Source organism: Massilia sp. (genome assembly GCF_046293535.1).
Classification (GTDB): domain Bacteria; phylum Pseudomonadota; class Gammaproteobacteria; order Burkholderiales; family Burkholderiaceae_D; genus Telluria.
Genome location: NZ_JBKBOV010000044.1, coordinates 1 through 45,293 on the forward strand (window position 1 = coordinate 1; position 45,293 = coordinate 45,293).

The 45,293-nt window shown below is 66.0% G+C and carries 45 protein-coding genes and 1 pseudogene; 30 read left to right on the plus strand and 16 right to left on the minus strand.

Going from position 1 to position 45,293, the window contains the following annotated elements:
* From ACK4S9_RS19085 to ACK4S9_RS19095, 3 genes and pseudogenes are all read right to left on the minus strand, one after another.
* Positions 1-829 (minus strand): annotated as a pseudogene (locus tag ACK4S9_RS19085) (hypothetical protein); the annotation flags it as partial.
* A gap of 345 nt (positions 830-1,174) precedes the next feature.
* Complete coding sequence (locus ACK4S9_RS19090) at positions 1,175-2,509, minus strand: sigma 54-interacting transcriptional regulator (RefSeq protein ID WP_409728903.1); 1,335 nt, start codon at positions 2,507-2,509, stop codon at positions 1,175-1,177.
* Between the two features lie 224 nt (positions 2,510-2,733).
* Positions 2,734-4,962 carry a response regulator gene (locus ACK4S9_RS19095; protein WP_409728905.1) on the minus strand — a complete coding sequence of 743 codons (2,229 nt, stop codon included), beginning with the start codon at positions 4,960-4,962 and terminating at the stop codon, positions 2,734-2,736.
* 150 nt (positions 4,963-5,112) lie between these two features.
* Here ACK4S9_RS19095 and ubiE point away from each other — a divergent pair, with 150 nt between their 5' ends.
* The 13 genes from ubiE to ACK4S9_RS19160 all read left to right on the plus strand — a co-directional run bounded on the left by ubiE (position 5,113) and on the right by ACK4S9_RS19160 (position 16,631).
* Positions 5,113-5,847: a bifunctional demethylmenaquinone methyltransferase/2-methoxy-6-polyprenyl-1,4-benzoquinol methylase UbiE gene (gene ubiE / locus ACK4S9_RS19100; RefSeq protein WP_409728907.1), complete on the plus strand. Its 735-nt coding sequence runs from the start codon at positions 5,113-5,115 to the stop codon at positions 5,845-5,847.
* Positions 5,848-5,857: 10 nt separating this feature from the next.
* Complete coding sequence (locus ACK4S9_RS19105) at positions 5,858-6,850, plus strand: Tim44 domain-containing protein (protein WP_409728908.1); 993 nt, start codon at positions 5,858-5,860, stop codon at positions 6,848-6,850.
* A gap of 122 nt (positions 6,851-6,972) precedes the next feature.
* Entirely contained in the window at positions 6,973-7,608 is a 636-nt protein-coding gene (locus tag ACK4S9_RS19110) for an SCP2 domain-containing protein (protein WP_409728910.1), read from the plus strand.
* A complete protein-coding gene (gene ubiB, locus ACK4S9_RS19115) occupies positions 7,605-9,185 on the plus strand; it encodes a ubiquinone biosynthesis regulatory protein kinase UbiB (RefSeq protein ID WP_409728912.1) in 1,581 nt (526 codons plus the stop codon). Before ACK4S9_RS19110 ends, ubiB begins: the two co-directional genes overlap by 4 nt.
* Positions 9,175-9,783, plus strand: a complete 609-nt coding sequence (locus ACK4S9_RS19120) for a methyltransferase (protein WP_409728914.1) — start codon at positions 9,175-9,177, stop codon at positions 9,781-9,783. The genes ubiB and ACK4S9_RS19120 overlap by 11 nt, the downstream gene beginning before the upstream one ends.
* Before the next feature lie 415 nt (positions 9,784-10,198).
* The gene (locus ACK4S9_RS19125; protein ID WP_409728916.1) at positions 10,199-10,498 is read left to right on the plus strand and encodes an FmdB family zinc ribbon protein; all 300 of its coding nucleotides are present in this window, start codon (positions 10,199-10,201) and stop codon (positions 10,496-10,498) included.
* A 58-nt stretch (positions 10,499-10,556) separates the two neighbouring features.
* A complete protein-coding gene (locus ACK4S9_RS19130; protein ID WP_409728917.1) occupies positions 10,557-11,144 on the plus strand; it encodes a DUF502 domain-containing protein in 588 nt (195 codons plus the stop codon).
* Positions 11,145-11,214: 70 nt separating this feature from the next.
* Complete coding sequence (gene aspS, locus ACK4S9_RS19135; protein WP_409728919.1) at positions 11,215-13,017, plus strand: aspartate--tRNA ligase; 1,803 nt, start codon at positions 11,215-11,217, stop codon at positions 13,015-13,017.
* Positions 13,018-13,116: 99 nt separating this feature from the next.
* Positions 13,117-13,575 carry a dihydroneopterin triphosphate diphosphatase gene (gene nudB / locus ACK4S9_RS19140; RefSeq protein WP_409728921.1) on the plus strand — a complete coding sequence of 153 codons (459 nt, stop codon included), beginning with the start codon at positions 13,117-13,119 and terminating at the stop codon, positions 13,573-13,575.
* A 365-nt stretch (positions 13,576-13,940) separates the two neighbouring features.
* Entirely contained in the window at positions 13,941-14,141 is a 201-nt protein-coding gene (locus tag ACK4S9_RS19145) for a hypothetical protein (RefSeq protein WP_409728923.1), read from the plus strand.
* Between the two features lie 94 nt (positions 14,142-14,235).
* The gene (locus ACK4S9_RS19150; RefSeq protein ID WP_409728924.1) at positions 14,236-15,063 is read left to right on the plus strand and encodes an endonuclease/exonuclease/phosphatase family protein; all 828 of its coding nucleotides are present in this window, start codon (positions 14,236-14,238) and stop codon (positions 15,061-15,063) included.
* A gap of 3 nt (positions 15,064-15,066) precedes the next feature.
* The gene (gene clsB / locus ACK4S9_RS19155; protein WP_409728926.1) at positions 15,067-16,227 is read left to right on the plus strand and encodes a cardiolipin synthase ClsB; all 1,161 of its coding nucleotides are present in this window, start codon (positions 15,067-15,069) and stop codon (positions 16,225-16,227) included.
* Positions 16,228-16,247: 20 nt separating this feature from the next.
* Complete coding sequence (locus ACK4S9_RS19160; protein WP_281912544.1) at positions 16,248-16,631, plus strand: RNA-binding S4 domain-containing protein; 384 nt, start codon at positions 16,248-16,250, stop codon at positions 16,629-16,631.
* Between the two features lie 52 nt (positions 16,632-16,683).
* On the opposite strand, the gene ACK4S9_RS19165 is transcribed toward ACK4S9_RS19160, so the two are convergent.
* Positions 16,684-17,535 (minus strand): transposase, encoded by an 852-nt coding sequence (locus tag ACK4S9_RS19165; RefSeq protein WP_409728928.1) that lies wholly within the window; start codon positions 17,533-17,535, stop codon positions 16,684-16,686.
* A gap of 243 nt (positions 17,536-17,778) precedes the next feature.
* Between ACK4S9_RS19165 and ACK4S9_RS19170 the strand changes: the two genes are divergently transcribed.
* Positions 17,779-19,023, plus strand: coding sequence for a DUF819 domain-containing protein (locus ACK4S9_RS19170; protein ID WP_409728930.1), 1,245 nt, complete (start codon positions 17,779-17,781; stop codon positions 19,021-19,023).
* On the opposite strand, the gene ACK4S9_RS19175 is transcribed toward ACK4S9_RS19170, so the two are convergent.
* The 4 genes from ACK4S9_RS19175 to ACK4S9_RS19190 form a co-directional block, all read right to left on the minus strand.
* Positions 18,989-19,774, minus strand: a complete 786-nt coding sequence (locus ACK4S9_RS19175; protein WP_409728931.1) for a flavin monoamine oxidase family protein — start codon at positions 19,772-19,774, stop codon at positions 18,989-18,991. The genes ACK4S9_RS19170 and ACK4S9_RS19175 overlap by 35 nt on opposite strands.
* A complete protein-coding gene (locus tag ACK4S9_RS19180) occupies positions 19,771-20,442 on the minus strand; it encodes a cupin domain-containing protein (protein ID WP_409728933.1) in 672 nt (223 codons plus the stop codon). The genes ACK4S9_RS19175 and ACK4S9_RS19180 overlap by 4 nt, the downstream gene beginning before the upstream one ends.
* Positions 20,443-20,560: 118 nt before the next feature.
* A complete protein-coding gene (locus tag ACK4S9_RS19185) occupies positions 20,561-22,768 on the minus strand; it encodes a VIT domain-containing protein (RefSeq protein WP_409728935.1) in 2,208 nt (735 codons plus the stop codon).
* A complete protein-coding gene (locus tag ACK4S9_RS19190) occupies positions 22,765-23,187 on the minus strand; it encodes a MerR family transcriptional regulator (RefSeq protein WP_409728937.1) in 423 nt (140 codons plus the stop codon). Before ACK4S9_RS19190 ends, ACK4S9_RS19185 begins: the two co-directional genes overlap by 4 nt.
* 353 nt (positions 23,188-23,540) lie before the next feature.
* Between ACK4S9_RS19190 and ACK4S9_RS19195 the strand changes: the two genes are divergently transcribed.
* The 5 genes from ACK4S9_RS19195 (at position 23,541) to ACK4S9_RS19215 (ending at position 30,680) form a co-directional block, all read left to right on the plus strand.
* Positions 23,541-24,158, plus strand: a complete 618-nt coding sequence (locus ACK4S9_RS19195) for a TetR/AcrR family transcriptional regulator (RefSeq protein ID WP_409728938.1) — start codon at positions 23,541-23,543, stop codon at positions 24,156-24,158.
* Between the two features lie 48 nt (positions 24,159-24,206).
* On the plus strand, positions 24,207-25,997 hold the full coding sequence (locus tag ACK4S9_RS19200; RefSeq protein WP_409728940.1) for an acyl-CoA dehydrogenase C-terminal domain-containing protein: 1,791 nt from the start codon (positions 24,207-24,209) through the stop codon (positions 25,995-25,997).
* Positions 25,998-26,122: 125 nt separating this feature from the next.
* Positions 26,123-28,519, plus strand: a complete 2,397-nt coding sequence (locus ACK4S9_RS19205; protein WP_409728942.1) for a 3-hydroxyacyl-CoA dehydrogenase/enoyl-CoA hydratase family protein — start codon at positions 26,123-26,125, stop codon at positions 28,517-28,519.
* 29 nt (positions 28,520-28,548) lie between these two features.
* A complete protein-coding gene (locus ACK4S9_RS19210; RefSeq protein ID WP_409728944.1) occupies positions 28,549-29,745 on the plus strand; it encodes an acetyl-CoA C-acyltransferase in 1,197 nt (398 codons plus the stop codon).
* Between the two features lie 161 nt (positions 29,746-29,906).
* Entirely contained in the window at positions 29,907-30,680 is a 774-nt protein-coding gene (locus ACK4S9_RS19215) for an enoyl-CoA hydratase (protein ID WP_409728946.1), read from the plus strand.
* Position 30,681: 1 nt separating this feature from the next.
* Here ACK4S9_RS19215 and ACK4S9_RS19220 read toward each other — a convergent pair whose 3' ends face one another.
* Together ACK4S9_RS19220 and ACK4S9_RS19225 are read right to left on the minus strand one after the other, a co-directional pair.
* A complete protein-coding gene (locus ACK4S9_RS19220; RefSeq protein ID WP_409728948.1) occupies positions 30,682-31,740 on the minus strand; it encodes a porin in 1,059 nt (352 codons plus the stop codon).
* A 6-nt stretch (positions 31,741-31,746) separates the two neighbouring features.
* Positions 31,747-32,448 carry a MarC family protein gene (locus tag ACK4S9_RS19225; RefSeq protein WP_409728949.1) on the minus strand — a complete coding sequence of 234 codons (702 nt, stop codon included), beginning with the start codon at positions 32,446-32,448 and terminating at the stop codon, positions 31,747-31,749.
* A 168-nt stretch (positions 32,449-32,616) separates the two neighbouring features.
* Here ACK4S9_RS19225 and ACK4S9_RS19230 point away from each other — a divergent pair, with 168 nt between their 5' ends.
* Complete coding sequence (locus tag ACK4S9_RS19230) at positions 32,617-33,828, plus strand: MFS transporter (RefSeq protein ID WP_409728951.1); 1,212 nt, start codon at positions 32,617-32,619, stop codon at positions 33,826-33,828.
* Positions 33,829-33,864: 36 nt separating this feature from the next.
* Positions 33,865-34,269, plus strand: coding sequence for an OsmC family protein (locus ACK4S9_RS19235; protein WP_409728953.1), 405 nt, complete (start codon positions 33,865-33,867; stop codon positions 34,267-34,269).
* Between the two features lie 16 nt (positions 34,270-34,285).
* Here ACK4S9_RS19235 and ACK4S9_RS19240 read toward each other — a convergent pair whose 3' ends face one another.
* The 3 genes from ACK4S9_RS19240 to ACK4S9_RS19250 form a co-directional block, all read right to left on the minus strand.
* Positions 34,286-34,603: an ArsR/SmtB family transcription factor gene (locus tag ACK4S9_RS19240; RefSeq protein WP_409728955.1), complete on the minus strand. Its 318-nt coding sequence runs from the start codon at positions 34,601-34,603 to the stop codon at positions 34,286-34,288.
* Between the two features lie 65 nt (positions 34,604-34,668).
* A complete protein-coding gene (locus ACK4S9_RS19245) occupies positions 34,669-35,871 on the minus strand; it encodes an MFS transporter (RefSeq protein ID WP_409728956.1) in 1,203 nt (400 codons plus the stop codon).
* Positions 35,872-35,901: 30 nt separating this feature from the next.
* Complete coding sequence (locus tag ACK4S9_RS19250; protein WP_409728958.1) at positions 35,902-37,215, minus strand: NAD(P)-binding protein; 1,314 nt, start codon at positions 37,213-37,215, stop codon at positions 35,902-35,904.
* Positions 37,216-37,369: 154 nt separating this feature from the next.
* Here ACK4S9_RS19250 and ACK4S9_RS19255 point away from each other — a divergent pair, with 154 nt between their 5' ends.
* Genes ACK4S9_RS19255 through ACK4S9_RS19275 form a run of 5 tightly spaced genes read left to right on the plus strand, consistent with a single transcriptional unit; the run spans position 37,370 to position 40,549 of the window.
* The gene (locus ACK4S9_RS19255; RefSeq protein ID WP_409728981.1) at positions 37,370-37,687 is read left to right on the plus strand and encodes an ArsR/SmtB family transcription factor; all 318 of its coding nucleotides are present in this window, start codon (positions 37,370-37,372) and stop codon (positions 37,685-37,687) included.
* A gap of 8 nt (positions 37,688-37,695) precedes the next feature.
* On the plus strand, positions 37,696-38,178 hold the full coding sequence (locus ACK4S9_RS19260) for an arsenate reductase ArsC (protein ID WP_409728960.1): 483 nt from the start codon (positions 37,696-37,698) through the stop codon (positions 38,176-38,178).
* A gap of 15 nt (positions 38,179-38,193) precedes the next feature.
* The gene (locus ACK4S9_RS19265; RefSeq protein WP_409728962.1) at positions 38,194-39,474 is read left to right on the plus strand and encodes an arsenic transporter; all 1,281 of its coding nucleotides are present in this window, start codon (positions 38,194-38,196) and stop codon (positions 39,472-39,474) included.
* Between the two features lie 8 nt (positions 39,475-39,482).
* Positions 39,483-40,199, plus strand: a complete 717-nt coding sequence (gene arsH, locus ACK4S9_RS19270) for an arsenical resistance protein ArsH (protein ID WP_409728964.1) — start codon at positions 39,483-39,485, stop codon at positions 40,197-40,199.
* Positions 40,200-40,207: 8 nt separating this feature from the next.
* Complete coding sequence (locus ACK4S9_RS19275; protein ID WP_409728966.1) at positions 40,208-40,549, plus strand: DUF4326 domain-containing protein; 342 nt, start codon at positions 40,208-40,210, stop codon at positions 40,547-40,549.
* A gap of 5 nt (positions 40,550-40,554) precedes the next feature.
* Here ACK4S9_RS19275 and ACK4S9_RS19280 read toward each other — a convergent pair whose 3' ends face one another.
* Positions 40,555-41,178, minus strand: coding sequence for a GIN domain-containing protein (locus ACK4S9_RS19280; RefSeq protein WP_409728968.1), 624 nt, complete (start codon positions 41,176-41,178; stop codon positions 40,555-40,557).
* A gap of 269 nt (positions 41,179-41,447) precedes the next feature.
* On the opposite strand from ACK4S9_RS19280, the gene ACK4S9_RS19285 reads away from it, so the two are divergent.
* From ACK4S9_RS19285 to ACK4S9_RS19295, 3 genes are all read left to right on the plus strand, one after another.
* Positions 41,448-41,915, plus strand: coding sequence for a GyrI-like domain-containing protein (locus ACK4S9_RS19285; RefSeq protein WP_409728970.1), 468 nt, complete (start codon positions 41,448-41,450; stop codon positions 41,913-41,915).
* 351 nt (positions 41,916-42,266) lie between these two features.
* Complete coding sequence (locus tag ACK4S9_RS19290) at positions 42,267-43,073, plus strand: DUF4142 domain-containing protein (RefSeq protein WP_409728972.1); 807 nt, start codon at positions 42,267-42,269, stop codon at positions 43,071-43,073.
* A gap of 99 nt (positions 43,074-43,172) precedes the next feature.
* A complete protein-coding gene (locus tag ACK4S9_RS19295) occupies positions 43,173-43,841 on the plus strand; it encodes a DUF4142 domain-containing protein (RefSeq protein WP_409728974.1) in 669 nt (222 codons plus the stop codon).
* A gap of 65 nt (positions 43,842-43,906) precedes the next feature.
* Here ACK4S9_RS19295 and ACK4S9_RS19300 read toward each other — a convergent pair whose 3' ends face one another.
* Positions 43,907-44,431, minus strand: coding sequence for an FMN-binding negative transcriptional regulator (locus ACK4S9_RS19300; protein ID WP_409728976.1), 525 nt, complete (start codon positions 44,429-44,431; stop codon positions 43,907-43,909).
* Positions 44,431-44,895 (minus strand): OsmC family protein, encoded by a 465-nt coding sequence (locus ACK4S9_RS19305; RefSeq protein ID WP_409728977.1) that lies wholly within the window; start codon positions 44,893-44,895, stop codon positions 44,431-44,433. The genes ACK4S9_RS19300 and ACK4S9_RS19305 overlap by 1 nt, the downstream gene beginning before the upstream one ends.
* A gap of 89 nt (positions 44,896-44,984) precedes the next feature.
* On the opposite strand from ACK4S9_RS19305, the gene ACK4S9_RS19310 reads away from it, so the two are divergent.
* Positions 44,985-45,293: GntR family transcriptional regulator (locus tag ACK4S9_RS19310; RefSeq protein ID WP_409728979.1), on the plus strand; the 309-nt coding region annotated here is incomplete at its 3' end.

Genomic DNA, 45,293 nt, shown 5'->3' on the forward strand with positions numbered 1-45,293 from the left:
TGCTGCAGCGCGCGACGACCGAGGCCGCGCCGCTCGAGGCCGCGCCGCTGATGCCCTGGCCGCCCGCGCCGGCCGATGCGCCGTTGGCGCTACCGGCTGCGCCGCCGGCTGCACCGGCAGCACCGTTTGCCTCACCGCCGGTGGCCACGCCACCGGCTGCGCCGCTGCCGGCTGCGCCGCTGGCGTCGCCGCTGTTGTTGGCGACGTTGCCGATGTTGTTGATACGGTTGCCGCTGACGTCACCAGTCAGGTTGCTGATCGAATTGGCGCTCGAGGTGTTGTAGGAGTTGCTCATGCTCGAGGTCGCGTTGCCGCCGTTGTTGGCGGCGGCGGCGCCGGCAGCCGAAGCGGAAGCGTTGCCGGTGCTGCGGTTCTGGCCCGAGGCGTCGCGCGAGTTGTTGGTGTTGGTGGTGTTCGTGTTGGTGCTGTTGTTCGAACGGTCGCTGTTGTCCGACGCGTCGGTGCTGGTCGTGGTCGTGTTCGTGCGGGTGCTGTTGTCCGAGTTGTCGCTGTTGTTCGAGCGGTCGCTGTTGTCCGACCGGTCGGTGGTGCTGGTGTTCGTGGTCGTGTTCGTGCGGGTGCTGTTGTCCGAGTTGTCGCTGTTATTCGAACGGTCGCTGTTGTCGGTATTGGTCGAGGTGTTGGTCGTGGTGTTGGTACGGGTGCTGTTGTTGGTGTTGTCGGTCGTGTTCGTGCTGTTGTTCGAACGGTCGATGCTGGTGGTTTGGGTGTTATCGCCGCGGACGCGGTCGACGGTGGTGTTGCCGTCTTGTGCGTGGGCCAGACCAAATGCCGAAGCGATCGCGATCGCCAGAATAGTGCGCTTCATCTGTTACTCCCCTATGTGTGTCACTGAAAAGTTGAAATGCCCGGCGTTCCATGCCACCGGTCCATCTTCCTATTAGCAGTTAGCGTGCCAGCTTGCTAAACGCTCGCAAGTCTTTGATTAATCTGATGATTTTTATGCTGAGCAAGCTTGTAGGACTGAATTGATGAGGCAGTTCAATAACTTTGAAAAAAGCTGTCTCAAAGCTGTGACAGTTGTCACGCGATTGTCACCAGACTGTATCAGCCTGTAACAGCGCGCAGAGGCGTGCGGAAGCAAGCGCGGAGGCTGCGCTTTCTTCTAATACGTAGGAAAACGAGAAGGGGAAGAGCGCCTGGACAGGCGTGATCAGGGCGCGATCGAGTGCTTGGCCATCAGGCGGTACAGCGTCATGCGCGAGACACCGAGCTCGCGCGCCGCCTGGCTGATGTTGTTGCCGCACTTGGCCAGGCTGTTCCAGATGGCGGTGCGTTCCGCGCTGCCGCGCGAATGGTCGAGGTCGTTACGCAGGATGATGGCGTCGTCCTGCGGCGCCAGTTCGAGGTCTTCCGGCATGATGAGGCGGTGCTCGGCCAGCACCATGGCGCGCCGCATGCGGTTGATCAGCTCGCGAATATTGCCCGGCCAATCGTGCTGGGCCATGGCGCGCAGGGCTTGCTTGCTGACACCCTTGAGCTGTGGGCTCTTCTCATCGGCAAATTTGTTAAAAATGATCTCGGTGAGCAGGGGCAGGTCTTCCTTGCGCTCGCGCAGCGGCGGTACCCGGATCGGGAACACGCTGAGGCGGTAGTACAGGTCTTCGCGGAAGCGCCCCGCGGCCACCGCCTTGGGCAGGTCGACGTGGGTGGCGGTGATCACGCGCGCATCGACCGCTACCGTGCGGGTGCCGCCGACCCGGTAGATGCTGCGTTCCTGCAGGAAGCGCAGCAGGCTGGCCTGCAGGTCGAGCGGCAGGTCGCCGATCTCGTCCAGGAAGATGCTGCCGCCGGATGCCGCCTCGATCAGGCCCGGCTTGTCCTTGGCCGCGCCGGTGAAGGCGCCACGCTCGTAGCCGAACAGCTCGGAGTGGATCAGCGAGGGCGGAATCGCGGCGCAGTTGATGGCGATGAACGGGCCGCCGGCGCGCGGCGACTGCGCGTGGATTTCCTGCGCCGCCAGTTCCTTGCCGCTGCCGCTTTCGCCCGAGATCAGCACCGGCGCATCGACGGCGGCGATCTTGTCGATGTGGGCGCGCAGGCGCCGGATGGCGACCGAGTTGCCGTCGATGCGGCGGGCGCTGGAAGCGCGCTTGTGCGGCGGCGTGGATTTGGCGAGCATGGCCATGCCGTGCGCGTGGCCGAGCGAATGGTGCAGGCGCACGGTGTCGACCGGCCGGGTATGGAAATCGCACAAGTGGGTGGCGATGGCCTGGCGCAGCTGCGGCCGGTGCAGCAGGTCGGGACCGAACACGCCGATCCAGCGGATGTGGTGGTGTTGCTGCAGGAAGCGTTCGGTGTCGTCGTGTTCGAGGCTACCGTCGCCGTCGAGCAGCAGTCCGACCGGGTAGTGCTGCTGTGCCAGTACCTTGCGCGCGGCCGCGATGCTGTCGACCGTGCACACATCCCAGCCCCGCAAGTCGCCGCAGACGGAACGCACGCCCGCATTCCCCTCGTTGGTGATGCATAAGAGTCGTTTGACCGACACATTAACCTCGTTCTTATTCGTTATTACTGGTAATGCAGGCGACGATGTCGGCCGGATGCCCGAAGCTAAGGTAAAAACATCGGACAGGAAATGCCGGATTCGTCCGACACCGCGTTGACTGTCATTTAACCAGAAGCGGCCACTTTTCGGCGCACGAATATTGTTGAGTTGGTAATCCGCATCGCAAAAATTCCTACAGGAATCAATGCTTTACAGTATTTACTTCAGGCTGTGCTGTCGGCGGCGGCGCTCGCCAGCAGGGCGACCAGGCGCTCGATCGCATAGGGTTTGGCGAGCACCTGCACCCCCGGAATCGCGGCTTGGCGTTCGGTGTAGCCGGTGGCCAGCACCACCGGCAAGCCGGGGGTGCGCCGGCGTACGATGGCGGCCAGGTCGATGCCGTTCACGCTGCCCGGCATGACAATGTCGGAGAACACCACGGCGGGGCGGGCGCCGCCCTCGAGCAGGGCCACGGCCTGGTCGCCGTCGTGCGCCACCAGCACCTCGAAACCGGCTTCCTCGAGCGCGTGCGTGACGGCCTCGCGCACCAGCGGGTCGTCTTCGACGAACAGCACGGCGCCGCGCCCGCGCGGCAGCGGCGCCTCCGTCGGCGCAGGGGCCGGCGGCTGCGCCGCCTGTTCGGCGCGCGGCAGCCAGATGTCCACCCGGGTTCCCCTGCCGGGTTCGCTGTCGAGCAGCAACAGGCCTTGCGACTGCAGTGCGAAGGCATAGGCCTGCGGGAGGCCGAGCCCGGTGCCCTGGCCCTGGCTCTTGGTGGTATAGAAGGGGTCGAGCGCGCGTGCCATCACCTCGGGCGTCATGCCGCTGCCGGTGTCGCTGACCGTCACGCGCACGTAGTCGCCCGGCGCCAGGGCGGCGAGGGCCGATTCGCCGGCGTGCCGGGCGAGGCGGATGTTGCGTGCCTCGATGCGCAGCACGCCGCCGCGCGGCATGGCGTCGCGCGCATTCACGGCCAGGTTCAGCAGCGCCAGGTCGAACTGCAAGGGCTCGACCTTCACCGGCCAGGCCGGCTCGTCGCAGTCGATCTGCAGGTCGATGTCCGGACGCAGGGCGCCGCTCATCAGCTGGCGCGCGCTGCGCAGTTGCTCGCATGCATCCACCGTTTCCTGGCGCGCTTCCTGGATCCTGCCGAACGAGCCGAGCTGGCCGGTGAGGGCGGCAGCGCGCTGCACGGTTTTCTTGCAGGTCTGGAGCAGGCCGCCCACCTTGTCGTCCGTGTTCTTGAGTTCGGCCAGCTGCAGCGCCGTGCTCAGCGTTTGCAGCAGGTTGTTGAATTCGTGGGCGATGCCGCCGGTCAGGCGGCCCAGGGCTTCCAGCTTCTGCGACTTGAGCAGGGCGCCCTGCGCGCGCTCGGTGGCCGCGACGGCTTCGGCCACGCGCCGCTCGAGTTCCTGCTGCGCCTGGTGGATCTGGCGCCCGGCGTCGAGCATGCGCCGCGCCACGTTGTCGATCTCGACGATGCCTTGCGGCCGGTAGCCCGGTTCCTTGCCCTGGCCGAGTTCGTCGGCGGCCAGCCCGAGGTGCTCGATCGGTCCGATTGCGCGCCGCGCCAGCCAGCGCGCCGCCAGCACGCCGGCCGCCAGCAGCGCCGCCATGAGTCCGGCCAGCATCGCCGCCGCCTGCAGCGGCACGCGCCGGATCTCGCTCACCGGGATGCTGACCAGCACCTTCCAGTCCGACATCGGCACCGTGCTGAAGAAGGCGCGCACCGGGATCCGGTCGAGCGTGCGGCTGTCGTACACCCCTTCGTGCGTCCGGGCCAGCAGTTCGCGGCTGTAGGCGCTTACCGGCTTGCCGATGAATTCCTGGGGCGTGCGCGAACGGGCCAGCACCACGCCCTTGCGGTCGACGATGGTGGCAATCCATTCGGCACGGAAATGCTGGCGCTCCATCAGCGTTTGCAGGCTGGTCACGCTGACGCCCAGCAGCAGGTGGTAGCGCACGGCGCCGTCCACCATCACCGGCACCTGCACGCTGTAGTCGTAGATCTTGCCGATCGGCGCCATGAAAATATCGGACACATAGGTCGCCGCGGGGCCGCCACGCTGCATCAGTTCGCCGACGTTGGACGAGCGCCGCGTCGGCAGCGCCGCGCCGAAAGGCTTGCGCGTGTTGATCAGCTGCTTCCCATCCAGGTCGGCCAGCACGATCACGGTGTCCCATGCCGGCGCCATGCCGCGCGCGTGCTCGTAGAATTCGCGCAGGTCGCCGCGGTGCAGGGAAGGAGCGACGGCCAGGGTGCGCAGGACCGCGGTGCGCGCCTGCAACTCGTTGTCGACCATCAGGGCAAAAGCGCGGGTAGCCTCGCTCACGCTCTGCACCTGCGATTTCTGCTCTTCCCGATAGACGTAGCTGACCGCCAGCGCGGCTGCGATGAAGGACGGCACCAGGATGGCCAGGACCAGGATCAGGAGACGGCTGCGGATACGCATGGGATGACTGGAAGCCGCAATGCAAGCAATTTGATGATTATACAAGAGCTACAATGTTGTCAGGAAAGCCACCGAGCCGTGCGCGGTCCGCCAGAGGGCGCCGGCGCAGTCAGCTTGTATAATGTTGGCAACCCTAAACCGCAGGCACATATGACCAATACCACCCACTTCGGCTACAAGACCGTTCCCGAGGACCAGAAGGTCCAGGAAGTCGCCAAGGTCTTCCATTCGGTCGCATCGAAATACGACGTCATGAACGACCTGATGTCGGCCGGCCTGCACCGGGCCTGGAAGATGTTCACGATCGCGCAGGCGGGCGTGCGTCCGGGCTTCAAGGTGCTCGACATCGCCGGCGGCACCGGCGACCTGGCCAAGGCTTTCGCCAGGCAGGCGGGCCGCACCGGCGAGGTCTGGCTCACCGACATCAACGAATCGATGCTGCGCGTGGGCCGGGATAGACTATTGAATAAGGGCCTGGTGACCCCAACTTTGCTGTGTGACGCAGAGAAGCTGCCCTTCCCGGACAATTATTTCGACCGGGTCAGCGTGGCCTTCGGCTTGCGCAACATGACGCACAAGGACCAGGCGCTGGCGGAAATGCGCCGCGTGCTCAAGCCGGGTGGCAAGTTGCTGGTGCTGGAATTCTCGAAAGTCATCGCGCCGCTGCAGAAGCCGTACGACCTGTATTCGTTCTCGGTGCTACCGTGGTTGGGCCAGAAGATCGCCGGCGATGCCGAGAGCTACCGTTACCTGGCAGAATCAATCCGCATGCATCCGGACCAGGAAACCCTGAAGTCCATGATGCTCGATGCGGGACTGGAGCGGGTCCAGTATCACAACCTGACGGGTGGTGTGGCCGCATTACACACCGGTATCAAACTGTAAGGATACAAAGATGAAAAAATTCGTGGCAACCATGGTTCTGGCGATCACCGCGGTCTCGATGATCGCGGAAGCGACCGCCCGCCCGATGGGCGGCAAGCGCTCGATCGGCCGCCAGTCGCAGCCCGTGAAGCAGATGCAGGCCCCGGCCCCGGCGCCCACCCCTGGCATGCAGCCGCAGCGCGCGCCTGCCGCGGCGCCTGCGGCCGCCGGCGCCGCCGGCGCCGCCGCTGCCGCCCAGGCCAAGCGCCCGAGCATGTGGAAGGGCATCCTCGGCGGCGCCCTGCTGGGCCTCGGCCTGGGCGCGCTGCTGTCGCATTTCGGCATCGGCGGCGCACTGGCGAGCGCGATCTCGGCGATCCTCATGATCGGCCTCTTGGCCCTGGCCGTGCTGTTCATCGTGCGCATGTTCCGCCGCAAGGATACCCCGGCCAACCCGGCCTTCGGCGGCGGCTACACCAATCCGGTGCCGGCCGGCGCTTCGCCGAACCCGGCTGCCGGTGCGGTCGCGACCCCGGAAATCGGTTCCGGCCTGCGCCAGCCCGCGGGTTTCCAGAGCCAGAGCCAGTTCGGCGGCGTCTCGCTGGGCAAGCCTGATGCGGCAGCGCCTGCGGCGCACCAGCAGTGGGGCGTGCCGGCCGACTTCGACCAGGACGCCTTCCTGCGCCACGCGAAAGCCTCCTTCATCCGCATGCAGGCCGCCTGGGACCGTGGCGACGTCAACGACCTGCGCGAGTTCACCTCGCCGGAAGTGTTCGCCGAGCTGAAGATGCAGATCCAGGAGCGCAATGGCGCCACCGATTTCACCGACGTGGTGACGATCGACGGCCAACTGCTGGGCATCGAGACCACCGCCACCGACTACCTGGCCAGCGTGCAGTTCAACGGCATGATCCGTACCGCCCCGAACGCGCCGGCCGAGCCCTTCGTGGAAGTGTGGAACATGGCCAAGCCATTGTCGGGCCAGAGCGGCTGGGTGCTGGCGGGAATCCAGCAGGTGGCATAATATTTTTCAGTTAATCTTCGTGCTGCCGGGTTTGCGCCCGGCAAACTGGTAAGATCGAAACCGCCCGCTCAACCCGGGCGGTTTTTTTATAACGTGTGCTGCCAATGATCCCGAGTTCTTCCATGCTGGCGACGCCTGCCGTTGCCACGATCAACCACCTGCTGGCCCAGGAAGCCTGGGCGCGCGAATCGCTCGTCCGGCACGCCGGCAAGGAAGCCTGCATCGACACGGGCCACCTCCAGCTGCGCCTGCGCGTGGCGCGCGATGGCATGCTCGAGCCGGGCAAGGCCGAGGGGCCGGCGAACGTGACCATCCGCGTCAAGCTGAGCGATCTACCGATGATCGCCCAGAACCGCGACCGCGCTTTTTCCTATGTGAAAATCGAAGGGGACGCCGAGTTTGCCAACACCATCTCTTCGCTGTCGAAAGGCCTGCGCTGGGATGCCGAATACGACCTGGAGCGCATCGTCGGTCCGCTCGGCGCGCGCGGCCTGGTGCAGGGCGCGCGCGGCGCGGCCTCCGGGGTGCTGGGCGCCGGCCGCCGTCTGGCCGAGAACGTGGCCGAATTCCTGGTGGAAGAGCGGCCGGTCCTGGTGCGCCCGACGGCCGTGAACGAATTCGCCGCCGACGTGGTGCGCCTGCGCGACGACGTCGAGCGCACCGCCAAGCGCATTGCAAAACTGGAGCAGCGCCTGGCGCAGGCGCAAGCCCCTGACGCGGGCCGCCCGCGTGTGATATTGAGTCCGGATAACCGATGATATTGAAATTCCTGCGCCTGCTGAAAATCCTCGCCGTCGCGACCAAGTACGGTCTCGACGAAATCGCGGTCACGAGCCTGCATGCTCCACGCACCGCGCGCTTCATGAGCACCGTGTTCTTCTGGCGCCGCATCACCTCGCCGCGCGCCATCCGCCTGCGCCAGGCGCTCGAAGAGCTGGGGCCGATCTTCATCAAGTTCGGCCAGGTGCTGTCGACCCGGCGCGACCTGATGCCGCAGGACATTGCCGACGAGCTGTCGCTGCTGCAGGACCGGGTGCCGCCTTTCGATAGCGACCTGGCGATCGCCCAGATTACCGAGGCGCTCGGCGCCCACCCCGACCAGCTGTTCGGCAGCTTCGACCGGGTGCCGGTGGCCTCGGCCTCGATTGCACAGGTGCACTTCGCGACCCTGAAGAACGGCACCGAGGTGGCGGTGAAGGTGCTGCGTCCCGGCATGCGCAAGACCATCGACGAAGACCTGGCGCTGATGGACATGGCCGCCAGCCTGATCGAGAAGGTGTGGGCCGAAAGCCGCCGCCTCAAGCCGCGCGAAGTCGTCGCCGAGTTCGACAAGTACCTGCACGACGAGCTCGACCTGATGCGCGAGGCCGCCAACGCCAGCCAGTTGCGCCGCAATTTCGCCGGCTCGAACTTGCTGATGGTGCCGGAAATGTACTGGGACTACTGCTCGAGCAGCGTGATCGTGATGGAGCGCATGCGCGGCATCCCGGTGTCGCAGATCGACCGCCTGGCGGCCGAAGGCGTGGACCTCAAGAAGCTGTCGAGCGATGGCGTGGAAATCTTCTTCACCCAGGTGTTCCGTGACGGCTTCTTCCATGCCGACATGCACCCTGGGAACATCCTGGTGTCGATCGAGAAGGAGACCTTCGGCCGCTACATCGCCCTCGACTTCGGCATCGTCGGCACCCTGAACGATTTCGACAAGGATTACCTGTCGCAGAACTTCCTGGCCTTCTTCCGGCGCGACTACAAGCGCGTGGCCGAGGCCCACATCGAATCGGGCTGGGCGCCGCGCGACACCCGGGTCGACGAGCTCGAATCGGCGGTGCGCGCCTGCTGCGAACCGATCTTCGACCGTCCGCTGAAAGACATTTCCTTCGGCCAGATCCTGCTGCGCCTGTTCCAGACCTCGCGCCGCTTCAACGTCGAGGTGCAGCCGCAACTGGTGCTGCTGCAGAAGACCCTGCTCAACATCGAAGGCCTGGGCCGCCAGCTCGACCCCGAGCTCGACCTGTGGAAGACCGCCAAGCCTTACCTGGAACGCTGGATGAGCGAGCAGGTCGGCTGGCAGGGCATGGTCGAGCGCCTGCGCGCCGAAGCGCCGCGCTACGCCCACATCTTCCCGCAACTGCCGCGCCTGCTGCACCAGACCCTGGAGCGCCACGCCCACTCGGGCATGGCGACGCAGCACGGGCACCCGGTCGGCAACGCCGACCTGATGGCGGCCCTGCTGGTCGAGCAGCGCCGTACCAACCGCCTGCTGGCTTTCCTGGGCGCCGTGGTGGTGCTGGTGGGTAGCCTGGCGGCCGGCTACGTCGTGCTGCATGGCGGCTGACCCGCCGAACTTCGCCAGCCGCGATCCGCTCAGCCCGGCGTTCTGGGACGAGCGCTTCGCCACATCCTTCACACCCTGGGACCGCGGCGGCGTGCCCCAAGCCCTGCGCGATTTCGTGGCGCGCAGCCCGGCGCCACTGTCCACCCTGATTCCCGGCTGCGGCAGTGCCTACGAACTGGCGTTCCTGAGCGCGGCCGGCTGGGACGCCACGGCCATCGACTTCGCGCCGCAAGCGGTGGCGCGCGGCAAGGCGCTGGCCGGGCAGTGGGCAGATCGTGTGGTGGAGGCGGATTTCTTTGCCTGGCAGCCGCGGCAAGCGCCGGATTTCATCTACGAATGCGCCTTCCTGTGCGCCTTGCCGCCCGCCATGCGGCCGCAAGTGGCGGCGCGCTGGGCTGCGCTGCTGGCGCCGGGCGGCCGGTTGGGCGGCTTCTTCTTTTTTGACCAAACGGTAAAAGGTCCGCCTTTCGGCATCGACAGGGCCGGGCTCGCGGCGCTGCTGGCGCCTTGCTTCGAGCTGGTCGAGGATGCGCCGGTGTCCGATTCGCTTCCCATCTTCGCCGGCAAGGAACGCTGGATGCTCTGGCAACGCCGCTAAACCAAACCGGGGGTCAGGTCTGACATTCAGACACGAACTCAAGCATTGCATTGCTCAGCCCGTGTCCAAATGTCAGACCTGACCCCGCCGTATAAAAGAAAAGCCCGCATCAGCGGGCTTCCAAGTACAGCGTTCTTTTACGGACCAGCGGCGGTGCAGCACCGCGCACAATCTTCTGTTTCTTCTTAACGGTGGGCAGCAGTGCTTGCCTGTTGCCATCATGTTCTTAAGAAAGATGCTATTTAATCACCCGGGCCTGTTGTTGAGCAAACGAAACAGCGCATCACGATGACGAAAAACAACACCTGCAGCGCCACGCGGAACGGCCTGGACCCGGCTGCTGCGGCCGAAACAGGCAAAGCCTCCCGTAAAAGCTTTATAATTCAGGGTTTTGAAGATTTTTGCGGAGTATCAGATGCCGATTTACGCCTACCGCTGCGATGAATGCGGTTTTACCAAAGATGTACTGCAAAAAATTTCTGACCCAGTGCTGACGGTCTGCCCGTCTTGCAGCAAGGAAGCCTTCAAAAAACAGGTGACCGCTGCCGGCTTCCAGCTCAAGGGCACGGGTTGGTATGTGACCGATTTCCGTGGCGGCACCCCACCCGCCACCGGAACGTCGAGCGGTGCTGCCGCCCCGGCGGCCGCATCCGACGGTGCAAGCAGCACGGCCAGCACGCCGGCGCCTGCCGCCGCCGACAAGAGCAGTACCTGAAGCAAGTGAGCAAAGCGGCCTTTCGGGGCCGCAGCCCGAACAAGAACAAGAGAATTCGATGCGCAAATATTTCCTGACCGGCCTGCTGGTGCTGGTGCCCCTGGTGATCACCGCCTGGGTCCTGAGTGCCATCATCAGCACCCTGGACCAGTCGCTGCTGTTCGTGCCGGAAGACTGGCAGCCGCGCAAACTGTTCGGCATGGACATGCCCGGCTTCGGCGCGGTCCTGACGCTCGCCATCGTCTTCCTCACCGGGCTGCTGACCAATAATCTGGTGGGCCGCTACATCGTACGCTTGGGCGACCGCGTCATGAAGCGCATTCCGGTGGTCAGTTCGCTGTACGGCAGCGTCAAGCAGGTGTCGGACACGCTGTTCTCGTCCTCGGGCAACGCGTTCCGCACGCCGGTGCTGATCCCGTACCCGCATGCGGAATCCTATACCATCGCCTTCCTGACCGGCGTGCCCGGTGGCGACGTGAAGAACCACCTGGTGGGCGACTACGTGAGCGTGTACGTGCCGACCACCCCTAACCCGACCTCGGGCTTCTTCCTGATGATGGAACGCAGCAAGGTCGTGGAACTGAACATGTCCGTGGATGCGGCCCTGAAGCACATCGTCTCGATGGGCGTCGTCGCTCCGGATTGAACAAGAAAACGCAGCAAGCAAAGAACAGGGCGCGAGCCTCTAACGAACCAACCAACCTGGAACGAAAACCATGACCTCCATGCGTACTCACTACTGCGGCCTCGTCACCGAGGAACTGCTGGGCCAAACCGTCAGCCTGTGCGGCTGGGTGCACCGTCGCCGCGACCACGGCGGCGTGATCTTCATCGACCTGCGCGACCGCGAAGGCCTGGTGCAGGTGGTCTGCCACCCGGATAACGCCGAGGTGTTCAAGGCCGCGGAACACGTGCGCAACGAGTACTGCCTGCGCATCACCGGCACCGTGGTGAACCGCCTGGAGGGCACTGCCAACGCCAACCTGAAGTCGGGCAAGATCGAGATCAACACCACCAAGCTCGAAGTGCTGAACGCCTCGGTGCCGGTGCCTTTCCAGCTGGACGACGACAACCTGTCGGAAACCACCCGCCTGACCCACCGCGTGCTCGACCTGCGCCGCCAGCAGATGCAGCACAACCTGCGCCTGCGCTACAAGGTGTCGATGGAAGTGCGCAAGTACCTGGACAACCTGGGCTTCATCGACATCGAGACCCCGATGCTGACCAAGTCGACCCCGGAAGGCGCACGCGACTACCTGGTGCCCTCGCGCGTCAACCCGGGCAACTTCTTTGCGCTGCCGCAGTCGCCGCAGCTGTTCAAGCAGCTGCTGATGGTCGCCAACTTCGACCGCTACTACCAGATCACCAAGTGCTTCCGCGACGAAGACCTGCGCGCCGACCGCCAGCCGGAATTCACCCAGATCGACTGCGAAACCTCGTTCCTGACCGAGCAGGAAATCCGTGACCTGTTCGAAGACATGATGCGCGTCGTCTTCAAGAACGCCGCCGGCATCGACCTGCCGAACCCGTTCCCGGTGATGGATTTCGCCACCGCCATGGGCTCCTACGGTTCGGACAAGCCGGACATGCGCGTGAAACTGCAGTTCACCGAACTGACCGAGCTGATGAAGTCGGTCGAGTTCAAGGTGTTCAACGGCGCCGCCAACATGGCCGGCGGCCGCGTGGTCGGCCTGCGCGTGCCGCAGGGCGCATCGATGCCGCGTTCGGAAATCGACGCCTACACCCAGTTCGTCGCCATCTACGGCGCCAAGGGCCTGGCCTACATCAAGGTCAACGAGAAGGCCAAGGGCCGTGACGGCCTGCAGTCGCCGATCGTCAAGAACATCTCGGACGACATCCTGGCCCAGGTCCTGGCCCTGACCGGCGCCGAGGACGGCGACCTGATCTTCTTCGGTGCCGATAAAGCCAAGGTCGTCAACGACGCCATGGGCGCGCTGCGCGTGAAGATCGGCCACTCGGAATTCGGCAAGAAGGCCGGCCTGTTCGACGACGTCTGGGCCCCGCTGTGGGTGATCGACTTCCCGATGTTCGAGTACGACGAAGACGGCGACCGCTGGAACGCCACCCACCACCCGTTCACCGCACCGAAGGACGGCCACGAAGACATGCTCGAGACCAACCCGGGCGCCTGCGTCGCCAAGGCCTACGACATGGTCCTGAACGGCTGGGAGCTGGGCGGCGGCTCGATCCGTATCCACCGCGAAGACGTGCAGAGCAAGGTGTTCCGCGCCCTGAAGATCGACGCCGAGGAAGCCCAGCTGAAGTTCGGCTTCCTGCTCGACGCCCTGCAGTACGGCGCGCCGCCGCACGGTGGCCTGGCCTTCGGCCTGGACCGCCTCATCACCCTGATGACCGGCTCCGAGTCGATCCGCGACGTGATCGCCTTCCCGAAGACCCAGCGCGCGCAAGACCTCTTGACCAACGCGCCGTCGGAAGTCGACGAGAAGCAACTGAAAGAGCTGCACATCCGCCTGCGTAACGAACCGAAGGTTGCCTAAGCGCTTTCTGTAGGGTGGTCGGCTTTGCCGACCGCGCGTCCAACTCACGCGGGCCTGGCCAATACATCGGCCTTGCCCGCGTTTGTTTTTCTAGCCCTCATGCCCCACAAAATCCCCGAATCGGTCCTGGTCGTCATCCATACCTCGAATCTGGAGGTGTTGCTGATCGAACGCGCCGACCGCCCGGGTTTCTGGCAATCCGTCACCGGCTCGCTCGACGCCCACGACGAACCGCTGATCCAGACTGCTACCCGCGAGCTGTTCGAGGAAACCGGCATCGTGGCTGACGGCCGGCAAATCCGCCTGCACGACTGGCAGCTTTCCAACGTCTACGAAATCTACCCCGTCTGGCGCCACCGCTACGCCCCCGGCGTCACCCACAATACCGAGCACGTGTTCTCGATCTGCGTGCCGCGCGACGTCCCCGTGATCCTGAGCCCGCGCGAGCACACGCAATATGCCTGGCTGCCTTATCTCGAGGCCGCCGACCGCTGCTTTTCCTCCTCGAACGCCGAAGCCATACTGCAGTTGCCGCGTCATATCCTTGCTGCAGAGTAATTTTTTGCGGAATATCCGCCATGCATGGATTTATTAACAATTCCTGATGGAAAATAAACTGTCGTCGTACCACAACAATGGCCAAATTTTTTTTTGTGAACGGTTATTCGCTTCCTTGACAAATTCTTATTCATTACCGTGCATTTGATGTCAAGTTCATCTCATAAACTGTTGTTTTTGCAGATATTGCTGAGTTATCCGAGATGATTTTGGTAATTAGTTTACCGAAGGAAATTAGCTAATTTCCTATGCGCACGATAGATTCGTCGTTTGACAGTCGTCAATCTCTAGCATATCGTCGCTGAGGTCGCTTGTAACAATTTTCGCGACGCAACTCTAACTAGATAGATCTACAGGGAGAAAACATGGACCTCGAACTGAAGAACGACGATAAGGTAAAAGAGATCAGTATCGGCAACGGCTGCATCCAGATCGACCTGTTGTCCGGCCTGAGGTTGTCCGGACCTCTGCTGTCGAACGACGAAGTGGCACGAACGTCCGCGCGCCCGCGCCGGATGATGGTGAGCGGCCACGAGGCCGTCTCCGGCCAGATGGCATTTGTCTGAACACGGCGGGCTGGCCCCGCGACCAGATCACCCGGCAGCGCACAATTGGGCTCGTTCCACAAGGACAAGCACCCGATGCGGTTAGAATGTTCCCATGAAAATTCGTGTGGCTACCTACAACATTCACAAGGGCGTCTCGTCATTGCGTAGTACGCCCCGGGTGATCGCCCTCAAGAAAGCAATCGCAGAATTCAACGCCGACGTCGTCTTCCTCCAGGAGGTGCAGGGACGGCATGACCGCTTCCAGGCGCGCTACGGCAGGGAAGACCTGGCGCACCGGCACTGGCCCGAGACGGCGCAATACGATTATTTCAAGAACGAGAAGCACCACAGCGCCTACGGCATGAACGCCGTGTACGACCACGGCCACCATGGCAATGCGCTGCTGAGCGCCTTCCCGATCGAGAATTCGCACAACCACGACGTGTCCGACCACGCCTACGAGCAGCGCGGCATCCTGCACTGCGTGCTGAACACGCAAGCCGGCAAGGTCCATTGCTACGTGGTGCACCTGGGCCTGTTCGAAGGCAGCCGCAGCCGCCAGACCGACGCCCTGATCGAGCACGTCAAGGGTTCGTCCGACGGCGAACCGGTGATCATCGCCGGCGACTTCAACGACTGGCGCAACACCCTCAGCGACCGCCTGCGCAATGCGCTCGGCGTGAAGGAGGTGTTCGACGAGCTGGGGCCGAAGTCGCCGCTGGGCGACATGGTGCGCGGCTGGGCCGGCCGCCAGCCGCCGCCGCGCCGCCAGCCGCGCCTGGCCCCGGCGCGCACCTTTCCGGCCATGCTGCCCTGGTTCCGCCTCGACCGCATCTACGTGCGCGGCTTCAAGGTGGACAACGCCCGGGTGATGCACGGTCCGCTGTGGGCCAAGCTGTCCGACCATGCGCCGATCGTGGCGGAACTGCAGCTCTCGTAGGCCATGCGCCACGTCAGCTTCGTAGACAACAACGACGTCACCCTCCTGGAAAGCGGCACCGCTTATTTCCCGGCGCTGATCGCGGCGCTCGATGCGGCGCAGTACGAGGTCTTTTTCGAGACCTATATCTTCGCCGAGGACGACACCGCCGGGACCGTGCGCGACGCCCTGATTCGCGCTTCGCAGCGCGGCGTCAAGGTGCGCGTGCTGGTGGACTGGATCGGTACCGAACACCGCCCATGCACGCGCCTGGGCGTGGCATTCGCCGAGACGGGCGTGCAGTACCGCGTCTTCAACCCCTGGTGCAAGCGCGGCATCGCGCGCTCGCACCGCAAGATCGCCGTCATCGACCGCGAGGTCGCCTTCGTGGGCGGCATCAACGTCAACGACGACTGGCGGTGCGACCACGCCGACAAGCACCGGCTGCCGGCCCCGCGCTGGGACTTCACGGTGCAGGTAACGGGGCCGCTGGTGGCCCAGATCCACGACGAAGCCCAGGGGCAGTGGCTGCGCGCGGGACGCTTGCGAATCCGGCAGCGCATCGAGCTGTTCAAGGAAATGCGCAAGGATCCGCCGCAGTCCTGCGAGCATCCGGCGCGCGCCGCCTTTGTGGTGCGCGACAACCTGCGCAACCGTTCCACGATCCAGCGCGCCTACCTGCAGGCGCTGGGCCGCGCCAAGGACAGCGTGCTGCTGGCCACGCCGTATTTCGCGCCGGGCCGCAAGTTCCGCAAGGCGCTGGCCCATGCCGCGCGGCGCGGCGTGCAGGTCACCTTGCTGATCGGGGTAGGGGAGTTCCGCATCCAGGACATGGTGGCCCGCTCCTTCTATCCGAAGCTGCTGGCCGATGGCGTGCGGGTGGTCGAGTACCGCAAGACCCAGTTGCACGCCAAGGTCGCGGTGGTCGACGGCGACTGGGCCACGGTCGGCTCGAGCAACTGCGACGGCCTGTCGCTGTTCCTGAACCAGGAAGCCAACGTGGTGGTGCTGGACGAGCGCTTCGCCGCCACCATGCGCGAGCACATCGAACGCGGCATCGCCGACGGCGTGCCGGTCCGCGCCGAGGACTTCGCCCACATCGGCTGGATCCGGCGTGCGAGCTATGGTTTGGCGTATATGGCGTATAAACTGGTCATGCGGATCTTCGCGATCGGCTATGCCTGAACGCAAGCAAAAGGAACACCATGGAAGACAACAACGTACGCATCGACAAATGGCTGTGGGCGGCGCGCTTCTTCAAGACGCGCTCGCTGGCGGCCGACGCGGTCGACCGCGGCCGCGTGCGCATCGGCGGCGAACCCGTGAAACCGGCGCGCAACGTCAAGGTCAACGACAAGATCTTCATCGACAACGGCTCCGACCGCTGGGAAGTGATCGTGGCCGCGATCTCGGGCACGCGCGGCCCGGCGCCGGTCGCGCGCACGCTCTATTTCGAAACCGACGAGAGCATCGCCAAGCGCGAGAACGACAAGACGGCGCGCCGCCTGTTCCCCGAACCGAGCGCCGACATCAAGGGCCGGCCGACCAAGCGCGACCGCCGCGCCATGACGCGCGTCGGCGAAGAATAACACCGGGGGTCAGGTCTGACATTTGGACACGGCCTCTGCTGTGGAAGATCCCTCAGTCCTGCAGCCCCAGTTGTTCGAAGGCAGCGACCGCCCGGCTGACGGTCTTGGTCGACACGCCGAAGGCGCAGGCAATCTGCGGCATCGTGAAAGCCGTCGAGCGGTAGGCGCGCGCCATTGCCTCATCACGGTTGGCGTAGCTGGCCTGATATTCGCTCAATGACAGCGCGACCGCCCGGCGCTCGGTCCGTGGCGCTTCGACGAGGGCTTCTGCCAACTGCAATCGCTGGTGCGTCGAGACGAAGTCGTCGTCCCCCAGAAGAACCCGATGACGCACGGCGACAAGCGGGCTCGCTTTGCCGACGCCCGCCAGCACGAATGCCCGATAAGCGGAGATGGCGGCTGCAGGCGCCTGGCCGAACTGGCTGAGCAGCCAATCGCGCTGGAACCATGTGGGTGCGGGTTTGCTACCGGTGAGGAAATGATGGCTGCTCCATTGCCATTCGTCCGGTGAGGACACCATCGCCGCACGCAAAGGATTCAGCACGATATATCGGCTGAGTTCCAGCAGATGGGTCTCTTTCTGCACCAGGACGGCGTGATACCGCCCCTGGAACAGGTGCCCGGCGAGTTCATGGCGCCGGTTGATGTGCTGCGAATAGAGTCCATTGAGTTGGCGCATCCCTCGCGAGAGATTCGCCTCCACCGTCTCCACCAGCAAGTGATAGTGATTCGTCATCTGGCAGAAAGCGTGGACAACGAAATTGTGGCGTTCGCATACGTGCGCCAGCACGTCCAGCCAAAGATGGCGATCGGCGTCCTGATGATAAATCGGCTTGTGCCGGTTGCCCCGCGCCGTGACGTGGTAAAGCGCATGGGCGAATTCGAGTCGGAGAGGTCGTGTCATGCCGAGCACCTTACTGGATACGCAATGTCCGGCGCTGCGATGGCGCAGCGGTGGGCCGGATGGCGGGCAAACGCTTGAGCTCGTGTCCAAATGTCAGACCTGACCCCCATTTATGTGCGGCGGATATTGGCCTTCTTTGCGGTAGGGAATGTAGAATGCGATTTCCCGGCCGCAAGGATCGCTGAGGCGTAAAGACGCGCGAAGCGGCTTGGCGGTCTCCGCCAACCTCTTCGTTTCTTTCCCATGCAGACTGCTGTCCCTCTCGTCACCAACGATGCCGTCGTGCTCGGCATCCTCGCAACGATCCTCGGTTTCGTCTTCTGGTCCTCCTCGCGGACCGATGGCTTCTGGAAGAAGTTTTATACCTACGTGCCGGCCCTTCTGCTGTGCTACCTGGTGCCGGCCATCCTGAACACCCTCGGCGTCATCGATGGCAGCCTGTCGAAGCTGTACCCGGTGGCGCGCGACTACCTGCTGCCCAGCGCGCTGGTACTGCTCTGCATCGCGATCGACTTCGGCGCCATCGTGCGGCTCGGCCCGAAAGCGATCATCATGTTCCTGACCGGCACCGTCGGCATCATGCTGGGCGCCATCGTGTCTTTCGAGGCCATGCGCGTCATCCATCCGGAGACGGTGGTCGGCGAGACCTGGCGCGGCATGACCACGATCACCGGCGCCTGGATCGGCGGCGGCGCCAACCAGGCCGCCATGAAGGAAGTGTTCGAGGTGGACGCTACCCTGTTCGGTCAGTTCGTCGCCGTCGACGTGCTGGTGGCAAACGTCTGGATGGCGGTGGTGCTGTTCCTGGCCGGGCGTGCCCAGGCCTTCGACCGCTGGACCGGCGCCGACCTCTCCGCCATCAACGCCCTCAAGACGCGCATCGAAACCTACCAGGCCGAGCATGCGCGCATGCCGACCCTGACCGACGTGATGGTGATCCTGGCCGTGGGCCTGGGCGTCACCGGCCTGTCGCATGCGCTGACCGGCCCGACCGTGGGCTGGGTCGCCAGCCTGCCGCAAGAGTGGAGGCTGCAGGACTACAGCCTGACGTCGTCCTTCTTCTGGATCGTGGTGTTCGCCACCACCTTCGGCATGCTGCTCAGTTTTACCAAGGCGCGCAGCCTGGAGGGCGCCGGCGCCTCGACCCTCGGCTCGGCCATGCTGTACTTCCTGGTGGCCACCATCGGCATGCAGATGGACCTGAACGCACTGCTCGACCGTCCATGGCTGTTCGTGTTGGGCCTGATCTGGATCGGCGTGCACGGCGGCCTGCTGCTGCTGGTGGCCAAGCTGATCCGCGCGCCGCTGTTCTTCATGGCGGTCGGCTCGCAGGCCAACGTCGGCGGCGCCGCTTCGGCTCCGGTGGTCGCCACCGCCTTCCATCCGGCGCTGGCCCCGGTCGGCGTGCTGCTGGCGGTGCTCGGCTATGCGCTCGGCACCTATTGTGCGTATATCACCGGGCTGATGCTGCGGGCGTTGGCGACTTGAGAGACAGCTTCCGCAGGCCGCGGTCCACGGCGTCGATCGCGCCGGCGAGGTAACCCGGAAACGGGCCCACGGCGCTGCGCGCCGCGCCGGACAAACCCTGCTCGCGCCAGAAGGGCCTGCCGTAGACGGCCAGGTACTTCGCATGCGGCGCCATCCAGGTCGGCGTTGCATGCCACTGGCGCGCCAGGGCGTCCGGCAGGGCCGGTTCAAAGGCGATGCCGCCGGCAAGCAGCCTTGGCGGCGCCGCCAGCAGCACGTGCGCGGCCTGCCGGGTCGTCAGGCCAGCCCCGGCGTCCACGCAGTCCAGTTCCACGTGCGCGGCGTGCCGGCGCAGGCGCCGCACCGCCTGCCCGGTAATGATCCTCGACGCATCGACGCCTGCCCTCAGGGCGTCGGTCAGCGCCGCCATCCCGCCGGCCAGGCGCATCGAGGCCGGCGAATTCACATAGCCACGCATCCGGAAGGGCGGCTCGCTCCGCGAGCGCTCGCCCATCATGTCGCCTTCCTCATGCTGTGCGAAGCGTTCCAGTCCCAGCGCATGCACCAGCCTGTCCAGTCCGGGCTGGAGTTCGGGCCAGAACCAGGTCGGGCCCAGGTCGACACCCCCGGTCGAGAGGATGCGGCCGCCGAGGGTGTCGCGCGCCTCCAGCAGGACATAGTCGCCGCAGCCTTCCTGCTCGAGCCGGTAGGCGGCATACAGGCCGCTCAGGCCGCCGCCGACGATGGCGATGCGCGCGCCGTGCGTGTTCACTGCGTCCCTTTCGCCAGGCGGGCCAGGTGGCCGGTCTTGAGATAGAAGCATACGCCGGCCTCGCCCGCCACCAATTGCGGCCGGGTGCCGGCCGGCAGCCGCATCCAGCTGCCGCGCTCGCAGCGCTGTCCGCCTGCGAGGAGCTCGCCTTCGAGGACCAGCAGTTCGGCGCCGCCTTCCCAGGCGCCGGAAAGCGCCTGTCCGGGCGCGAACCGCTGCAGGCAGACCTGTTCGTGCGCGTTCGAGAACAGCGGGCAGCGCGCGCCCTGGCCGTGCTGCTCCCAGTTGGCCGGGTCGCGCGTGTCGATCCGCAGGCGGGAGTCGTCATCCGGCGCCATCTGGCGCAGCTTCACGAAGATGAGCGCGCCCTCGCGGCTGAAGGGCTGGTGCGACGAGCCGGAGGGGCTGCGCAGATACCAGCCCGCCGGGAAGTCGCCGCTCTCGTCCGAGAATACCCCCGACAGGACCAGGATCTCTTCGCCGTCCGGATGCGCGTGTGCGGGGAAGGACGAGTCCGGAGCGTAGCGCACGATGCTGGTGGCGCGGGCCTGTTCGGCGCCGATCCGGTCCAGCATGACGCGCTCGACGCCGCCCTGCGGCGACGAGGTCCATCGGTACCGGGCGGGCGTGACGACGACGGGAAGCGAAAAATCTGCGTTGACGAGCATGGGGTTCTCCGGGTGGGAGGGGAGGGCGCCCATTGTAGCGGGCTGCCTTGCCGAAGGTGGCCGCCTTCCGCGACTGGCTGATGGCGGAGGCGGCTACAGCTGCAGTCGGCAGCGTTTCCTAGTCGGCCCGCTTGCGCAGGAAGGCCGGGATGTCGAACACTTCCACATTCGGACGCCGCGCTTCGAAGGCCTCGCGGGCAATCGATCCCACGCGCCGCTCCAGCAAGCGTGCCGGTTGCCGGGCCAGCCCGCCGCCGGCGCGGCGCAGCGCACCGAGCCAGCGTTGCGCACGGCCGGCGTCGCCGAAACAGTCGGCGACCGCGGCGAGGAATGCCCGGACCACATCGCTTTCCGGATGGCCTTCGTCGATCAGGAGGCGCAGCGCATCGATACACTGCGGCGCGTCCAGCAGGTCGGCCAGCTCGTCCAGTGTGGCCGGCGCCCTGTCGTCGACCAGCAAGCGCAGGCGGTCGCGGTACAGGTAGTCCGCATCCGGGCGCTGCCCGCGGAGGAAGGCCGGCACGTCGTTGTACGCCGCCTGTCGCTCCATCATCGGCAACGTGGACTCGCGGCGCCACACGGCCGGCATATTCGCCGAAGCGAACATCATGCGCCCGGTTCCCGCCCGGGCTGCGGGCGCCATCTGGGCTACCGTCCGCAGGCGGGGCATGCCGGCCGGCTTGTCCGCTTCTTCGCGTCGGTGCACCAGGACCAGGCTGGTCGTCGGGCCCAGCAGGCCGTATCGCAGGGCCAGTGCATGCTGCTGCTGCGCCGTGGCGCCGTCCATGCGCGCCGCCGCCGCCATTCTGGCCAGCGTGTCGCCGTCGAGCAGCGCGCCGTCCAGCGGAACATGGACGGCGCGCGGCGTGAGGCTGCCGTCTTCCTGCCAGCTCAGTGTCGCGCCGGCGGGGGCGGCGCCCGCAAAGCCGGCAAAATGGTGTACCGTCTCGCTGCTCAGCACGACCCGTCCGCTTGCGCTCTGCCAGGCCGGTTCGCCTTCCCACGCCACCGCCACTTCGCGCACCGGGGCCTGGCGCATGCGCCGGAAAGTGCGCAGGATCGCGCCCTGCAGTTCGGCGGGGGCCGCGATGCATTCGCAGGCGCCGCCGGTCTTGCCCGTCAATTGGTGCAAGAGGCTGGACTGTGGCGCACTGCCGATGCCGACCGCGAAGACCCGCTGGCCCGCAGCTTGCGCGCTGGCCACCAACGCTTCCGTTTCCCAGATGTCGCCGTCGGTGATGAGCAGGACGTCGGCGTCGAAGGGCTGCGCAAGCGCGAAGGTCGACAACAGCGCTTCGCGCATTTCGGTGCCGCCCATGTCGGCCTGGATGGCGCCGATCCAGCCGCTGGCCTTCCTGATGGCGCGCGGCGTGGCCGCCATCAGCGAGGCGCTCAGGTGCGTGACGTCGCTCCCGAAACAGCTGAGGCTGAAGTTGTCTTCCCGCTCCAGGTGGCTCAGCACTTCATGCAGGGCGCCGCGGGCGGCGTCGATGCGGTCGCCGTTCATCGAGCCGGAGCAGTCGACCAGGATCTTGAGGTTCAGGGCGGCGCCAGGCAAGCCGTCGTCGCATGGGCAGAAGCTGGCCAGCGCCACCAGGCCGTCGCCATCCCGGCCCAGCGTCGTCAGCGACGTGCCGGCCAGGCCGGCGGCCACGAATACGGCGTCGCGGTCGAGGCAGGCATCGCTACGCAGGGCCAGGGTGACGCAGCCATCGCTGCTGCGCACCGCCACCGCATGCGAAGGCGAGCCCAGTTCGGCGCCTGCCAGCTCTCCGTGGAAGGCGACGCTGAGCGAGAACGGATACGTGACGCACAGGTCGGTCTCGGGTACCTGGTGCGGCTGCAGGCCGGCAGCGCGCGGGTCGCCGTAGCGGGGCGCGATCACGGCCGGCACCACCAGCCTGACCTGGCCCTGCGCGAAGGACAGCAACTGCGCATAGCGGAAGCGGACCAGGGCTCGCTCGCGCGGCAGCAGGTTGCCGACGCTGACCGTGTACATGCCGTCGCCGGCGCGTTCCACCATCACTGCCGCGTCGCCGTCTTCCAGTGCGCCCTCGTAGATCCGCTCGCCCTGCGCGCGGGCGACGACCGTGCCACGCAAGGTCTTTTCGCCGAGCACGCATTCCACCTCCAGCAGGACGGCATTGAATGGCACCGGGAAGGTATACACGGCTTCCACGTTCTCGTCGCCGGCATTCAGGTAATGCTGTTCGACGCTCAGTTCGAACAGCAGGCCGCGCACGCTCCCTTCGGCGCGCACCGATTGCAGGACCGAAGAAGCGGCACTGCCGCGGGAGGGCGATTCAGGAAGGCGGATGACACTCATGCCGTGGGGTCCTCTGGTTTGATTTGCTGGAATGCCGCCATGACCGCGGCGAAAAATTGCCGGGACTGCTCCGGCGAGAGACCGGCGCGTGCCGGATCGAGCCTGACTTCCACGCCTTCGGACACGATGAGGTGGCTCCAGACCTCGACCGTGCCGGCGCGGTCCGGGCGACCCGGTGGGGGCTGCGTGGCGCCTGACAGCAGTTCGCGGATGCGCTCGAGCGACAGCCCCTCCTGGGTCCAGCGCCGGATGGCGAGCAGCTGTTCGAGATGCTTCTGCGTGTAGCGGGCGGCGCGTGTTTCGCCTTCCGGCCGGTCGACCAGCCCGATCTGGATGTAATAGCGGACGGTCCGCTTCGGCAGGCCGGTCAAGCCGCACAGTTCGTCGATGCCGAATTCCTTCGAGGCGAATGGCGCCATCTCATGCTCCAGGTGAGTGCGCAATCCGCCGGATGCGCGATGGTTGTGACAGTAGATTAATACAGTAATGGTGTCAATAAATAATTGCAGGCATTGCGATTGCACTCGCGCGAATGCGCTTTTCGTACACCACGCGCGGCAAAAATGCGCTACCTTTACATCTGCGACAACATTGTCCTTGCCAAGCCTGGCCGGGAACGCTCAGCAGGCGGCTTCACCTCGCTTGCCGTTGTCCTGCATCAATAGAATCTCGCCTCTAAGTTCCCGTTTGACATTTCAACTCTGGTAGATAATAGTACGAGCGTTCGGATTTTTTCGATTCAGGGGCAACTATCACTACTTCAGCAAAATTCATGCGCAAGGGCGAACTCACGCGGGCAGCGATCCTGGACGTGGCGCTCGAGCTGTCGAGCCGCGACGGCCTCGAAGGCCTGACCATCGGCGTGCTGGCCGACCGGATGAACATGAGCAAATCCGGCGTGTTCGCGCACTTCGGCTCGCGCGAGGACCTGCAGCTCGAGGTAGTGAAGCTCTATCACCACCGCTTCGAGCAGGAAGTGTTCTTTCCGAGCGTGCGCGAGCCGCGCGGCCTGCCGCGCCTGCAGTCGATGTTCGACCGCTGGCTGGCGCGCGTGTCGGTCGAGATCGCGTCCGGCTGCATCTACATCAGCGGCGCCGTCGAGTACGACGATCGCCCCGGTCCGATCCGCGAGGAACTGGTCAAGATGGTGCAGGACTGGCAGGGCGCGCTGCGCCGCGCCGCGCGCCAGGCGGTCGAGGTCGGCCACCTGCGTCCCGGCGCCGATGCCGAGCAGCTGGTGTATGAAATGTATGGGCTGATCCTGGCCTTGCACCACGACGCGCGCTTCCTGCGCAATGCCGGCGCGGTCGAGCGTGCGCGCCGCGGCTTCGAGCGCTTGATCGAGAACTACCGTAACCCGAATCCGCCGCAAGGCACCCCGGCCCACTAATACTGCCGGCCAGTCAACACACTTTTTACCTTCGTTCAGGAGAAAACCATGGGTCAGTACGTCGCGCCAATCCGGGATATGCAGTTCGTTCTGCACGAATTCCTCAATGTCAGCGAAGAGTTCAAGAACCTGCCTGCGTACCAGGAAATCGACGCCGACATCATCAACCAGGTGCTCGAGGAAGGTGCGAAGTTCACGCAGGAAGTGCTGTTCCCGCTGAACCACTCGGGCGACCGTGAAGGCTGCCATTTCGACGCCGCCACCAAGACCGTGACTACCCCGAAGGGCTTCAAGGAAGCCTATCAACAGTACGTGGCGGGTGGCTGGGCGGCTCTCGGCTGCGATCCGGAATACGGCGGCCAGGGCCTGCCTATTACGCTGAACAATTCGTTCTACGAGATGCTGAACTCGGCCAACCAGGCCTGGACCATGTACCCGGGCCTGTCACACGGCGCCTACGAGTGCCTGCTGGAGCACGGCAGCGACGAGCAGAAGAAGCTGTTCCTGCCGAAGCTGGTCTCGGGCGAATGGACCGGCACCATGTGCCTGACCGAAGCGCACTGCGGCACCGACCTGGGCCTGCTGCGCACCAAGGCCGAACCGCAGGCCGACGGCACCTACAGCATCACCGGCTCCAAGATCTTCATCTCGGCCGGCGAACACGACATGGCCGAGAACATCGTCCACCTGGTGCTGGCGCGCCTGCCGGACGCGCCGGAAGGCTCGAAAGGCATCTCGCTGTTCCTGGTGCCGAAGTTCAAGGTCAACGCCGACGGCTCGCTGGGCGAGCGCAACGGCATCGCCTGCGGCGCCATCGAAGAGAAGATGGGCATCCACGGCAACGCCACCTGCCAGATGAACCTGGACGGCGCGATCGGCACCCTGATCGGCCAGCCGCACAAGGGCCTGCAGGCGATGTTCGTGTTCATGAACGCCGCCCGCCTGGGCGTCGGCATGCAGTCGCTGGGCCTGACCGAAGTCGCGTACCAGAACGCGCTGGTCTACGCCAAGGAACGCATCCAGATGCGTAGCCTGTCGGGCCCGAAGGCACCGGACAAGCCGGCCGACCCGATCATCGTGCACCCGGACGTGCGCCGCATGTTATTGACTGCCAAGGCCTTCGCCGAAGGCGCGCGCGCACTGACCTCGTACATCGCGCTACAGATCGACCGCGAACTGAACCACCCGGACGAGGAAGTGCGCAAGGAAGCCGCCGGCGAAGTCGCGCTCCTGACTCCGATCGTCAAGGCCTTCATCACCGACAACGGCTGGATCGCCACCTCGGAAGCGATGCAGGTGTACGGCGGCCACGGCTACATCAGCGAGTGGGGCATGGAGCAGTACGTGCGCGACGCCCGCATCAACATGATCTACGAAGGCACCAACACCGTGCAGTCGCTGGACCTGCTGGGCCGTAAGATCCTGATGGACAACGGCGCCAAGCTGCGCGCCTTTGGCGAGAAGATCAAGGCCTTCGTGGAAGAGAACGGCCTGGACGAGTCGATGTCGGAATTCGTGACCCCGCTGGGCGAACTGGGTGAGAAAGTGACCAAGCTGACCATGGAAATCGGCATGAAGGCCTTCCAGAACCAGGACGAAGTCGGCGCCGCCGCCGTGCCTTACCTGCGCGTTGTCGGTCACCTGGTGTTCAGCTACTTCTTCGCGCAGATGGCGAAGATCGCGCTGGCCAAGCAGGATTCTGGCGATAAGTTCTACGAAGCCAAGCTGCACACCGCGCGCTTCTACTTCGCCCGCCTGTACCCGGAAACCGCGATGCTGATCCGCCAGGCACGTTCGGGTGCATCGAACCTGCTGGCCATGGACGCAGATTTGTTCTAACCCGTCACGTCAAACGACACCACCGTCATCCCGGCGCAGGCCGGGATCCAAGTTTAGCGCAGTGATAGCGCGAGCAAACCTGGGTCCCGGCCTTCGCCGGGACGACGCTAACCAAGGAATAAGAGATGTCCAATTTCATCGTCAAGAAAGTCGCCGTGCTGGGCGCCGGCGTGATGGGAGCGCAGATCGCTGCGCACTGCGTGAACGCCAAGGTGCCGGTCGTGCTGTTCGACCTGCCTGCCAAGGAAGGCAACAAGAACGGCATCGTCCTGCGCGCCATCGAGAACCTCAAGAAGCTGTCGCCGGCCCCGCTGGGCAACAAGGACGACGCATCGCTGATCGAAGTGGCCAACTACGAGGACAACCTCGAGGTGCTGGCCGGCTGCGACCTGATCATCGAAGCCATCGCCGAGCGCATGGACTGGAAGCACGACCTGTACAAGAAGGTCGCTCCGCACATCGGCGCCAACGCCATCTTCGCGTCCAACACCTCGGGCCTGTCGATCAACAAGCTGGCCGAAGGCTTCGACGACGAACTGAAGGCGCGCTTCTGCGGCGTGCACTTCTTCAACCCGCCGCGCTACATGCATCTGGTCGAACTGATCCCGACCACCGCCACCCGTCCGGAAATCCTCGACCAGCTCGAGACCTTCCTGACCTCGACCCTGGGCAAGGGCGTGGTGCGTGCGAAAGACACCCCGAACTTCATCGCCAACCGCGTCGGTATCTTCGGCATGCTGGCCACTATCCACGAAGCCGAAAAGTTCGGCCTGAGCGTGGACGTGGTCGACGACCTGACCGGCGCCAAGCTGGGCCGCGCCAAGTCGGGCACCTTCCGCACCGCCGACGTCGTGGGCCTGGACACCATGGGCCACGTGATCAAGACCATGCAGGACACCCTGCAGGACGATCCGTTCTTCAGTCTGTACAAGACCCCGGACGTGCTGGCCAAGCTGATCGAGAAGGGCGCGCTGGGCCAGAAGGCCGGCGGCGGCTTCTACAAGAAGGTCGGCAAGGAGATCCAGCGCCTCGACTTCGCCACCGGCGAGTACGTCCCGAGCGGCGCCAAGGCCGCCGACATCGTCGGTCGCATCCTGAAAGAAAAGGACCCGGTCAAGAAGTTCAAGGCCATGCGCGAATCGACCAATCCGCAGGCGCAGTTCCTGTGGGCGATCTTCCGCGACGCCTTCCACTACATCGCCTTCCACCTCGACACCATCGCCGACAACGCCCGCGACGTCGACTTCGCGATGCGCTGGGGCTTCGGCTGGAGCGTCGGCCCGTTCGAGACCTGGCAGGCCGCCGGCTGGACCCAGATCGCCCAGTGGGTGAAGGAAGACATCGATAGCGGCAAGGCGCTGTGCAATGCACCGCTGCCAGCCTGGGTGTTCGAAGGCCCGGTTGCAGAAAAGGGCGTGCACACCGCCGAAGGTTCGTACTCGGCATCTAAAAATGCTTACGTGCCGGTATCCGACCTGCCGGTCTACCAGCGCCAGCAGTTCCGCGCACCGGTGGTCGGCTCGACCACCGTCGATCCGAAGACTTTCGGCACCACCGTGTTCGAGGACGACTCGGTGCGCCTGTGGCACTCCGACGACGAAGTGCTGGTCATCTCGCTCAAGACCAAGATGCACGTCATCGGCGAAGGCGTGGTGAAGGGCCTGCAGCGCGGCATGGCCGAGGCTGAAAAAGGCTACAAGGGCCTGGTGATCTGGAATACCGATGCGGCCGAAGGCGGCGCGTTCTCGGCCGGCGCCGACCTGCAATCGGCCATGCCGGCCTTCATGATGGGCGGCGCCAAGGCGATGGAGCCGATGGTGCGCGACCTGCAGAACGTCTTCATGCAGATGAAGTACTCGAACATCCCGGTGGTGGCCGCTGTCGCTGGCCTGGCCCTGGGCGGCGGTTGCGAGATGATGCTGCACGCATCGAAGCGCGTGGCCTCGATCGAGTCCTACATCGGCCTGGTCGAAGTCGGCGTCGGCCTGGTGCCGGCCGGCGGCGGCCTGAAGGAAGCGGCAGTGCGCGCCTTCACCGAAGCCAAGGGCAACGACATCCTGCAATTCCTGAAGACCGGCTTCACCAACGCGGCCACCGCGCAGGTGTCGAAATCGGCCCTGGAAGCCAAGGCCATGGGCTACCTGAAGGAAGACGACGTCATCGTCTTCAACCCCTATGAACTGCTGCACGTGGCGAAGACCACCGCGCGCGCCATGTTCGACGCCGGCTACCGCGCCCCGGCGCGCCGCCCGATCACCGTCACCGGCCGCTACGGCTGGGCGACGATCCGCGGCCAGCTGGTCAACATGCGTGACGGCGGCTTCATCTCGGCCTACGACTTCAAGCTGGGCGACATGATCGCCGAGATCGTAACCGGCGGCGACGTTGACCAGGGCAGCGTGGTGTCCGAGCAGTGGCTGCTCGACATGGAGCGCAAGGCCTTCATCGAGCTGCTGGCCAACCCGAAAACCCAGGAACGCATCATGGGCATGATGCAAACCGGTAAGCCAGTGCGTAACTAAGTCGCTGACAAAGAACAGGACGACCAATCATGAGCAAACAACTTCAAGACGCATACATCGTCGCAGCGACCCGCACCCCGATCGGCAAGGCGCCACGCGGCATGTTCAACAAGACCCGCCCGGACGACCTGCTGGTGCACGCCATCCGCGGCGCCATGGCCGCCGTGCCGAACCTGGACCCGGACCTGATCGTCGACGCCATCGTCGGCTGCTCGTTCCCGGAAGCGGAGCAGGGCTTCAACGTGGCGCGTAATGCCGTGGTGCTGGCAGGCCTGCCGAACACCGTGGGCGGCGTGACCGTCAACCGCTACTGCGCTTCGGGCATCACCGCCCTGGCCATGGCGGCCGACCGCATCCGCGTGGGCGAAGCCGACGTGATGATCGCCGGCGGCGTCGAATCGATGTCGATGGTCCCGATGATGGGCCACCACCCCTCCATTAATATGGAGACGTTCAGGGACGAGAACGTGGGCCTGGCCTACGGCATGGGCCTGACCGCCGAGAAGGTGGCCGAGCAGTGGAAGGTGTCGCGCGAAGACCAGGACGCCTTCGGCCTGGAATCGCACCGCCGCGCCATCGCCGCCCAGCAGGCCGGCTTCTTCAAGGACGAGATCACTCCGGTCGAAATCGTCACCCGCACGCCGGACCTGAAGACCGGCGAGATCAAGGTCTCGCGCCGCACCGTCGACCTGGACGAAGGTCCGCGTGCCGACGCGTCGATGGAATCGATGGCCAAGCTCAAGCCGGTCTTCGCTGCCAAGGGCACCGTCACCGCTGCGACCTCGTCGCAGATGTCGGACGGCGCCGGTGCGCTGATCGTCGTCAGCGAGAAGATCCTGCGCGAGCACAACCTGACCCCGCTGGCCAAGTTCTCGTCGTTCGCCGTGCGCGGCGTGCCGCCGGAGATCATGGGCATCGGCCCGAAGGCCGCGATTCCGGTCGCCTGCGCCGCCGCCGGCATCACCCAGGACCAGCTGGACTGGATCGAGCTGAACGAAGCCTTCGCCGCACAGGCGCTGGCCGTGGCGCGCGACCTGGGCCTGGACATGTCGAAGGTCAACCCGATGGGCGGCGCGATCGCCCTGGGCCACCCGCTGGGCGCCACCGGCGCCATCCGCGCCGCGACCGTCGTGCACGCACTGCGCCGCAACAACCTGAAGTACGGCATGGTGACGATGTGCGTCGGCGCCGGCATGGGCGCAGCCGGGATCATCGAACGCGTTTAATCGAAAAAAGGGCGGCGCGGTAACGCGACCGCCACGTATCACCGCGTGGGCGGGAGGACCCGCCCACCCTACAAATGCGCAATTGCCGCGAATCGTAGGGTGGGCGGGTCCCCCGCCCACGCGTTCAACCAGCTTCAGAAAATACGGGAGACTCCAGCACCATGGACATGCTGATCAACAAGGCCAACGGCCTGCTGAGCATCGAATTCAACCGCCTGGCGCGCAAGAACGCGATCACCGGAGCGATGTACACCACCATGGCCGACGCCCTGCGCGACGCCGAACAGGATGCGGCCGTGCGCGTCGTCCTGATCGCAGGCAAGCCGGAGATTTTCACTGCCGGTAACGACCTCGACGACTTCCTGAACAACGTGGGCGCAGGCGCCATGACCGAAGACCGCCCGGTATTCCAGTTCATGCGCGCGCTCGAAGGCTGCACCAAGCCGGTCATCGCGGCCGTCGCCGGCGCCGCGGTCGGCATCGGCACCACCATGCTGATGCATTGCGACCTGGTCTACTGCGCCGACAACGCGAAGTTCTCGATGCCCTTCACCCAGCTCGGCCTGTGCCCGGAATTCGCGTCCTCGCTCCTGGTAACGCAGAGCGCCGGCTACACCCGCGCCGCCGAAAAGCTGATGCTGGGCGAAGCCTTCGGCGCCCAGGAAGCCTTCGAGATGGGCATCGTCGCGCGCGTGCTGCCGGCCGCCGAACTGCTGCCGTTCGCACAAGGCCAGGCCGCCAAGCTGGTCGCCTTGCCGGCGGCCTCGATCCGCGCCACCAAGGCCCTGATGCGCCGTTCGCGCGCCGCCCTGGTTGCCGAGACCATTGCGGTGGAAAACAAGCAGTTCAGCGCCATGCTGGTTGCGCCGGAAGCGAAGGAAGCCTTCACCGCGTTCTTCGAGAAGCGCAAGCCGGACTTCTCGAAGTTCGACTGATTCAGAAGTCGACACGGATGCCGACAGCAACGGCCTGACCGCCACTGATGCCGGCATCGAAGTCGTCCAGGCCCCCGCGGCGCGGGGTGAGGACGGCGGTCGAGCCTTCTTGGTAGTATTCGGCAAACACCTTCAGGGCATCCGAGACCTGGTGGTCGACGCCGAGATGGACGATGTTGTCGCCATAGTTTTCCACCCGCGCCAGCATCAGCTTGAACGTGGTCTTGCCCATCGCATAGCTGCCGAACAGGTTGAGGGCCTGGTTGCCATCGCTGGAAAAGCTGCCGCGCTGGCGGTTTCCCGTGTCGAAACGCTCGACCTTGGCGGCCAGGTAGAGATTGCCGGCCTGGTGGCTGGCGGACAGCCCGACGATCCGATTGCGTCCGTAACCGGCGTCGCCCCGGTCGTCCACGCCCGCGGCAAGGCGGGTATTACCGAACGTATAGGTGGCGGCGACTTGCCGGCGCGGCGCATCGATGCGCGAGGTCGAGCGCGCGTTTCCGCTGCTGCCGGTGTACCCTGCGCTGAACGAAAACCCTGAGAATTCCGGCGTCGAATACGCGAGGGTTTGCGCCACGCGAAAAACGGTATAAGTCGCGAAGCCGCTGTAATAGGTGCTGAACATGTCCACCGGCGCCGCGACCGCGTTGTAGTAGGGCATCCACTGCTGGCCGTAGGTGAGCGATCCGAAGCTGCCGCGCAATCCGAGATGGGCGAGCCGGATGCGCTCACCATGGGGACGCCCGGCATCGCCCTGGTCGTAGGGATCGCGCATCCTGAGGTTCGCCGAATCGACGGGGAGTTCCAGTTGCCCTGTCAGCGCCAGCGCGGCGTTCAGCGGGTAGTCGAGTTTGACGCCCACCCGCGAGTAGGCGTCCCGCACGCCGATATAACTGTCCAGGCGCTCGTCGCGATCCGGGCTGACCGCCTCGGCCTGGGTACGTAGCGAAGCATAGAAGTCGACAGCGGGAGTGTCCTGGGCAGCGGCATTGGTCGCGGACAGGCAGGCCGCCAGTCCACATGCCAGGCTTCCCGATACAAAAGCTGTGTTAAACATCATATTCTCCTAGGCTGCAACCAGGCGGGTCGGCATGCTCAGGACCTCGAGCATCAGTTCGCTGACGCCATCCCATACGATCTGCACCCCGAGGCAGAGCAGGATGAAGGCGGTCAGGCGCAGGAAGACGGCGGTGCCGGCTTCTCCGATCAGGCGCAGGAAGTGTTCTCCATAGCGGAAGGCGAGATACAGCAGCACGCCGATGAGCGCTAGTGCCAGCAAGGCTCCGCCCATGCGCGCCAGCGACAGCACCGGCTGGACATCGTGCAGGGAAACGCCCACGGTGATCGCGACCGAGATCGAGGCCGGACCGCAGCTGATCGGAAACGTCAGCGGATAAAAGGCCTGGCGGTACGCATGGTCGGGGGTATAGGCCTCGGCCAGGGCGGCGCGGCTGTCGGGCGTGGACGGCGTCGCCCCCAACAGGCGCCAGGCCACGGAGGCGAGCAGCAGGCCGCCGCCGATGCGGACGATGGACAGCGAGATGCCGAAGAAATCGAGCACATAGGAGCCGATCAGCATCGAGCCCGTTATCAGCCAGAACATGTTGCGCGCAATGCGGCGCGCCAGCAGGGTGCGGGTCGCGGCCGACGCGCCATCGGTCATGCTGAGGAAAATCGGTGCCGTTGCCGCCGGATTCAGGATCGGCAGCATGGTTGCCAGCACAAACAGGAAGCCTTTGGCTGCGGCCAGCAATAATTCAATCGTCATGACAATCTTTGCGGGTTAAGACACGCGCTGTATCGCAAGAGGGTCTGGAACGAGAGTATAGGGCGGGGGCGAAAATCCTGACGCCCGGCTGCGGCCTGCCGGGCCGGGCGGCGACGCGTTCCGGTCGAGCGTAGTACACTGGCAATGCTTTCCACCGCGCTGCCCGCCATGTCCACACCAACTTCGCAAGCTTCCGCCGCGCCACCTTCCGCGGTGATGCAGATCCTTTTTTCAGTCGCTTTCGTGCACCTGCTGAACGACTGCGTGCAGGCCGTCCTGCCCGCCATCTACCCGCTGCTCAAGGACGAATTCGCGCTCAGCTTCACCCAGATCGGCCTGATCACGCTGACCTTCCAGTGCACCGCCTCGATCCTGCAGCCCTGGATCGGCCTGACCACCGACCGGCGCCCGATCCCCTTCCTGCTGCCGGCCGGGATGTGCGTGACGCTGGGCGGCGTCGCCCTGCTGGCCAGTGCCGGCAGCTTCCCCATGCTGTTGCTGGCGGCCGGCCTGATCGGCATCGGTTCCTCGACCTTCCACCCGGAAGCCTCGCGCGTGGCGCGGCTGGCCTCGGGCGGGCGCTTCGGCTTCGCGCAGTCGCTGTTCCAGGTGGGCGGCAACCTCGGCTCGGCCTTCGGGCCGCTGCTGGCCGCCGCCATCATCGTGGGCCAGGGGCAGGGCCGGATCGCCTGGCTGATGCTGCTGGTGCTGCTGGCGGTCGCGGTGCTGCTGCGGGTGAGCCGCTGGTACGCGGGTCACCTGCGCAGCGTGACGAAGAAGATCGCGGTCCATGCCGGACCGGGTTTGTCGCGCGGGCGCGTCATTTGGGCATTGACCGTGCTGGCGCTGCTGGTGTTCTCGAAGTACATCTACATGGCCAGCCTGTCGAGCTACTACACCTTCTACCTGATCGAGCGCTTCCAGGTATCGGTGGAGGCGGCCCAGATGTACCTGTTCCTGTTCCTCGCGGCGGTGGCGGCCGGCACCTTCGCCGGCGGCCCGATCGGCGACCGGATCGGCCGCAAGCGCGTGATCTGGTTCTCGATCCTGGGCGCCGCGCCCTTCGCGCTGGCGCTGCCCTATGCGAACCTGGTCTGGACCGCCGTGCTGTCGGTCGTGATCGGGCTGGTGATGTCGTCGGCCTTCTCGGCCATCGTGGTGTTCGCGCAGGAGCTGGTGCCGGACAAGGTGGGCATGATCGCCGGGCTGTTCTTCGGCCTGATGTTCGGCATCAGCGGCATCGGCGCCGCCGTGATGGGCGCGGTCGCCGACAGCACCGGCATCGAGACCGTCTACCGGATCGCCTCGGTCCTGCCGCTGCTGGGCATCCTGGCCGTGTTCCTGCCGCGGATGGAGGCGCCGCGCGCACAAGTGCGCTAGCATGCATCTTGCCCCGAATGGGCGATGGAGGGGGAGATGCGTATTACTGCCATGGTCGACAATGCGCCTTCGGCGCACCGGGTCGACGTCGAGACCGATGGGCGGCGCCAATCGCTGGCGGTGCCGGCAAGGAGCGACGGCCCAGGTTCCGGCGTGAACGGCGGCGAGTTCCTGATGCTGGCGCTGGCCACCTGCTATTGCAACGACCTGTACCGCGAAGCGCGGCGGCTCGGCATCGCGCTCGAGGCGGTGCAGGTCGAGGCCAGCGCCGACTTTGCCGGCGTCGGACTGGCTGCCACCAATGTCCGCTACCACGCATCGGTGCGTTCTCCCGCGTCGGAAGCGGATATTGCCCGGCTGCTGGCGCAGACCGATGCGGTCGCCGAGGTGCACAATACCTTGAGGGCGGGCTGCGCGGTCGAGCTGCAGCCGGCCCGGTGATGCCAGTCCGCGGGCCCTACAGCGCCCCGATCATCGCCTTCAGCTGGGCCAGCCGCTCCGGCCGCACGCAGTAGCAGACGCGCTGCAGGTCGGACGAGCCCTCGATCAGTCCGGCATCCTTCAGGATCGAGACGTGCTTGGAGATGGTGGAGGCGGCGAGCGGCAGCACGTCGGCCAGGCTGCCGAAATAGCAGTCGCCGTGCTGGACGAGGTGGCGCAGCAGCAGCAAGCGCGCGGGATGGCCGATCGCCTTGCACAGCGCGGCAAGGTCGTCGACGTCGATGTCGGCGCGGGGCTCTGGGGTGGCAGCCGGGCCGCAGCAGGAACTGGTCATGGGTGCTTTCGATCTGGTGTGAAGCGCCGAGGATAGGAAGCCGCCGCATTCTCGTCAAGTTCCGGTCAAGCTCCCGCGGTTTCCGCCGCGCCCGGCGCTGCCGCCGGCTTGACCGCCGACAGGTAGAGCAGGAGCGAGGCCAGCGCGCAGCCGAACAGCACCAGCGGCAGCAGCATCGGTCCCCATGCGCCGGCGAGCAGCGCCGCCCCGGCCAGCGGACCCACCGCCTTCGACAGCAGCGAGGGCGCTGCCATGGCGCCGGTGATCGCGCCGTAGTTGCGCGGCCCGAACAGCGCGCGCGGCAGGGTGCCGCGGATGATGGTCAGCACGCCGTTGCTCATCCCGTACAGCATGCAGAACAGCGCCACCGCCCAGGCCCGGGTGCCCAGCAGCGCCAGCGCCAGCAGCCCGAAGGGCAGGGTGGCGAACACGAAGCGCCCCACCGCCTGCGGCGCCTTGTCGCGCGCCAGCGTGCGTTCGCCGATGCGGCCGGCCACCTGCATCGGCCCCACCAGCGCGGCCAGCAGCACGGCGGTGGCCGCGCTGTGGCCGAGCGACCGCAGCAGCGGAATCAGGTTGATCGCCAGCGCCGAAAAGATGAAGACATTGGCCGAGAAGGCCAGCGCCAGCTTCCAGAACGCCGGGTGGCGGATCGCCTCGGCCAGCGTGTGGCTGTCGCGCGGCGCGTTCACGCACACGGGCGCGCGCGCGGCGTCGCGTCCCAGCCAGAGATGCAGCGGCAGGCAGGCGGCCAGCTGCAGCGCCGCGTAGGCCAGGTAGGTGTCGCGCCAGCCGATGCGCGCCGCGACGAACTGGGTCAGCGGCCAGAAGATGGTGCTGGCGAAGCCGGCGAACAGCGTCAGGTTCGAGATCGCGCGCGGCGCGCCCAGCTCGATCTTGCGGTTGATGGTGGCGAAGGCCGCCTCGTACAGGGTCAGGGCCATCGCCAGCCCGATCAGGGTCCAGGCGCCGAAGTAGGAAGCCGGCGTGGCGCATTGCGACAGCCAGGCCAGGCCCAGCGCGCTGGCCAGCGAGCCGGCCGCCATGACCCCGCGTCCGCCGTGGCGGTCGACCAGCGCGCCGACCGGCGTCGCCGCCAGGCCCGCTACCAGCAGGCTCCAGGAAAACGCGGCGAAGGCGGTTTCGGCGGAGATGCCGAGCTCGCGGCCGATCGATGGGGCCAGGACGGCGAAGGCGTAGTACAGCGATCCCCACGATGCGATCTGCGTGAAGGCGAGGATGCCGACGGTCTTGCGGGCGGACGACAAGCTGTTTCTCCTGGAGCGATGGGCGAACGCTCAGCAACAGGCGGCGTCGGCAGCCTTCACTGTACAGCAGGCCGTGCTTTGCTGCTGGTAGGCCCGCCGGGTGTTGCAGACGCCGGTTTCCGGCAGGTCGAGCTGGACGTCGTCGGCGGCCGCAATGTCTCCCGCCAGGGCCGCCACCACCGAGCGCACCTGCTCGTAGCCGGTGGCCAGCAGGAAGTTCGGCGCGCGGCCGTAGCTCTTGGCGCCGACCGCGTAGTAGCCGGGCTCCGGATGGGCCAGCTCGCGATGGCCGTGCGGGCGCACGGTGCCACAGCTGTGCTCGTTGGGATCGATCAACGGCGCCAGCGCATCGGTGCTCTCCAGCCACGGGTCGTGGCGCGTGCGCAGCTCGCGCGTCAGCGACAGGTCGGGCCGGGCGCCGGTGGCGCACACGATCTCGTCAATCCCGTCGATGCGGTGGCCGACGGCATCGATCACGCTGATGCGCCCTTCGGTTTGCACCAGGCGCACGATGGGGAAGTCCTGGCGCATCTCGAGTTGCCCGGTGTCGCGCAGCGCCTGCAAGCGCTGCCCCAGCCGTCCGCGCGCCGGCAGGCCGTCGGCGGCGCCGCCGCCGAACACGCGCGCCAGCTGGCTGCCGCGCGTCGCCCACACCAGCTGGGTGGCGGGATGTTCAACGGCCAGTTGGGCCAGCGCCAGCAGGGTGCCGGCGGCGGAGTGGCCGGCGCCGACCACCAGCACACGCCGGCCGGCATAGCGGGCGCGCCTGCTGCCCAGCACGTCGGGCATGCCGTAGGCGATGCGCGCCGCCAGCGCGGCTTCGCCGAGCGCCGGGATGCCGCTCGCGCCGAGCGGATTGGGCTGCGACCAGGTGCCGGTGGCGTCGATCACGGCGCGCGCGGCGAACTCGCGCGGGCCGTCCGGCGTCTCGGCGCGGATCAGGAAGGGCGCTTCCGTGCGTCCGCGGGTCTTGACCTTGTCGGTGCCGGCGCGGGTGATCGCGGTCACGCGGTGGCGCAGTCGCAGCACGCCGGCAATGCCGGGCAGGGCGGCCAGCGGCGCCAGGTAGGCGTCGCGCAGCGCGCCGGCGGTCGGCAGGGCATCCGGGTCGGGCATGGTCCAGCCGGCGTCTTCGAGCAGGCGGCGCGCGGCCTTGTCGACGTTATAGCGCCAGGGCGAGAACAGCTGCACGTGGCGATAGCTGTCGAGGTTGGCGCCGACGGCGTCGCCGGCTTCCAGCAGCAGGGGCGTCATGCCGCGTGCGCGCAGGTGCGCGGCGGCGGCGAGTCCGACGGGGCCGGCGCCGAGCACGGCGACGGGAAGGGTGGCATCGATCTGGTGCATGGCAGCTCTCCTATTCGTTATTCGTTATTCGTCATTCGACGAAATAAGAATATGCCCTTTGTCATGAAGCTGTCAAATTATTTCGATAATATTCGAAGGGTCTACCAAACTTCGCTATAATTCGATAACCATGGAAACGATCAAGGAAACCCGCATGGATAACAAGGCCGCCATCGCCGCGCTGGCCGCGCTGGCCCAGGAATCGCGGCTGGCCACGTTCCGGCTGCTGGTGCAGGCCGGCCCCGCCGGCATGGCGGCCAGCAGGATCGCCGAGGCGCTCGGCATGCCGGCATCCTCGCTGTCCTTCCACCTGAAAGAACTGAGCCACGCGGGCCTGATCACGCCGCGCCAGGAAGGCCGCTTCATCATTTATGCGGCGCAGTTCGACACCATGAACGGCCTGCTCGCCTTCCTCACCGAGAACTGCTGCGGCGGCAACCCCTGCACGCCCGTGTGCGGCGCCGCCACCTGAAAGACCACATGAACGTCCTCTTCCTCTGTACCGGCAACTCCTGCCGCTCGCTCATCGCCGAAGCCGTCTTCAACCACCTCGCGCCACCCGGCTGGCAAGCGCTGAGCGCGGGCAGCCAGCCCACCGGGCGCCTGAATGCGCGCGCCCTGCAGCTGCTGGCGGACAAGGGCATCCCGACCGAAGGCTATTACAGCAAGTCGTGGGAAGCGCTGCCGCTCACGCCCGACATCGTCGTCACCGTCTGCGCCAGCGCGGCCGGCGAGACCTGTCCGGCCTATCTCGGGCAGGTAACGCGCACCCACTGGGGTGTCGAGGATCCCAGCCACGTCGAAGGCACGCTTGAAGAAATCGGCGCGGCCTTCGAGCGCGCCTACGCGATCCTGCGTGCGCGGATCGAAGCCTTCCTGGCGCTGCCGCTGGACATGCTCGCGCAGGACCGCGCCCGCCTCAAGGCGGAGCTGGACCGCATCGGCGCCCTGCTGCCGGCCTGACGCGGGGGACCGAGCTTGCTGCCCGCCTTCCTGATCTTCCTGGCCACCCTGATCCTCGTCATCTGGCAGCCGCGCGGCCTCGGCATCGGCTGGAGCGCGTCCGCCGGGGCGCTCGCCGCCCTGCTGGCCGGCGTGATCCAGCCGTCCGACATCCCGGTGGTCTGGAACATCGTCTGGAACGCCACCGGGGCCTTCGTGGCCGTGATCGTCATCAGCCTGCTGCTGGACAAGGCCGGTTTTTTCGAGTGGGCCGCCCTGCACGTGGCGCGCTGGGGCGCCGGCAATGGCCGGCGCCTGTTCATCCTGCTGGTGCTGCTGGGCGCGGCCGTCGCCGCGCTGTTCGCCAACGACGGCGCCGCGCTGATCCTGACGCCGATCGTGATCGCGATGCTGGTCGCCCTGCGCTTTTCCGCACGCGCCACGCTCGCCTTCGTGATGGCCGCGGGCTTCATCGCCGATACCGCCAGCCTGCCGCTGGTGGTGTCGAACCTCGTCAATATCGTCTCGGCCGACTACTTCGGCATCGGCTTCGCGCGCTATGCCGCGGTCATGGTGCCGGTCAACCTGGTGTCGGTGGCCGCCACGCTCGCCGCCCTGGTCTGGTTCTTCCGCAAGGACATCCCGGCCGATTACGACCTGGCCCAGCTCAGGCGCCCGTCGGAGGCCATCCACGACCGCGCCACCTTCGTTGCCGGCTGGTGGGTGCTCGCGATGCTGCTGGCCGGCTTCTTCTGGCTGGACGCCGCCGGCATCCCGATCAGCGCGGTGGCAGCGGTGGGCGCCGTGCTGCTGCTGGCGGTGGCCGCGCGCGGCCACCGGATCTCGACCCGCGAAGTGCTGCGCGGGGCGCCATGGCAGGTGGTCGTGTTCTCGCTGGGGATGTACCTGGTGGTCTATGGACTGCGCAATGCCGGCCTGACCGACTACCTCACGGCCTTGCTGGAGCGCTGCGCCGAGTATGGCGTGTGGGGCGCCGCCCTCGGCACCGGCTTCATCACGGCCATTCTGTCCTCCATCATGAACAACATGCCGACCGTGCTGGTGGGGGCGCTGGCGATCGATGCCACCGCGACCACCGGCGCCGTGCGCGAAGCCATGGTGTACGCCAACGTGATCGGCGCCGACCTGGGGCCGAAGATCACGCCGATCGGCAGCCTGGCCACCCTGTTGTGGCTGCACGTGCTGGCGGCGAAGAACATCCAGGTCTCGTGGGGGTACTATTTCCGGGTCGGCGTCGTACTGACGCTGCCGATCCTGCTGGTCACCCTGTGCGCGCTGGCCCTCCGACTTAGCTGAGAAAGATCATGGAACGCATACCGGAACTCCCGAACATCCACCCGGAACAGCTCGACATGCCGAGCATGGACAAGCTGGCCCCCGTCGGCGACATGAACCATCCGCCGCGCATCCTGATGCTGTACGGCTCGCTGCGCGAGCGCTCCTTCAGCCGCTTCCTGACGCATGAGGCGGCGCGCATCCTCGAGCACTTCGGCGCCGAGGTGAGGATCTTCGACCCCATGGAGCTGCCGATGGCCGGCAGCGTGCCGGAGACGCATCCGAAAGTGGTCGAGCTGCGTGAGCTGTCGCTGTGGTCGGAAGGGCAGGTGTGGTGCAGCCCCGAGCGTCACGGCGCAATCACGGCGGTGATGAAGAACCAGATCGACTGGATTCCGCTGGAGCAGGGGGCGTTGCGCCCGAGCCAGGGCCGCACCCTGGCGGTGATGCAGGTGTGCGGCGGCTCGCAGTCCTTCAACGTGGTGAACACGATGCGGCTGCTGGGGCGCTGGATGCGTATGTTCACGATCCCGAACCAGTCCTCGGTGCCGATGGCCTATAAAGAGTTCGACGAGGCGGGGCGCATGCGTCCTTCGGCCTATTACGACCGCGTGGTGGACGTGATGGAAGAGCTCTTCAAGATCACCCTGCTGATGCGCGGGCGCACCGACTACCTCACCGACCGGTATAGTGAGCGCAGCGAGCGCGCTGTCCGTCGCATCGACGCGCAGATCGCGAAGCTATAGGAAAGGCGATGACACCGCAGCGCGTACGACTGAGCAGGAAGAAGGGCTGGAAGCTGCCGCCCGACACGGTGTCGGTGGCGCGTCCCGGGCGCTGGGGCAATCCGTTCTCGGTGATGCCGGATGCCGTGCCGGGCACGCCGGTGGGCACGCGCGGTGGCAAGCAATACACGGCCATGCCGAGCGTGGCCGAAGCGGTGGCCGCCTACCGGCGCTGGATCGAAGAGAGTCCGGAGGGACAACAGCTGGCCGCGCGGGCGCGCGCGGCGCTGCGCGGCAAGAACCTGGCCTGCTGGTGCCCGCTCGACGGGCCTTGCCATGCCGAAGTCTTGTTGGACATCGCCAACCGCTGAGCGGCTTACTTGGCCGCCACCACGCTGCCGATGCCCGACACCGACTTGTTCACCACGCGCGGGTTGCCGTAGTAGGTGAGGTTGCCCATGCCGCGCACGTTGGCATTGAGCTTGTCCCTGGCATGGATGTGCACCGAACCGATGCCTTCGAAGCTCACGTTGGCTTCCTGCGCCAGCAGGGCCTTGGTGTCGACCTCGCCCACGCCCTGGGCGCGCAGGCGCAGTTCGCGCACTTCGCCGTCGATGGCCAGGCGCCCGGCGCCGCGGTAATTGACATCCAGGCGCTCGCCACGAATATTGTTCAGACGCATCACGCCGGCGCCTTCACCCTTGAAGGTCTGCAGCGAGGGCAGGGTCACGACCACGCGGTCGCTGCTTTCCAGGCTGTTGCGCGTGCTGTCCTTCATGTCCAGGCGCAGTTCGCCGTCCACCACTTCGCTGGTGACGCGCGCGATGAAGCGCGGGTCGCCCTGCACCTTGAGCGAAAACGACTTGCCGGCTTCCACCACCAGGCTGACCGGGCCGTGCACGGCGATGCCCTTGAACGGGGTAACACTACGTACTTGCTCATCAGCATGGGCCGTGACCGAAGCGAGGGACAGGACGGCGGCGAGGATCAGGCGTTGCATGTTGGTCTCCGGTTAAGTGGTATGAATCCATTGTAGGGAGACGCGAAGCGGCCGGGTGCCGTTTGCGACGAACTGCAAGAATGCGAGGCTGGACGGTTGCGAAACTGGAATGTACGTACTGCGCGCGCATGATGTCAATACGTCTATGTGCGCTGTTGCACATTCGTCCTGCCAGATCATGAAAAATAGGTGCGCACGATTGATTCCGTGGCAATATTGTCGAGGAGTTAAGGCTATAATTTTCTTCGTCCACTTGCGTAGCCGATACCATGCACATCTCCACTGTTACCCTACCTGAAATGAAGCTCGCCGGGCTGCCGCTTGCAGGTCCGCTCTCAGATCTGGAAGCGGATATGCCGGACATCTGGAGCACCTTCCTGGAGCGCGAAAGCGAACTGGGCGAAACCAATGGGCTGCGCTACGGCGTGAGCCTGCAAGACAAGCAGGGCGTGCGCATCGAATGCATCGCCGCCGAAGTCGACGACCTCAATGCGCTGCCGCCGGGCATGATCGGGATCCGCATCCCGGAGCGCCGCTATGCGATGCTGACGCACCGCGGGCCGGTGACGCGCGTGCAGGCCACCTACCTGACCGGCCATGCCGCCATCGAGCAGCTGGGCATGGTGCAGGACGAGGAAGGCTGGCGCATCGAGCGCTACGACCGCCGCTATACCCCGACGCTCCACGACGGCAACCGTCCGGACAACGCCTACGACATCCTGATTCCGCTGCTGTGACGGGTTTGCCCTGCGCGTGCGCGGCACGTTCGCAGGGCAAGAAATTGGTGCCGGTATATTTCCCGACCGCCGGCGCCGGTAGGGCGGCCTGCGCCGCCAGCTTCCCTTCCCAAGGACAAGCGTATTCTGCCTACCGATTGTGACAGGCGTTTGACGCGTTTCGACGCGCGCACGGCGATGCGGCCACTGCTCGACGTGAAAATTTCAGTAAGGCTACCGCGCGCTGTTCCACAAGTCGCACAGCTACACTCGAAACGCTCGACATCGCCCGATGTCAAACCGACAGGTGAGGCCGCATGGCCGAGCCCGGCGCGGCAGCCCCAACCACCATTCATAATCAGGAGATCCATCATGCAGAAGAAACAGGCCCTCAAGCAGTTGCTCGCAGTTGGCGTCGTGGCCGCCATGTTCAGCGCCGCCGGCGTGCAGGCCCAGACCACTGGCCAGAGCGCCCAGTCGATGAGCAACCAGAGCGCGACCGGCAACCCGAACCTGACCGGCAAGACCGCCGCCGACGGCACCGTCAACAACACCAGCAGCCAGGGCACGGAAGACCGCAGCGCGCAGACCGGCGCCCAGGGCAGCTCCGGCAGCCAGGGCAGCACCCGCGCCGAGGGCGCCAAGTCGCATACTTCGGATTCGATGCAGTCCACTTCGGGCGCCTCGGGCGCCGCCGGCGCCACCGCGTCCGGCGCGGCCAAGCTGAGCGCCGCCGACAAGAAGGCGATGTCGGACATGGCCATCGCCAACATGGCTGAAATCGAAACCGGCAAGCTGGCACTGAGCAAGAGCCAGAATGCCGAAGTGAAGACCTTCGCCCAGCAGATGATCGACGACCACGGCAAGGTCCTGTCCGAACTGCAGACCCTGGCCCAGACCAAGGGCGTGACCCTGCCGACCGAACTCGACGCCAAGCACAAGGCGATGGCCGCCAAGCTGGAAAAACTCAGCGGAGATGCCTTCGACAAGCAGTACATGCAGATGGCCGGCCTGAAAGACCACAAGGATACCCACGCCAAGCTGCAGAAGATCAGCAAGAGCGCCAAGGATCCCGACGTGAAGGCCGCCGCCGAAAAGACCATCCCGACGGTCGAGCAGCACCTGAAGGCCGCCCAGCAGATGTCGTCGGCCAAGTCCGGCACGACCTCGGGCAAGTAAGCAGCAGGCACGCGGGCTGCCGGCCGGGCAGCCGCGCTTTACCCGCCGGCGGCCGTGCATGCGCCCGCCGGCCCACACGCAAGTGTCAAGGAGAATCCCATGCAGAAAACACTGCGTATCCACCGTGTACTGGCGCTGTCGATCGCGGGCGCCCTGTTCGCCGCCGGCGCAAGCCAGGCCCAGGCCCAGGCGGTCACCCCAGCGACGGCGCCGGCCGCCGCCGCTGCTCCCGCAGGCAACGCCAGCAAACTGGACCGTTCAGACCGCAAGGTCCTCGAAATGATGGCCGAGGCTAATATCGCCGAGATCAACGCCGGCAAGCTGGCCTTGTCGAAGGCCAGCAATCCCGAGGTCAAGGCCTATGCCCAGCGCATGGTCGACGAACACACCAAATTCCTGGCCGAAGTGCAGGCAATGGCCCAGGCCAAGGGCGTCGAACTGCCGACAGAGTCGAACGTGAAGCACAAGGCCAAGGAAGCCATGCTCAAGGCGCTGAGCGGCGACATCTTCGACCGCACCTACGTGAAACAGTCGGGCCGGCGCGACCACCGCGTCACGCACGAGAAGCTGCGCGAGGACATCGACAAGATCAAGGATGCGGATATCAAGGCCCTGGCCATGAAGATGCGCCCGATCGTCGAGCAGCACCTGATGGCGGCGGACGAAATCATCGCCCGCACGGCGCGCAACGCCACCGGCACGGCCGGCACGCCGGGCAACGACACCACCACCATCACTGGCAAGGAACCGATCCCGAACAAGAAGTAGTTCGCCGTACCGATCCTGCGCGGCATTCCGCATCAGCGTTGCGTGATCTGGTCCACCGGACCAGATCACCCTTTCCATTTCCCGTCGATGCGCCCGATGTCGATCTCGATCCCGACGATCGCCTTGAGCATCCCGTCGATATAGGCGGGCGGCGCTTCCGCCACCGACCACGGATGCGCCTGGCCGGCTTCATGGTGGCGCGTCTGCCCGTGCAGGAAGTCCAGCAGCCATCCCGGGTCCTCGATCGCGCGCAGGCGCCCGTGCACGTGCACCACGTGGTAGTCCCAGGTCGGCACCACCTTGCCGCCGCTGGCGGCTTTTTCCCGCGGGTCCGGCGGCACGTAGGCGGCGGGGCCGCGGAACACGGCCAGCACCTGCTGGCCGGCGCGGCGCCACACCGGGTTGGCGCGGGCCACGTGGGCGCGCAGCAGGCCCAGGCCTGCCGCGCCGCCTTCGACGAACTCGAAGGGCAGGTGGTCGGCATCCGGCGCCTCGCCATCCCGGGTGACGAGCATGCCCAGGGCATGCTCCCTGATGAGCGAGCGCATGGCCCGCGGGTCTTGCTGGCGGTGGCGCGTCGGCAGGTACATCAGCCGCCCTCCATGACCACGACCTCGGTCTTGAGCGAGTTCGCGATATAGCAGCGCGCATGGGCCGCATGGTGCAGGGCCGCCAGCTCCGGCCCGGATGGCCGGCGCGCGCCGGCAAACGCGATGAGGGGGCGCAGTTCGATGCGCGTCATCGCCATGCGGCCCGCTTCGCCGGCGCCGAGATAACCCACGGCCCGGTCCAGATAGCTGTCCACCGTGAAGCCCTGCTCCCTCGCCAGGGACAGGAAGAACAGCATGTGGCAGCTCGAGGCGGCGGCCACCAGCGCTTCCTCGGGATCGAGCGCCGCCGGGTCCGACATCGGCAGGGGCACCGACAGGGGCGAGGACGAGGCCCGCAGCCGCAGGCCGCCGTCGAACTGCCAGTCATGGGCGCGGCTGTAGCGCCCGTCCAGGAAAGCCTGGCCGGCGCGCTGCCAGCTGACTTGTGCTTCGAACGCTTTCATTTGTCCTCCGTGACGGCCAAGCCTCATCTTACGAGGCCACGTGGCTTGCCCAAAGTACCAATCCGCGCGAAGATGGGCGTACCAATGCCATGCACATCGACGACCTGATCGCCGCCGCGCCGCTCGAGCGCGCCACCACGACTCCCCTGTTCCGCCAGCTCTATGCGCGGCTGAAGGACGCCATCCTGCACGGACGCCTGGCGCCCGGCACGCGCCTGCCGGCCACGCGCACGCTGGCGCGGCAATTGCAGGTGTCGCGCCAGACCGTATTGGCCGCCTACGAGCAGTTGACGGCCGAGGGCTACCTGCGCGGCGGGGTGGGGCAGGGCAGCTTCGTGGACGCCAGCCTGCCGGCCGTGCGCCCGGGGCCGGGCCGCGCCGGCGCCGCGCCCGGCGCG

Excerpts from the sequence above, each read along its gene's own strand:
- ACK4S9_RS19095 (WP_409728905.1), bottom strand. The coding sequence starts at position 4,962 with ATGCGTATCCGCAGCCGTCTCCTGATCCTGGTCCTGGCCATCCTGGTG.
- ubiE (WP_409728907.1), top strand. The coding sequence starts at position 5,113 with ATGACCAATACCACCCACTTCGGCTACAAGACCGTTCCCGAGGACCAG.
- ACK4S9_RS19105 (WP_409728908.1), top strand. The coding sequence starts at position 5,858 with ATGAAAAAATTCGTGGCAACCATGGTTCTGGCGATCACCGCGGTCTCG.
- ACK4S9_RS19110 (WP_409728910.1), top strand. The coding sequence starts at position 6,973 with ATGCTGGCGACGCCTGCCGTTGCCACGATCAACCACCTGCTGGCCCAG.
- ubiB (WP_409728912.1), top strand. The coding sequence starts at position 7,605 with ATGATATTGAAATTCCTGCGCCTGCTGAAAATCCTCGCCGTCGCGACC.
- ACK4S9_RS19120 (WP_409728914.1), top strand. The coding sequence starts at position 9,175 with ATGGCGGCTGACCCGCCGAACTTCGCCAGCCGCGATCCGCTCAGCCCG.
- ACK4S9_RS19125 (WP_409728916.1), top strand. The coding sequence starts at position 10,199 with ATGCCGATTTACGCCTACCGCTGCGATGAATGCGGTTTTACCAAAGAT.
- ACK4S9_RS19130 (WP_409728917.1), top strand. The coding sequence starts at position 10,557 with ATGCGCAAATATTTCCTGACCGGCCTGCTGGTGCTGGTGCCCCTGGTG.
- aspS (WP_409728919.1), top strand. The coding sequence starts at position 11,215 with ATGACCTCCATGCGTACTCACTACTGCGGCCTCGTCACCGAGGAACTG.
- nudB (WP_409728921.1), top strand. The coding sequence starts at position 13,117 with ATGCCCCACAAAATCCCCGAATCGGTCCTGGTCGTCATCCATACCTCG.
- ACK4S9_RS19145 (WP_409728923.1), top strand. The coding sequence starts at position 13,941 with ATGGACCTCGAACTGAAGAACGACGATAAGGTAAAAGAGATCAGTATC.
- ACK4S9_RS19150 (WP_409728924.1), top strand. The coding sequence starts at position 14,236 with ATGAAAATTCGTGTGGCTACCTACAACATTCACAAGGGCGTCTCGTCA.
- clsB (WP_409728926.1), top strand. The coding sequence starts at position 15,067 with ATGCGCCACGTCAGCTTCGTAGACAACAACGACGTCACCCTCCTGGAA.
- ACK4S9_RS19160 (WP_281912544.1), top strand. The coding sequence starts at position 16,248 with ATGGAAGACAACAACGTACGCATCGACAAATGGCTGTGGGCGGCGCGC.
- ACK4S9_RS19165 (WP_409728928.1), bottom strand. The coding sequence starts at position 17,535 with ATGACACGACCTCTCCGACTCGAATTCGCCCATGCGCTTTACCACGTC.
- ACK4S9_RS19170 (WP_409728930.1), top strand. The coding sequence starts at position 17,779 with ATGCAGACTGCTGTCCCTCTCGTCACCAACGATGCCGTCGTGCTCGGC.
- ACK4S9_RS19180 (WP_409728933.1), bottom strand. The coding sequence starts at position 20,442 with ATGCTCGTCAACGCAGATTTTTCGCTTCCCGTCGTCGTCACGCCCGCC.
- ACK4S9_RS19185 (WP_409728935.1), bottom strand. The coding sequence starts at position 22,768 with ATGAGTGTCATCCGCCTTCCTGAATCGCCCTCCCGCGGCAGTGCCGCT.
- ACK4S9_RS19190 (WP_409728937.1), bottom strand. The coding sequence starts at position 23,187 with ATGGCGCCATTCGCCTCGAAGGAATTCGGCATCGACGAACTGTGCGGC.
- ACK4S9_RS19195 (WP_409728938.1), top strand. The coding sequence starts at position 23,541 with ATGCGCAAGGGCGAACTCACGCGGGCAGCGATCCTGGACGTGGCGCTC.
- ACK4S9_RS19200 (WP_409728940.1), top strand. The coding sequence starts at position 24,207 with ATGGGTCAGTACGTCGCGCCAATCCGGGATATGCAGTTCGTTCTGCAC.
- ACK4S9_RS19205 (WP_409728942.1), top strand. The coding sequence starts at position 26,123 with ATGTCCAATTTCATCGTCAAGAAAGTCGCCGTGCTGGGCGCCGGCGTG.
- ACK4S9_RS19210 (WP_409728944.1), top strand. The coding sequence starts at position 28,549 with ATGAGCAAACAACTTCAAGACGCATACATCGTCGCAGCGACCCGCACC.
- ACK4S9_RS19215 (WP_409728946.1), top strand. The coding sequence starts at position 29,907 with ATGGACATGCTGATCAACAAGGCCAACGGCCTGCTGAGCATCGAATTC.
- ACK4S9_RS19220 (WP_409728948.1), bottom strand. The coding sequence starts at position 31,740 with ATGATGTTTAACACAGCTTTTGTATCGGGAAGCCTGGCATGTGGACTG.
- ACK4S9_RS19225 (WP_409728949.1), bottom strand. The coding sequence starts at position 32,448 with ATGACGATTGAATTATTGCTGGCCGCAGCCAAAGGCTTCCTGTTTGTG.
- ACK4S9_RS19230 (WP_409728951.1), top strand. The coding sequence starts at position 32,617 with ATGTCCACACCAACTTCGCAAGCTTCCGCCGCGCCACCTTCCGCGGTG.
- ACK4S9_RS19235 (WP_409728953.1), top strand. The coding sequence starts at position 33,865 with ATGCGTATTACTGCCATGGTCGACAATGCGCCTTCGGCGCACCGGGTC.
- ACK4S9_RS19240 (WP_409728955.1), bottom strand. The coding sequence starts at position 34,603 with ATGACCAGTTCCTGCTGCGGCCCGGCTGCCACCCCAGAGCCCCGCGCC.
- ACK4S9_RS19250 (WP_409728958.1), bottom strand. The coding sequence starts at position 37,215 with ATGCACCAGATCGATGCCACCCTTCCCGTCGCCGTGCTCGGCGCCGGC.
- ACK4S9_RS19255 (WP_409728981.1), top strand. The coding sequence starts at position 37,370 with ATGGATAACAAGGCCGCCATCGCCGCGCTGGCCGCGCTGGCCCAGGAA.
- ACK4S9_RS19260 (WP_409728960.1), top strand. The coding sequence starts at position 37,696 with ATGAACGTCCTCTTCCTCTGTACCGGCAACTCCTGCCGCTCGCTCATC.
- arsH (WP_409728964.1), top strand. The coding sequence starts at position 39,483 with ATGGAACGCATACCGGAACTCCCGAACATCCACCCGGAACAGCTCGAC.
- ACK4S9_RS19275 (WP_409728966.1), top strand. The coding sequence starts at position 40,208 with ATGACACCGCAGCGCGTACGACTGAGCAGGAAGAAGGGCTGGAAGCTG.
- ACK4S9_RS19280 (WP_409728968.1), bottom strand. The coding sequence starts at position 41,178 with ATGCAACGCCTGATCCTCGCCGCCGTCCTGTCCCTCGCTTCGGTCACG.
- ACK4S9_RS19285 (WP_409728970.1), top strand. The coding sequence starts at position 41,448 with ATGCACATCTCCACTGTTACCCTACCTGAAATGAAGCTCGCCGGGCTG.
- ACK4S9_RS19290 (WP_409728972.1), top strand. The coding sequence starts at position 42,267 with ATGCAGAAGAAACAGGCCCTCAAGCAGTTGCTCGCAGTTGGCGTCGTG.
- ACK4S9_RS19295 (WP_409728974.1), top strand. The coding sequence starts at position 43,173 with ATGCAGAAAACACTGCGTATCCACCGTGTACTGGCGCTGTCGATCGCG.
- ACK4S9_RS19300 (WP_409728976.1), bottom strand. The coding sequence starts at position 44,431 with ATGTACCTGCCGACGCGCCACCGCCAGCAAGACCCGCGGGCCATGCGC.
- ACK4S9_RS19305 (WP_409728977.1), bottom strand. The coding sequence starts at position 44,895 with ATGAAAGCGTTCGAAGCACAAGTCAGCTGGCAGCGCGCCGGCCAGGCT.